The organism is Flavisolibacter nicotianae, assembly GCF_003628535.1.
Taxonomy (GTDB): Bacteria; Bacteroidota; Bacteroidia; order Chitinophagales; family Chitinophagaceae; genus Flavisolibacter; species Flavisolibacter nicotianae.
In genome coordinates, this window is sequence record NZ_RBCI01000003.1 from 1 (window position 1) to 57,671 (window position 57,671).

Annotated in this window: 49 protein-coding genes and 1 tRNA gene; 30 read left to right on the plus strand and 20 right to left on the minus strand. The window is 51.2% G+C overall.

Annotation, left to right across the window (positions count from 1 at the left end; translation table 11 throughout):
• From D6024_RS08380 to D6024_RS08430, 10 genes are all read left to right on the plus strand, one after another.
• The coding region (locus D6024_RS08380) for a T9SS type A sorting domain-containing protein (RefSeq protein ID WP_162944633.1) at positions 1-1,570 on the plus strand (1,570 nt) is incomplete at its 5' end.
• 188 nt (positions 1,571-1,758) lie between these two features.
• On the plus strand, positions 1,759-3,783 hold the full coding sequence (locus D6024_RS08385; RefSeq protein WP_121354175.1) for a glycoside hydrolase family 65 protein: 2,025 nt from the start codon (positions 1,759-1,761) through the stop codon (positions 3,781-3,783).
• Positions 3,784-3,855: 72 nt separating this feature from the next.
• The gene (locus D6024_RS08390; protein WP_162944634.1) at positions 3,856-4,374 is read left to right on the plus strand and encodes a hypothetical protein; all 519 of its coding nucleotides are present in this window, start codon (positions 3,856-3,858) and stop codon (positions 4,372-4,374) included.
• Between the two features lie 40 nt (positions 4,375-4,414).
• The gene (locus D6024_RS08395; RefSeq protein WP_121354177.1) at positions 4,415-5,761 is read left to right on the plus strand and encodes a vanadium-dependent haloperoxidase; all 1,347 of its coding nucleotides are present in this window, start codon (positions 4,415-4,417) and stop codon (positions 5,759-5,761) included.
• Positions 5,762-5,770: 9 nt separating this feature from the next.
• Positions 5,771-6,886, plus strand: coding sequence for a hypothetical protein (locus D6024_RS08400; protein ID WP_121354178.1), 1,116 nt, complete (start codon positions 5,771-5,773; stop codon positions 6,884-6,886).
• Between the two features lie 147 nt (positions 6,887-7,033).
• Positions 7,034-7,957 carry a transporter gene (locus D6024_RS08410; protein ID WP_205573252.1) on the plus strand — a complete coding sequence of 308 codons (924 nt, stop codon included), beginning with the start codon at positions 7,034-7,036 and terminating at the stop codon, positions 7,955-7,957.
• A gap of 18 nt (positions 7,958-7,975) precedes the next feature.
• Positions 7,976-9,523, plus strand: coding sequence for a phosphatase PAP2 family protein (locus D6024_RS08415; protein ID WP_121354181.1), 1,548 nt, complete (start codon positions 7,976-7,978; stop codon positions 9,521-9,523).
• Positions 9,524-9,949: 426 nt separating this feature from the next.
• Positions 9,950-11,509, plus strand: coding sequence for an alpha,alpha-trehalase TreA (gene treA / locus D6024_RS08420; RefSeq protein ID WP_121354182.1), 1,560 nt, complete (start codon positions 9,950-9,952; stop codon positions 11,507-11,509).
• A 212-nt stretch (positions 11,510-11,721) separates the two neighbouring features.
• Positions 11,722-12,621 carry a DUF72 domain-containing protein gene (locus D6024_RS08425; protein ID WP_121354183.1) on the plus strand — a complete coding sequence of 300 codons (900 nt, stop codon included), beginning with the start codon at positions 11,722-11,724 and terminating at the stop codon, positions 12,619-12,621.
• Between the two features lie 243 nt (positions 12,622-12,864).
• Positions 12,865-13,092 carry a hypothetical protein gene (locus D6024_RS08430; protein WP_121354184.1) on the plus strand — a complete coding sequence of 76 codons (228 nt, stop codon included), beginning with the start codon at positions 12,865-12,867 and terminating at the stop codon, positions 13,090-13,092.
• Here D6024_RS08430 and D6024_RS08435 read toward each other — a convergent pair.
• The 6 genes from D6024_RS08435 to D6024_RS08460 all read right to left on the minus strand — a co-directional run bounded on the left by D6024_RS08435 (position 13,089) and on the right by D6024_RS08460 (position 20,279).
• The gene (locus D6024_RS08435; protein WP_121354185.1) at positions 13,089-13,979 is read right to left on the minus strand and encodes a TIM barrel protein; all 891 of its coding nucleotides are present in this window, start codon (positions 13,977-13,979) and stop codon (positions 13,089-13,091) included. The genes D6024_RS08430 and D6024_RS08435 overlap by 4 nt on opposite strands.
• A gap of 18 nt (positions 13,980-13,997) precedes the next feature.
• On the minus strand, positions 13,998-14,627 hold the full coding sequence (locus D6024_RS08440; protein WP_121354186.1) for a gluconate 2-dehydrogenase subunit 3 family protein: 630 nt from the start codon (positions 14,625-14,627) through the stop codon (positions 13,998-14,000).
• Between the two features lie 117 nt (positions 14,628-14,744).
• A complete protein-coding gene (locus D6024_RS08445) occupies positions 14,745-16,274 on the minus strand; it encodes a Gfo/Idh/MocA family protein (protein WP_240409989.1) in 1,530 nt (509 codons plus the stop codon).
• A 104-nt stretch (positions 16,275-16,378) separates the two neighbouring features.
• Entirely contained in the window at positions 16,379-18,061 is a 1,683-nt protein-coding gene (locus D6024_RS08450) for a GMC oxidoreductase (RefSeq protein ID WP_121354187.1), read from the minus strand.
• Positions 18,062-18,135: 74 nt separating this feature from the next.
• The gene (locus D6024_RS08455; RefSeq protein WP_121354188.1) at positions 18,136-19,020 is read right to left on the minus strand and encodes a hydroxypyruvate isomerase family protein; all 885 of its coding nucleotides are present in this window, start codon (positions 19,018-19,020) and stop codon (positions 18,136-18,138) included.
• Between the two features lie 11 nt (positions 19,021-19,031).
• Positions 19,032-20,279 carry a nucleoside permease gene (locus D6024_RS08460; protein WP_121354189.1) on the minus strand — a complete coding sequence of 416 codons (1,248 nt, stop codon included), beginning with the start codon at positions 20,277-20,279 and terminating at the stop codon, positions 19,032-19,034.
• Positions 20,280-20,575: 296 nt separating this feature from the next.
• On the opposite strand from D6024_RS08460, the gene D6024_RS08465 reads away from it, so the two are divergent.
• The 4 genes from D6024_RS08465 (at position 20,576) to D6024_RS08480 (ending at position 24,207) form a co-directional block, all read left to right on the plus strand.
• Positions 20,576-21,730 (plus strand): Gfo/Idh/MocA family protein, encoded by a 1,155-nt coding sequence (locus D6024_RS08465; protein WP_162944635.1) that lies wholly within the window; start codon positions 20,576-20,578, stop codon positions 21,728-21,730.
• A 251-nt stretch (positions 21,731-21,981) separates the two neighbouring features.
• A complete protein-coding gene (locus D6024_RS08470) occupies positions 21,982-23,037 on the plus strand; it encodes a sugar phosphate isomerase/epimerase family protein (RefSeq protein WP_121354191.1) in 1,056 nt (351 codons plus the stop codon).
• A gap of 13 nt (positions 23,038-23,050) precedes the next feature.
• The gene (locus D6024_RS08475) at positions 23,051-23,485 is read left to right on the plus strand and encodes a c-type cytochrome (protein WP_121354192.1); all 435 of its coding nucleotides are present in this window, start codon (positions 23,051-23,053) and stop codon (positions 23,483-23,485) included.
• Positions 23,485-24,207, plus strand: coding sequence for a 3-keto-disaccharide hydrolase (locus D6024_RS08480; RefSeq protein ID WP_121354193.1), 723 nt, complete (start codon positions 23,485-23,487; stop codon positions 24,205-24,207). The genes D6024_RS08475 and D6024_RS08480 overlap by 1 nt, the downstream gene beginning before the upstream one ends.
• Before the next feature lie 130 nt (positions 24,208-24,337).
• On the opposite strand, the gene D6024_RS08485 is transcribed toward D6024_RS08480, so the two are convergent.
• The 4 genes from D6024_RS08485 to D6024_RS08500 form a co-directional block, all read right to left on the minus strand.
• Positions 24,338-25,381, minus strand: a complete 1,044-nt coding sequence (locus tag D6024_RS08485) for a phosphatase PAP2 family protein (protein WP_162944636.1) — start codon at positions 25,379-25,381, stop codon at positions 24,338-24,340.
• 59 nt (positions 25,382-25,440) lie between these two features.
• Positions 25,441-25,899 (minus strand): DUF983 domain-containing protein, encoded by a 459-nt coding sequence (locus D6024_RS08490; RefSeq protein ID WP_121354195.1) that lies wholly within the window; start codon positions 25,897-25,899, stop codon positions 25,441-25,443.
• Positions 25,899-27,179 (minus strand): UDP-N-acetylmuramoyl-tripeptide--D-alanyl-D-alanine ligase, encoded by a 1,281-nt coding sequence (locus D6024_RS08495; RefSeq protein WP_121354196.1) that lies wholly within the window; start codon positions 27,177-27,179, stop codon positions 25,899-25,901. Before D6024_RS08495 ends, D6024_RS08490 begins: the two co-directional genes overlap by 1 nt.
• A gap of 61 nt (positions 27,180-27,240) precedes the next feature.
• Positions 27,241-28,326, minus strand: a complete 1,086-nt coding sequence (locus tag D6024_RS08500) for an AI-2E family transporter (RefSeq protein ID WP_121354197.1) — start codon at positions 28,324-28,326, stop codon at positions 27,241-27,243.
• Between the two features lie 76 nt (positions 28,327-28,402).
• On the opposite strand from D6024_RS08500, the gene trxA reads away from it, so the two are divergent.
• A complete protein-coding gene (trxA, locus tag D6024_RS08505) occupies positions 28,403-28,699 on the plus strand; it encodes a thioredoxin (RefSeq protein ID WP_121354198.1) in 297 nt (98 codons plus the stop codon).
• Positions 28,700-28,798: 99 nt separating this feature from the next.
• Here the strand turns inward: trxA and D6024_RS08510 are convergent, their stop codons facing one another.
• On the minus strand, positions 28,799-30,022 hold the full coding sequence (locus D6024_RS08510; RefSeq protein WP_121354199.1) for a lycopene cyclase family protein: 1,224 nt from the start codon (positions 30,020-30,022) through the stop codon (positions 28,799-28,801).
• A gap of 472 nt (positions 30,023-30,494) precedes the next feature.
• Complete coding sequence (gene mce, locus D6024_RS08515) at positions 30,495-30,899, minus strand: methylmalonyl-CoA epimerase (RefSeq protein ID WP_121354200.1); 405 nt, start codon at positions 30,897-30,899, stop codon at positions 30,495-30,497.
• 90 nt (positions 30,900-30,989) lie between these two features.
• Here mce and D6024_RS08520 point away from each other — a divergent pair, with 90 nt between their 5' ends.
• The 9 genes from D6024_RS08520 to D6024_RS08560 all read left to right on the plus strand — a co-directional run bounded on the left by D6024_RS08520 (position 30,990) and on the right by D6024_RS08560 (position 41,954).
• The gene (locus D6024_RS08520; RefSeq protein WP_121354201.1) at positions 30,990-32,153 is read left to right on the plus strand and encodes an IscS subfamily cysteine desulfurase; all 1,164 of its coding nucleotides are present in this window, start codon (positions 30,990-30,992) and stop codon (positions 32,151-32,153) included.
• A gap of 160 nt (positions 32,154-32,313) precedes the next feature.
• Positions 32,314-32,661: a HesB/IscA family protein gene (locus D6024_RS08525; protein ID WP_121354202.1), complete on the plus strand. Its 348-nt coding sequence runs from the start codon at positions 32,314-32,316 to the stop codon at positions 32,659-32,661.
• Between the two features lie 226 nt (positions 32,662-32,887).
• Positions 32,888-35,308, plus strand: a complete 2,421-nt coding sequence (gene gldG / locus D6024_RS08530; RefSeq protein ID WP_121354203.1) for a gliding motility-associated ABC transporter substrate-binding protein GldG — start codon at positions 32,888-32,890, stop codon at positions 35,306-35,308.
• 54 nt (positions 35,309-35,362) lie between these two features.
• Positions 35,363-36,319 carry a TerC/Alx family metal homeostasis membrane protein gene (locus D6024_RS08535; RefSeq protein WP_121354204.1) on the plus strand — a complete coding sequence of 319 codons (957 nt, stop codon included), beginning with the start codon at positions 35,363-35,365 and terminating at the stop codon, positions 36,317-36,319.
• Positions 36,320-36,329: 10 nt separating this feature from the next.
• The gene (locus tag D6024_RS08540) at positions 36,330-38,762 is read left to right on the plus strand and encodes a bifunctional UDP-N-acetylmuramoyl-tripeptide:D-alanyl-D-alanine ligase/alanine racemase (protein ID WP_162944637.1); all 2,433 of its coding nucleotides are present in this window, start codon (positions 36,330-36,332) and stop codon (positions 38,760-38,762) included.
• 44 nt (positions 38,763-38,806) lie between these two features.
• Entirely contained in the window at positions 38,807-39,286 is a 480-nt protein-coding gene (ispF, locus tag D6024_RS08545) for a 2-C-methyl-D-erythritol 2,4-cyclodiphosphate synthase (RefSeq protein ID WP_121354206.1), read from the plus strand.
• 34 nt (positions 39,287-39,320) lie between these two features.
• Positions 39,321-39,761: a dUTP diphosphatase gene (dut, locus tag D6024_RS08550; protein ID WP_205573253.1), complete on the plus strand. Its 441-nt coding sequence runs from the start codon at positions 39,321-39,323 to the stop codon at positions 39,759-39,761.
• 2 nt (positions 39,762-39,763) lie between these two features.
• Positions 39,764-40,582 carry a DUF4292 domain-containing protein gene (locus D6024_RS08555; RefSeq protein WP_162944638.1) on the plus strand — a complete coding sequence of 273 codons (819 nt, stop codon included), beginning with the start codon at positions 39,764-39,766 and terminating at the stop codon, positions 40,580-40,582.
• Positions 40,583-40,658: 76 nt separating this feature from the next.
• Entirely contained in the window at positions 40,659-41,954 is a 1,296-nt protein-coding gene (locus D6024_RS08560) for a murein hydrolase activator EnvC family protein (protein WP_162944639.1), read from the plus strand.
• Between the two features lie 160 nt (positions 41,955-42,114).
• On the opposite strand, the gene bshA is transcribed toward D6024_RS08560, so the two are convergent.
• Positions 42,115-43,251, minus strand: coding sequence for an N-acetyl-alpha-D-glucosaminyl L-malate synthase BshA (gene bshA / locus D6024_RS08565; protein ID WP_121354209.1), 1,137 nt, complete (start codon positions 43,249-43,251; stop codon positions 42,115-42,117).
• Positions 43,252-43,405: 154 nt separating this feature from the next.
• On the opposite strand from bshA, the gene D6024_RS08570 reads away from it, so the two are divergent.
• Positions 43,406-44,785, plus strand: a complete 1,380-nt coding sequence (locus tag D6024_RS08570) for a M20/M25/M40 family metallo-hydrolase (RefSeq protein WP_121354765.1) — start codon at positions 43,406-43,408, stop codon at positions 44,783-44,785.
• A gap of 80 nt (positions 44,786-44,865) precedes the next feature.
• Here D6024_RS08570 and D6024_RS08575 read toward each other — a convergent pair whose 3' ends face one another.
• Positions 44,866-47,097 carry a RelA/SpoT family protein gene (locus tag D6024_RS08575; protein ID WP_121354210.1) on the minus strand — a complete coding sequence of 744 codons (2,232 nt, stop codon included), beginning with the start codon at positions 47,095-47,097 and terminating at the stop codon, positions 44,866-44,868.
• 141 nt (positions 47,098-47,238) lie between these two features.
• The gene (locus D6024_RS08580; protein ID WP_121354211.1) at positions 47,239-47,943 is read right to left on the minus strand and encodes a hypothetical protein; all 705 of its coding nucleotides are present in this window, start codon (positions 47,941-47,943) and stop codon (positions 47,239-47,241) included.
• A 171-nt stretch (positions 47,944-48,114) separates the two neighbouring features.
• On the opposite strand from D6024_RS08580, the gene D6024_RS08585 reads away from it, so the two are divergent.
• Complete coding sequence (locus tag D6024_RS08585) at positions 48,115-48,306, plus strand: hypothetical protein (protein ID WP_121354212.1); 192 nt, start codon at positions 48,115-48,117, stop codon at positions 48,304-48,306.
• Here the strand turns inward: D6024_RS08585 and D6024_RS08590 are convergent, their stop codons facing one another.
• Complete coding sequence (locus D6024_RS08590) at positions 48,307-48,978, minus strand: lipoprotein signal peptidase (protein ID WP_121354213.1); 672 nt, start codon at positions 48,976-48,978, stop codon at positions 48,307-48,309. It lies immediately after the preceding gene.
• Between the two features lie 215 nt (positions 48,979-49,193).
• Here D6024_RS08590 and D6024_RS08595 point away from each other — a divergent pair, with 215 nt between their 5' ends.
• Together D6024_RS08595 and D6024_RS08600 are read left to right on the plus strand one after the other, a co-directional pair.
• A complete protein-coding gene (locus tag D6024_RS08595; protein WP_121354214.1) occupies positions 49,194-50,348 on the plus strand; it encodes a glycosyltransferase family 2 protein in 1,155 nt (384 codons plus the stop codon).
• Between the two features lie 183 nt (positions 50,349-50,531).
• Positions 50,532-50,972 (plus strand): response regulator, encoded by a 441-nt coding sequence (locus D6024_RS08600; RefSeq protein WP_162944640.1) that lies wholly within the window; start codon positions 50,532-50,534, stop codon positions 50,970-50,972.
• Here D6024_RS08600 and D6024_RS08605 read toward each other — a convergent pair.
• The gene (locus D6024_RS08605; protein ID WP_162944641.1) at positions 50,963-51,856 is read right to left on the minus strand and encodes a PorP/SprF family type IX secretion system membrane protein; all 894 of its coding nucleotides are present in this window, start codon (positions 51,854-51,856) and stop codon (positions 50,963-50,965) included. The genes D6024_RS08600 and D6024_RS08605 overlap by 10 nt on opposite strands.
• Positions 51,857-51,878: 22 nt before the next feature.
• The gene (locus tag D6024_RS08610; RefSeq protein WP_121354217.1) at positions 51,879-53,873 is read right to left on the minus strand and encodes a gliding motility-associated C-terminal domain-containing protein; all 1,995 of its coding nucleotides are present in this window, start codon (positions 53,871-53,873) and stop codon (positions 51,879-51,881) included.
• 194 nt (positions 53,874-54,067) lie between these two features.
• Between D6024_RS08610 and D6024_RS08615 the strand changes: the two genes are divergently transcribed.
• Positions 54,068-54,152, plus strand: a tRNA-Leu gene (locus tag D6024_RS08615).
• A gap of 146 nt (positions 54,153-54,298) precedes the next feature.
• A complete protein-coding gene (gene tig, locus D6024_RS08620; protein WP_121354218.1) occupies positions 54,299-55,672 on the plus strand; it encodes a trigger factor in 1,374 nt (457 codons plus the stop codon).
• A 180-nt stretch (positions 55,673-55,852) separates the two neighbouring features.
• Here the strand turns inward: tig and D6024_RS08625 are convergent, their stop codons facing one another.
• Positions 55,853-56,260 carry an RNA recognition motif domain-containing protein gene (locus tag D6024_RS08625; protein ID WP_121354219.1) on the minus strand — a complete coding sequence of 136 codons (408 nt, stop codon included), beginning with the start codon at positions 56,258-56,260 and terminating at the stop codon, positions 55,853-55,855.
• 182 nt (positions 56,261-56,442) lie between these two features.
• Positions 56,443-57,549: a T9SS type A sorting domain-containing protein gene (locus D6024_RS08630; RefSeq protein WP_121354220.1), complete on the minus strand. Its 1,107-nt coding sequence runs from the start codon at positions 57,547-57,549 to the stop codon at positions 56,443-56,445.
• Between the last annotated feature and the right edge of the window lie 122 nt (positions 57,550-57,671).

The window sequence follows — 57,671 nt, forward strand, 5'->3', positions numbered from 1 at the left end:
GGTGGCCAGTGTGGATCCCACAACGGGATTGGTGACGGCGTTGAAAGCGGGAACGACCAACATTATCTATACGGTATCCAGCGGCTGCAATGCGCCCAAGACAGCGCAACAGGCCCTGACGGTAGTGGGTGATGGCACCATCAGCTTTACTTCGGCTTCAGGCACCAATGCACAAACAAAATGTGTGAATACCGCAATTGCCAACATCACCTATGCCGTGGGTGGAACATCGACCGGCGCAACCGTGAGTGGCCTTCCCAATGGCGTAACGGGTACTTACAATAGCGGTGTGGTGACAATTTCCGGTACACCAACTGAAGCCGGTACATTCAACTATACAGTCAACACGACAGGTTCTCCTTGTGTAAACCCAACGGCGACCGGTAGCATCGTTGTAACGCCCAATACCATCTGTGCGACGTACACCGGTCCATATTTGGTGAACACGTCATCAACCACCACCGGTGGAACAGCAACGTTTAACCTGTCATTTACTATTTCCGGCCTGTCCGGAGCCAATTGCAACAGTCTGTCGGGACTACAGAGCAGCAATTTCACGGTAATACCAAGTCCTTCGTCGGGTGTTAGCATTGGCCAGATTTCGTACAACGCATCGACCAATGTTGTATCGGCGCCGGTGACAGTTGTTTTGAGTTCCAATCAATATTCCAGCACGATCCAGTTTAATCTCACAATTTCAAATGGCACGAAGAATTTTGTCTTCGGCAATTGTGTCGATGTTCCATTGGTGACCGTTTCCACACTGGCGACAGGTTTCGTTACAGGCGGCGGGTACATCATCCCCACAACATCAAACGGAACACAGATTGTGGGTGCAAACGGCAACCGGAACAATTTCGGTTTCAACATCAAATACAATAAGTCGCAAAAGCAATTGCAGGGCAACTGGAACACGATTGTCAGGTCATTGCAGGCAGACGGAAAAATTCACCTGTTCCAGGTGAAAAGCAGCCAGCCTTATTCATTGGTTGTCGGGCAAATTTCAGCAACTTCTTACAGGGCTGACATGGTGTTTACTGCTGCAAACATCCAGGATCTTACGACTGGACAGGGATTTGGAACCGGTACCGCTTATGTTACAGTGTATGATAACGGTGAACCAGGGATTAATGTTGACCAGATCTATATCAAAGTAGTGAACAATGGTAGTAAGATCTACGAAAGTTCCCTCGGCGGACCGCTGAATACGTCGTCCTATCAGGTTCCGAAACTGAATGCGGGTAACATACAAATCCACACGTTTGGCGGACCAGGTGTGAGCAACAATTTGCAGGTACAAACGATCGACCAGCCGTCCGATCAACGCCTGAAGTTGAATGCATTGCCAAACCCGTCACGAAGCAGCTTCACCCTTCAGTTGCATGGATCTGCAAGCGAAAAAATGCAGGTGCGTGTAGTGGATGTTATGGGAAGAACAGTTCAGTTGTTGAACAACCTTTCCTCCGGTCAGACCCTGAACCTGGGTGCGGATTACAAGGTGGGTGTTTACATCGTGGAACTGAGCCAGGGCGGCAATCGAACACAAACAAAGATTGTAAAAACCAATTAGCTTTCATTCTGGTGAAAAGCTAACAAGGTGGCCCTCGCGGCCACCTTTTTTTATTTGCCTACACAAAAGATTCCTGGAAGAAAGTACAACGCCAACTATCGGCAGCAATTAAGGTAAACTCGTTTATATTAGCTGCTCTGAACAACCGGTAACAAACAACTGTTCCCGTTTTTAAACCCATTGCTGCTATGAATCGTCTGCTGCTTTTTTTTGCGCTCCTGCCTGCGACCGTTCTTTTTTCACAAGACCCATGGAAGGTGGAAGCCGCTACCATCAATCCGTCCAATTATTACGGGGTCACCGTTGCCAACGGTATGATCGGGATCGTGTCGTCGCCTGAAGTGTTCAAGGTGAAAGACGTTGTGCTGGCAGGTGCGTACGACCTGTACGGCAGGGGGCGGGTCAGCAATTTCCTGCGCAGCTTTAACCTGCTGAACATGCGCCTGTCGGTAGATGGCCGTGAGTTGAACAGTTCCGCTGCCTCTAATCTGAAGCAGAGTCTTGACATGAAAGGTGCTTCGTTTACCACCACCTTCGATTATGGTGACAAGGCTTCTGTCAGCTACACTTATTACTCCCTTCGGCATCTTCCGTTTACTGTTTTGATGGATGTTACCGTCACGGCAAAAAAAGACATTTCCATCACCGGTAGCAGCGTGATGGAAGCACCCGATGCCCTGCGGGACGTGCAGAATTATTACAACGAGATCGACCGGCCGCACGTCGTCATCAGCCTTTTGACATCGTCGGCCAAATCGCCTACGGGTAAGTTGCTCATGTGTGCGTCCAATACCTTTCTTTTTAGCGAGCCGCATGGCCAGGAGCCCCGCGTCATCCACGAAATGTGGGACAACAACATGCACCTGATGAAATTCACCCGCAGTATTAAGGCGGGGCAGAGCTACCGTTTTTCGATTGCCGGTTCGTCCATTACATCGGCCCACCACGATGACCCGCTCAACGAGGCCGAGCGACTGACCATTTATGCCAAACTGGAAGGCCGCGACCGTTTGTTGCAGTTCCATCAAAAAGCCTGGGACGAACTCTGGAAAAGTGATATCCGGATCGAAGGCGACGCACAGGCGCAGCAGGATGTGCACAGCATGCTCTATCACCTTTATTCCTTTGTACGGGAAGGCTCGGCCTTTTCGCCTTCGCCGATGGGGTTGAGCGGGTTGGGGTACAACGGTCACGTATTCTGGGATGCGGAATTGTGGATGTACCCGGCGCTTTTGGTGATGCGTCCCGAACTGGCAAAAAGCATGATCGAGTACCGTTTCCAGCGCCTGGAAGCGGCCAGGCGAAACGCCTTTGCCAACGGGTTTAAAGGAGCAATGTTCCCGTGGGAGAGTGCCGATAGCGGCGTGGAAGAAACCCCTGTCTGGGCGCTGAGCGGACCGTTTGAGCACCATATTACGGCCGATGTGGCCATTGCAGCCTGGAATTATTATGCCGTTACCCAGGACAAGCAGTGGTTGCGGGAAAAAGCCTGGCCCATTCTTTCCGCCACCGCGGATTTCTGGGCGTCACGGGTGGAGCGGAATGGCCCGGGACAGTATGAAATTAAAAATGTCGTCGCTGCCGACGAGTGGGCGGAGAACGTGGACAATAACGCGTTTACCAATGCAGCGGCTAAAGCCAACCTGCAATATGCCACGCAGGCCGCCGGGCTGCTGGGCATCGTACCCAATCCGGACTGGATGAACGTAGCCCGGAACATTCCCATCCTCAAGATGGAGAATGGTGTAACCCAAGAACACGCTGCCTACAAGGGCGAAGGAATCAAACAGGCTGACGTCAATCTCCTGGCTTATCCACTGAAAGAAATTACCGATCCGAAACAGATCCAGAAAGACCTGGAGTACTACGAATCCCGGGTACCCAACGAAGGCACACCGGCCATGACCCAGGCGGCCTTTACCCTTTTGTATGCGCGGTTGGGCAACAGGGAAAAAGCGGCACACTGGTTCCGTGATTCCTATGTGCCGAACCTCAACCCGCCCTTCCGTGTCATTGCCGAAACGAAGGGCGGAACCAACCCGTATTTCGCCACGGGAGCCGGCGGCATCCTGCAATCGGTGATTATGGGCTTTGGTGGAATCGAGATCACTCCTGGCGGCCTGCGGCAGATCAAGACGGTTTTACCGAACGGCTGGCGCAGTTTGACGATTACCGGTGTAGGACCCGAAAAGAAAACTTTCACCAATCAATAATTTTCCTATCTTGACCTTGCTTTTGAGGACTGCTTGAAACGACTGCCTGCCATATTATTTCTGCTCATTCTTGTGTTCAATTTCATTGGATACCGGATGGTGATCGCCTACATGCAAAAGGACGGCGATACAGTTTTGGAAAAAAAGCTGGACCGGCAGCAATACAACGACAACGAGCTCGTTTCCATCAAGACAAAACTCAACCTTCCTTATTACACCAGTTCGCAGGATTTTGAAAGAAGCTATGGTTCCATCACCATCGAGGGGGTGGTGTACGAGTATGTCAAGCAGCGGGTGTACAACGATACGCTGGAGCTGCTTTGTCTTCCTAACGCAACGAAAACAAAGCTGCAGAATGTCAAGAACGAACTGACGAAATCGTCGGCCGACGGCCAGGCTTCGCTGCCGCAAAAAAAGGCACCGTCGAGCCTCAAGCTTTCGCTTCCCGACTTCTGCCAGCCAATCCAAACATATTCTGCACAGCAACCGGCTGCAATCCGTGAGCACTTCGTTTACAACGTACTGCTCTCATTGCCCGGCCATCACGGCCGCCTGGAACAGCCTCCCCAGGCAATACAGTTCGCCTCCTGATTCATTTTTTTACACTGTATTGTTTTGAATTTACCCACGTATGAAAAAACTGTTGCTCATGCTGCCTTTGGCAGCAGGACTGTTCTCCTGTAAACAAAAAGATTTTGCGAAATACACCAACAACCCGCTTCTGTTTTCCAAAACCGTGAAGCGACTGAATGATGTTGTGCTGTATAATAACTTTTCACCGGTTGTGGCTTCCCGCAACTATGCCTATGCCAACATAGCCGCTTACGAATGCATCGCCGCCGGCGACAGTTCGTATCAAAGCCTGAGCGGGCAGATTAAGCACCTGCCCCAAATGCCCAGGCCCGAGGCCGGAAAGAAAATCGATTACCACCTGGCGGCCCTGTTGTCGTTTGTAAAGGTGGGCAATGCGGTGACCTTTCCCGAAGGCGTGTTGATGGATTACTACAACCAGTTGAAAGAAGGCGCCGACAGCGCAGGTATGCCGGGAGAAATGCTGAAGAACACGGTTGCCTTCAGCGATACGATTGCTGCCGCCATTTTGAAATGGAGCAAAGGCGACAATTATGCACAAACCCGCAGCGCCGAAAAGTTCACCGTTAAACAGGAAGATGGAAGATGGATTCCCACGCCGCCAATGTATGCCCAGGGTATGGAACCGCACTGGTGCGACATTCGTCCGCTGCTGATGGATTCGTCTTCGCAGTTCCTGCCGCCGTTGCCGCCCAAATACAACATGAAGGACAGCACCTCGCAGTTCTGCAAAGAGGTGATGGAAGTAAAGCGCACCGGTGAAACGCTGACAGCGGAGCAAAAGCAGATTGCCGATTTCTTCGACGACAACCCGTTCAACCTGCATGTAACAGGCCACGTGATGTACGCCACAAAGAAGTTCTCGCCTCCCGGTCACTGGATGAACATTGTGGGCATTGCTGCACAAAAATCAGGAGCCGATTTCAATAAGACCGTTGCTGCCTACACCGAAACCGCCATTGCCTTGTTTGATGGTTTTATTGCCTGCTGGAAAGCCAAATACCAGCACAACACCGTACGACCCGAAACGGTCATCAACAAGCTGCTGGACCCGAGCTGGCAACCCTATATTCAAACCCCGCCTTTCCCTTCGTACGTGAGTGGCCACTCCGTGATCTCGGCTGCATCGGCCGAAGTGATGACGCATCATTTTGGCGACAACTTCGCGTACACCGACTCTTCGGAACGAGAGTTCGGTATTCCCGACCGCTCCTTCAAGTCGTTCCGCGATGCGGCACAGGAAGCGTCCTGGTCACGCCTCTATGGTGGCATCCACTACCGCAGTGATCTGGAACAGGGCAATATTGTCGGAAAGACGCTGGGCGAATACGTGGTGCAGAAGCTCCATTTTAAAAAGAACGAAAATCAACTGACTTACACTCGTTAAACTTATTTTATGAAACGAATTCTCTCTATCGCCATAATTTTTACACTGCTTCACCACACGGCTTCTTCACAGGGCTGCGTGGCCATTCGTAACAATGGTGCCGCCTGCACCATGATGGGTTATCATTACGATGCCGACCACAAACCTGTGCAGGCTTCACCCTGGAATTTTGCCATCAACAGCCGTTATTTTAAATCCTACAAGCATTTCGTTGGAACGGAGGAACAAAAGGAAAGAGTGGAAGCCGGAACAGAGGTCATCAACCATTCCTTCTCTACCGAGTTGGGCCTGACACGGCAACTGGGCACTCGGTGGTCACTTGCCTTGTTTGCCCCGTTCATCAGCAATACCCGTTCGTCGATGTACGAACACTATGGCAACACCAGCAAGAGCCCCAATGCCCGCCGCGACACCCGTTCGTTTGGCTTGGGTGATGTTCGCGTTGCCGCATACTACTGGCTGGTGGATCCGGCGAAACTGACAAAGGCAAACATCCAAATCGGTGCTGGCATCAAGCTGCCCACAGGCGATTACCGCTACCAGGATTTCTTCTGGCGGAACGACAGCTCCAAAGTGCTGGGACCCGTTGACCAATCCATCCAATTAGGCGATGGCGGAACCGGCTTTACACTCGAGGCCAATACCTACCTGAACCTGTCGAAGCATACTAGTCTTTATGCCAACGGCTTTTACCTGTTCAACCCGCGGGAACAGAACGGTGTGTCTACGGCCCGGGGCGGCGTGCCTGCCGCAAGCGCCATTGCCTACGGCAGTGATGTAATGAGTGTGCCCGACCAGTTTATGGCCCGCATCGGTGCTTCCTATGCAGCCGAGCGCTTTAGTCTTTCGGGTGGCATGCGCATCGAAGGCGTACCGGCCAAAGATGTCTTTGGTGGCAGCAATGGTTTCCGCAGACCCGGCTATGTGCTTTCCGCCGAGCCCGTGGTGGCTTACCATGCAAAGGCAGCGTTGTTGTATCTCTCCGTGCCTGTTGCCATTGTACGCGACCGTATCCAAAGCGTGCCGGATAAGATTCGTACTGAAAAGACAGGCGTGTATGCCCAGGGTGATGCAGCCTTTGCCGATTACACCATCAACGTGGGTGTTTCGTTCCCGCTGCGCTAAAACTAATTTTTTTACAAGTAAGCATTGCGTGCAGGCGTCGCACAACGTTCAAAACAGGTTTCTCTGTTTTGAACGTTGTGCTGCACGCTTACTTCTCTGCTGAAAGTGATTTTGCCACCTCTTTCTTCTTCTTTAAACGACTTGCTTATGTCAGTTAAATCGATATTCAAACCATTCCGGTTTGTTTTTGCCATGACTCTTTTCTCCGCCACGGCAACCCATGCACAAACGGAGATGGATGCCATCATGATGAACAAACACCAGTTCTGCAGTGGCTTTGACTATATGCATTCCTCCTGGGACCGATACTGGGAAGGAACCCTGAAACGCACCAACGAGAACCTCGGAACAGTAACCACACAAGGCGTGATGTTCATGCCCAACTACGGCATTACCAGCAACCTCAATGTAATGGCCAGCGCCTCCTATGTGTGGACGGAAGCTTCAGCCGGAACCCTGAAGGGCATGAAGGGTCTGCAGGATCTATCGGTCTTTGTCAAATGGCGGCCGGTGGCCAAAAGCTTTGGCGCAAACAAACTGTCGCTTTTTGTGCTGGGTGGTTACTCGGCGCCACTGAGCAATTACGTGGTGGATTTCCTGCCCCTGTCGATCGGATTGGGAACAAAAAACCTGATCGGCCGCGGGATGGTGGATTTCCTGCACAAACGCATCAACGTGACGGCTTCCGCTGCTTACGTACGGCGCAGCAACGTAACGCTTGACCGCGACACGTATTACGATACGGAACTGCACCAGACCAATGAAGTGAAAATGCCCGATGCGGCGCAGTACCAGCTGCGGGCCGGCTACCGCGGGAAATACCTCCTGGCCGAAGCCCTGCTCAACAACTGGACAACGCTGGGCGGATTTGACATCACCCGCAACAACATGCCTTTTCCCAGCAACCGCATGAATGCAACATCTGTAGGCGTGCAACTGAAATACACGCTGAAAAGCAATACGCATTTGTCGCTGATCGGCGGTGGCAGTACCACCATTGCCGGCCGCAACGTGGGGCAGGCCACTGCGTTTAATGCCGGTGTTTTTTATGCCTTTTATTTCAAAAAATAAGCAAAGCCAAAACAGAATATGAAAAAGATTTTTTCCCTCTCAATACTGGTTGCCGGTGCCGGATTGCTGGTCTTGTCTTGCTCAAAAGCTATCACCGAACATACAGCCGATGCAGCGGCGCTGAACCCGGCAAACATCGACCTGAATGCCGGTGTGTGGAAACCGGTGCTGCTTTCTTCACCAACCGATGTTGCTGTTCCTGCGCCCATCGCCGCGACAACGCCTGATTACATTGCACAGATCAACGAGATCAAAACCTGGCAGGCCGACCTGACCACCGATGAAAAGGACCTGGTGAAATACTGGAGTGCGGGTGCAGTGCTCCGCTGGAACGAAATCATGCGGGAACTGGTGGCCAAACACAACGTGCCGCCGGCGCAAAATGCAGACGGCACCTACCCGGCGCCGAATGCCAATAACCCACTGGCCTATCCAACCTTCCCGTTTGCCAACCCGCCTTACGCGGCAAGAGCCTATGCCTATGTCGCCGCCGCGCAGTACGATGCGCTGGTCTCGGCCTGGTACTATAAAAAACTGTACAACAGGCCTGCGCCTTACAAGGTGGATGCGGCCCTCGCTGTGCTGGTACCAAAATCGGAGCTTCCTTCTTATCCGTCGGAAGACGCAGTGGTAGAAGGTGCCTCGGTGGAGATGCTGAAGCTGCTCTTTCCCGGCGACCAGGATTTTATCCAGCAAAAGGCCGAAGAACACCGCAGGGCAAGGCTGATTGCCGGCGCCAATGTGCGCAGCGACCTGGAAGCCGGCGAAGCGCTGGGCCGGGCCGTTGCACAAAAATTTGTCACCAGGGCAAGAGGCGACAGGGCCGGGACGGCTGGCGGCTCTCAGGTTCTCTGGACACAACTGGAGACCGATTGCATTGCTCGTGGCGAAACGCCCTGGATCAGCCAGGAATCGCCCAAGCGGCCACCCATGCTTCCGGTGTTTGGGAAAGTGAAGGGTTTTCTGGTGGACTCGCTTGCCTGTATTGCCCTCCGTCCCGCAGCACCACCATCTGCTTCCAGCACGAAGATGAAAAACGAGACAGAAGAAATTTACCAGTTGGTAAAAAATCCGACAAGGGAACAGATCCGGATCGTGCATTTCTGGGCCGATGGCGTGGGTACCGCCACGCCTCCGGGGCACTGGAATGCCATTGCTGCTGATGATTTCATTACGAAGAACTGGAGCGAAGTACGGTGGGCCCGCAACATGGCCTTGCTGAACATGGCCCTGATGGACGCGGCCATCGTGTGCTGGGAAACGAAGTTCTATTATTTCAATCCGCGGCCTTCGCAGCTGAACCCGGCGATCAAAACCCTTACCGGTTTGCCCAATTTCCCTTCGTACATCTCGGGTCATTCCACGTTTAGCGGCGCTGCGGCTGCCTTTCTCGGCCACGTTGTTCCTGAGAGGGCATCACAATACCAGGCCATGGCCAACGAAGCGTCGGTGTCGCGGATGTACGGTGGCATTCACTACCGCAGCGACTGCGAGCAGGGATTGGTAGTAGGGAAAAACGTGGGCCAGTTTGCGATCAACCGTGCGCAGGCCGATGGTGCCGAATAGCCGTTTACAAAATCAATTTCAGCCCATAAACTTTCTAGCATAGCATCATATCAAGGCTCCGGTTTCGTCCTGGGGCTTTCTTTTTTTAAAGGGATCATCCTTGTTTCAATTTATTGCCACCCATTGCCAGGTCGTGGTGAAACGCCAGACGTCAAACGTGAAACTATAGAGACGTTGTCGCTGGCCAACCTGTATCATGTTTCACTTCTCACATCTCACAATTGCTTCGCCGAGGCGTCTCCCGCAGCCGAAGATTGCTCCAAAACTTTCCTTTCGGCGACGCATCGGCTAACGGTATCTAAACCGGTTCGTTCCAACGGAAGATTATTTAAGGTGTATGCTCTTGAAGTGGGAAACGCATCGGAGAAGGGAATGCTTTTTCCTTTCTATCTTTAAGCAACGACTGTTCACTAAACATACGCTTTCATGAAAAAGCTTTCACCCCTTTTTCTTTTTCTTGTTACGATCATCCATGCACAGACAACCCTTACACCCGACAAACTCTGGGATGGCCTTTTCAAAGACGTACAGCTCACAAGGGCTTTTGGCGACAACAAAACCTTTGTGGACATGGTGCCGCAATACAAGCCGAACGTGATATTGAAAAAATATGCGGCGCTGAAAAAAAGAGACAGCGCCAGCCTGCGGGCTTTTGTGGTTGCCAATTTTTATTTGCCCGGCACGCCCCCGGTGCATTTTACGGAAGGCCTTTCGCTGCAGCAGCACCTGGCAGAACTCTGGAATACGCTGACCCGTCCGAAAGACAGCATCCGCAAAAACAGTTCGCTGCTGCCCTTGCCTGGTTCGTACGTGGTGCCGGGTGGCCGTTTCCGTGAGATCTATTACTGGGACAGTTATTTTACCATGCAGGGTCTTGCCGTTAGCAACCGCTACGACCTGATCGAGGACATGCTGGACAATTTTGCATTTCTCATTGAAAAATACGGGCACATTCCCAACGGTAACCGCAACTACTATTTAAGCCGCTCGCAGCCGCCGTATTTTGCGCAGATGGTTTCCCTGCTGCACGAGAAGAAAGGCGATGCCGTGTATAAAAAATATTTGCCGGCGCTGGAAAAAGAGTATGCGTTCTGGATGGAGGGAGCCACCACCCTTAAGCCTGGCACTGCACACCGGCGTGTCGTAAAGCTTCCCGATGGAAATGTACTGAACCGCTACTACGATGATAACAATGCACCGCGGCAGGAATCCTATCTCCAGGATGTTACCACGGCAAAGGACTACAGGAACAAGGACGGGAAGGCCTTCACCAACCTGCGGGCCGGGGCGGAAAGCGGATGGGATTTCAGCAGCCGCTGGTTCCAGGATACGCTGCACCTGACTACGATTGAAACAACGAACATCATCCCGGTCGATTTGAACTCCCTGTTGTATGCTTATGAAACGGTGTTGATGCAGGCCGAAAAAGCGGTTGGCCGGTCTGCAAAAGCAGAACTGTATGCACAAAAAGCAACGAAACGCAAGGCCGCTTTGCAAAAATATTGCTGGAACGAAGAGCTCCGCTTTTTCTTCGATTATGATTTCACCGAAAAAAACACAACAGATAAATGGAGCCTGGCGGGTGTACTTCCCCTGTTTGCAAATGCAGCAAGCAGGGAGCAGGCGGCCAATGTAAAGAAAGTCGTGGAAGAAAAGTTCTTGCGTGATGGAGGCGTAGTTACATCTCTTTATCGCACCGGCCAGCAATGGGATGCTCCTAACGGCTGGGCGCCCTTGCAGTTTCTGACGGTAAAAGGATTGATGAATTACGGGCAGAACGATTTGGCAAAAACAATCGCCGAGCGCTGGATGACCGTAAATGAAAAAGTGTTCAAGGCTACAGGACGAATGCTGGAAAAATACAACGTGGAAAATACGGGCCTCGAAAGCGGTGGCGGTGAATATCCCACCCAGGATGGCTTTGGCTGGACCAACGGTGTGTACCTGAAGTTTTACGCGTTGTTCAAGGCAAAAACAGCGTTTTAGTGGGACGGTTGTCGCTCCATTTGCAGGTCATCCCTTGTTGCTTTGCGCTGTTCCTTTGAGCAGCAATTTGTACGAATAACCTAGTGGTGTGGACGTGTTCAATACGTTCGTCGCTTCATTGCCGGCGTTATCCTTTTTGGGCAATCACAAATGGATGGGAAGGCGCAGGAACAGCAGGGCCGATTGCTAAAACGTTCAAAACAAACAAGCGTATGGATTTTGGGAAAGTCGCATACAATTTACTCGACACAATTGACTTTACGCTCCCCCCGGAACCACTGATCAACAAAGAGGTGCTTCCCGGAAAACGGGTGGAAAATCCCCGCGTGTACGTTGGCTGTCCGCGGTGGAGTGTCAAGGAGTGGGTAGGGAAGCTGTACCCGAAAGGAACAAAGGATTCGCACTTTTTGGACGAGTATGTCAGGCAGTTCAATTGCATCGAACTGAATTCAACCTTTTACAATTTGTATGACGAAGCGGCGATTGCCAAATGGGCTGCCAAAGCGGGTGAAAGCGATTTTAAATTTTGTCCGAAACTATTCCAGGGCATCAGTCATGAAGGGCACCTGGAGTACAAGGGCCCATTGACACAGGCCTTTGAAAAAATGGTATCGGCATTTGGCCGGCACCTCGGGCCCTCCTTCCTGCAGTTGAGCGATGGCTTTGGCCCGCAGCGAAAAAAGGAACTGGGACATTACCTGCAACACGTGACGCCATCATTTTTCCTGTTTCTAGAACTGCGCCACCCCGGCTGGTTTACCGGCGGCGAAACGGAGCGGCTGGTGCAATTTCTGCGCAAGGTGCAAAAAGGAATGGTGATTACCGACACCGCGGGCCGCCGCGATTGCTGTCATATGCACCTGGCCGGATCCTGCTCCCTCGTTCGCTTTGTGGCCAACAACCTGCATCCGACCGATTACGCAAGAATCAATGGCTGGGTGGAGCGGATTGCTTTCTGGATCGAAAACGGCTTGTCCGAGCTCTACTTCATCATTCACATGCCGGAAGAAAAACATTCGCCTGAGGTCGCAGGCTACCTCGTTGATCGGCTCAATGCCGCCTGCGGATTAAGGCTCAAGAAACCGGTTTTGTTACAGCAGGAATTGTTTTGAAAAGGATATTAGGATAGTGGGATATTGGATATTATACCGTTATCTGTTTGCTTACCTGTGGCTGCCAACGGAGCAATGCCTTGTCAGACCTGCGTTTCCCCGATTGCCGATGGAACCTTGCAAACCGATTAGATGATAAGATATTGGGAAAAGGCTTCGCTGATCGAATGCCGAACAGTTAACGGCAAACCACACTTGGTAGGATAATTGTACATCTACAACCGAAAGGCAAAAATTTGACAGATGAAAAAGGTATTTTCTTCCCTGTTGGCAGTGTGTTTATTGGCCGCCTGCGGCAACGACAAAACCACGAAATCAGAAACGGAGACAAATTCGACGACAACGGGACCCGGAACCCCGGCCGTTGAAAATGTAAATGGCAATGTGCCCGATACTGCAAACAGTGTTACACTGAACAAGCCCTTACCCAAGGACTCGTCCAGTGTAAACGATTCTGCTGCCCACCATTAAGCGAAGCGGAAATTTTTCATGTAGGCCGCGTCTTCCCTGGCTGCGACCAGCGGCGTAGTGCCTTCGTAGGCTTCCTGCTCTACGATGTAGTATTTCATGCCGTTTTGCGCGGCCGTCTTTAAGATTTGCGGGAAGTTGATAGAGCCGGTACCCAATACGACAGAGACATTTTGGGTAGTAGCACCTACGCCTTTTTGCCGGTCTTTCACATGGCAAAGGCGGAAGCGGTTAGGGTATTTTTGGAACCAGGCTTCGGGGTTTTCGCCGGCATTCACCACCCAGTAAATATCCATTTCAAAATCCACGAGGTCTTTGTTCGTGGCCTGCATCATTACATCTTGTGGAAGCTGCCCATCCGTGGGCTTGAAACTGTAATCGTGGTTGTGATAGGCAAAGCGGATTCCGTTTTTGCGACACACTTCCCCCCGTTGATTAAACGTGTCGGCAGCCCGCTTGTAATCATCCAGACTTTTTTGCGGACCGAGGTAAGGACAAATCAGGTATTTCATCCCGATCGCGGCGGCCTGTGCGGCTTTACGCTCAAAGTCCTGGTTGATGTTGCAGTGGCTGGTAATGAATTTCATACCCAGGTCGTCCATGAACTTTTTGAAGTCGGTATGACTCATGCCCCAGAACATGCCCTGCGGTCCCTCGTAACCTTCCAGTTGCTTATAGCCCATAGAGGCCACTTGCGTCAGTACGCCTTTGGGATCTTTGGGTAAATCGTCACGAAGGGTATAAAGCTGCAAGCCAAATTCGTTGTTGATGCTGGACTGGGCTTTGGACACCGGGCTGCAGCCCGTGAGGCCTCCTGTTAGAGGACCCAGGGCGAGACCTGCACCAATCGCCGCAGACAGCCGGAGAAAATCTCTTCGCTGGTAATTCATGTGTACGATCTTTTGAGTTTATACAATGACTTTATCGCCTTTCTTATAGGGCACACAACCTTCGTAGCGGCCCGGCACCGGCAGGTAGCGAACGGCCTGAGTCATCCCTGGTTTGGACGTAAAGAAACCCAGGAGGGTTAATTGCTTCATCATCGTGAAGTAATGCGGGGCCATGTGTTGCTTCACATAGCCTTTATTGCCCTTGGTATTTTCTTCTTTTTCTTTTGCAGACTCTTTGCCGTTGAAGTCTGAAACTTTTTTCTGGTAGTCTTTGGCTTCTTTGTCTACTTCCACCAGCAAATCATGGCGCTGTTGCGGCGTGATGTTCATAAAGTCCTTGTCGAACTTCTTCTTGCTGGCGTCGTTCAGTTTGCCCAGGCCTTCCATGAAGGCTTTCTGGTCGGCTTCTTCGTAGCAATCTCTTACCATCACTTTCATAAACTCACCCACATTGGCATCCTTGGCACCAGGAGTGCTGGTGCGGGGCAAAATGGTTTCACCTACTTCGTTCAGGTAGGCAATATCCTCCGGTGTCAGCTCCGCAATGCTTTCCGTTTTGGTTTTACAACCGGATAAAAAGGCATCTGCGCCAATGACAGCACCGCCCATCAGGATGCTGATATATTTTACGGCTTCTCGGCGATCCATATGTTTCGTTTAAAATTTTTTGTTTGTTGTTCGATTGTTTGATGCTTTGTAAAAAATGCCAGGAATAAGTTCCTGTTTCGACATTCGGCATTCCCTGTTCATTGGATCTTCTGTTCCTCAGGTCCAGTTCAGGTTGTAACCTTGCCTGTACGTGCGTCGCACATACTGGTTTACGTCGTCGAAATTGGTCACTTTCATGTTGGCATTGTCCCAAACCAGTTTGATGCCGCGGCCCGGGAAGCTGAACCCGTTGCCATTTTCTCTCGGCTTGCGGATGTCGGCAGCACGGATCGCCAGGTTGGCCATCAGCAACAATTCGGTCAGCGGTCCGGCCACTTCAAACGGCGAGCTGACTTCCTTTTTCCCATGACCGGCAATCGCGGCTTCCACCCATTGGGCGTAGTGACCCTCGGCGCCGCCCGGAACCCTGGGCAGCGGGTTTTTGATGCCAGGATAAGGATACACCACTTCTTCCACTTCCCGGGCCGGCTGGTTTGGGTTGTTGGAGGGGCGCATGACCTTGGTCAGCTTGGTGCGGCTCGTTGGTAACAGGCGCGGATTGACACCGTAGGTACCGCACATCATCTTGCCCTTGGTGCCGATAAACAGCGTGCCGTTGCCACCATCGCCGAACACTTCGTTGGGGCCCAGCTCTTCCGGACGTTCGGGTTGTATGCCGCCATCCATCCAGTGTACCGTCACGGGACCTTTTGTTTTAGCTGTTTTTGGGAAGGTAAGTGTCACATGGCTCGAAGGCGGGCAACTTTCGGGGAAATAACCGCGTTTGAACTCGTCCACGTAAACTGAGCCAACGCTGGCCTGCACATCACTGGCATACCGCAGATCAAGCACACGGAAAGCCACTTCCAGCATATGGGCACCCATGTCGCCCAGGGCACCGGTGCCGTAATCCCACCAGCCACGCCAGTTGAAAGGAACGATCTTCTCTACATAGTCTTTGTAAGGGGCTGTGCCCAGCCACAGGTTCCAGTCGAGACCCTTGGGCACTTCGGCTTTTTGTGAGGGCCACTGGATGCCTTGCGGCCATACCGGCCGGTCGGTCCATGCATAGATGGTATGCACATCGCCAATCAAGCCAGCATCAAACCACTCCTTCATCACCCGGGTTCCGTCGCCGGAGGAGCCCTGGTTACCCATTTGGGTCACGACGTTGTATCGTTTGGCGGCTTCCGTCAGCACCCTTGCTTCATAAATATCATGCGTCAGGGGTTTTTGCACGTAAACGTGCTTGCCCAGTTGCATGGCTGCCAGCGCCGGTGCGGCGTGGTTGTGGTCGGGAGTGGAAACGGAAACGGCGTCGAAGTTCTTGGATTCTTTGTCCAGCATCTCCCGCCAGTCTTTGTAATATTTTGCTTTGGGAAAGGATTTAACGGAATTGGCAGCCCTGCGGTCATCCACATCGCAGAGGAAGGCAATGTCGGCTTTTCCGCTCTTGAAAAAGTTGGCAATATCGCTTTCGCCTTTGCCGCCTACGCCGATACCGGCAATGAGCAGGCGGTCGCTGGGGGCAACGTATCCCTTGCCGCCCAGGACAAATCGCGGCACAATAAAAAAGCCTGCAGCGCCGAGCGCCGTATTCTTAATGAATTCCCTGCGGGAATTTGATGGTTGTGATTTTTTTTCCATTGACATACTGGTTAGGTTGGTGAAAAGAAGACGTGCAATGCCCATCCAAAACGATCAACCGAAAATCCTTCGATTCGCAGTTTGGCATTCCACGCCTTACGGGTTTACAAATTCATTTTCTTTAATTCCTTCACAGCGTGATCGGCTGCTCTTGCTGTCAGCGCCATATAGGTGAGTGAAGGGTTTACGCAGGAGGCTGAGGTCATGCAGGCACCGTCGGTCACATACACGTTCAAGGCATCCCACATCTGGTTGTTGCCATTCAGTACCGACGTCTTTGGATCGCGGCCCATGCGTGCCGTCCCCATTTCGTGAATTCCCATGCCCGGTGCATAGTCATTATCGTAGGTCTTTACATCCTTGACGCCTGCGGCATTCAGCATTTCGGCGGCGTCGTTTGCCATGTCCACACGCATTTTGCGTTCATTGTCTTTGATCTCCACATCCATGGCCAGTACAGGCAGCCCCCACTTGTCTTTTTTGCTCTTGTCGAGGTACACTCGGTTCTCGTGGTAGGGCAGCATCTCACCGAAGGCGGTCATACCCATGTTCCACTGGCCCGGTTCGCACAGGGCGTCCTTGTAATCGCCACCGATCGACATTTCGGCAATGTCGCGGCCCCATCCCTGGCGGCTGGCGCTTCCCTGGTAGCCAAAGCCACGCAGGTAATCACGCTTTTCGCCAAAAAGATTGCGATAGCGAACGACGTAAATACCGTTGGGTCGCTTGCCGTAAACATATTTGTCATCGTAGCCTTCGACACGGCCGCCGGCACCAACGCGGAAGTGGTGGTCCATCACGTTGTGCCCGAGTTCGCCGCTGCTACTACCGAGGCCATCGGGCCATACATCGGTGGCCGAATTCATCAGCACCCAGGCCGAATTCAGCGCCGAGGCGTTGAGGAAGACGATCTTGGAGAAGTAGTCGTAGGTCTGGTTGTTTTGCGCATCCAGGATGCGAACGCCTTTTGCCTTTTTCGTGTCCTTGTCGTAAATGATTTCTTTCACAATAGAAAACGGCCGAAGGGTCAGGTTGCCGGTTTTCATGGCAGCCGGCAGTGTGGCCGACTGCGTGCTGAAATAACCACCGAAGGGGCATCCAAGCCAGCATTTATCCCTGTACTGGCAGGAGCGGTTTTGCTCCGGCTTGGGCTGTGTGATATTGGCAACGCGGCCAATGGTCATGATCCGTTTGCCACCAAAATTCTGCTTAATGCGTGCAGCGACGTCCTTTTCCACGCAGTTCATTTCCATGGGTGGAAGGAAGTTGCCATCGGGCAATTGCGGCAATCCATCGCGGTTACCACTGATCCCGGCAAAACCTTCCGCGTACGTATACCAGGGTTCGATGTCTTTATAGCGAATCGGCCAGTCGATGGCGATGCCATCTTTGGCGTTGGCCTCAAAATCAAAATCACTGTGACGGTAGCTTTGACGGCCCCACATCAGCGAACGGCCACCCACGTGATAGCCACGGTACCAGTCGAATCGCTTGACTTCCGTGTACGGGCTTTCCTGGTCGTTGACCCAGTAGTGGAGGTTGCGTTCGTTCAGGGGATAATCGCGTTTCAGCACAGGGTAGTTCTTGATCATTTCCTGCGTTCTGCCGCCACGGTGCGGGAGCTCCCAGAGTTCGCGGTTTGCTTTTTCATAGCCTTTGCCGTGCGGGATGTCTTCGCCGCGTTCGAGCATTAAAACTTTGAGACCTTTTTCTGTCAGCTCTTTAGCTGCCCAGCCACCGCTGATACCGGAGCCAACAACGATTGCATCATACGTATTGTCTGCCATAGAACAGTTTGTCGTTTATTTGGTGAGTTGTTTGTTTCGTTTCTTTATAAATCAGGTGAACCGCCAGTTGCTGCCTACACATCGCACCGGCTGACGCCATCCTTCAGCCAGGCCACTTTTTCCTCGTTGTTCTTCCCTGTCGGGATAAACTCCTGCGCTACGTATCCTTTAAAGCCCGTGTCCAAAATGGCCTTCATGATGGCCGGGTAGTACAGTTCCTGTGTTTCGTTGATCTGGTGCCGGCCGGGTACACCACCGGTGTGGTAATGCCCAATAAACTGGTGATTGTTTTGAATTGTCCGGATCACATCGCCTTCATCGATTTGCATGTGATAAATATCGTAGAGCAACTTGAAATTGGGCGAGCCCAGTTCCTTGCACAGGGCAACGCCCCACGCGGTTTTATCACACATATAATCCTTGTGATCCACTTTGCTGTTGAGCAGTTCCATGTGGATGGTGATGCCGGCCTTTTCGGCCAGCGGCAGCACCTGTTTCAGGCCGGCCGCGCAATTTTTCAGGCCTGTTGCATCATCCATTCCATTCCGGTTGCCGCTGAACGTAATGACGTCTTTGTATCCGGCCTTGACCATCAGCGGGATGATCTCTGTAAAGTCTTTGATCAGGCGGGCATGCTGGCCCGGATCGTTCCAGCCTTTGGTTAAACTGTTTTCTCCGCTCGTATAACACATCGAGCTATACACATTGTACTTCTGCAAGGTTGGCCAGTCTTTTGGGCCCACCAGGTCGATGGCCGAGAAGCCGATTTTCTTGACGGTCTGACATAATTCCTCAATGGAAAGAAAACTGTAGGTCCAAGCGCAAACAGAGTGGTTGATATTTCCTTTCAAGCCTTTGGTTTTTGTAGTGTTCTCACAGCTTGCAAACGACACAGCCGGTGTGGCCGCAACAGCCGTACCGGTCAGCAATAAATTCTTAATTAATTTTCTTCTCTGCATGGAAATTCAATTTAGGTCAGGCGGGTTTCAGCCAGGCCGATTTCGGCCTCCGGTTCTGTAATAACTGGTTTCCGGTTATCCTTAAAGAGTAAAACAAAAAGTATCAGCACGGCAAACGCAATTCCGGCCGGCACCATCCAAATGCCTTTCCAGTTTACCACGTTGTTAACCGTGTACGCTTCCTTGACGTATCCCGATAGCAGGGTACCGATCCACATGCCGATGCCATAGGTTGCCATGGTGATCATTCCCTGCGCCTGGCTTTGAATGTTGACACCAGCTTTGCTGTCGGTATAAATCTGCCCGGTCACAAAAAAGAAATCGAAGCAGACACCATGCAGGATGATGCCGGCAAAAAGCATCCACATCCCGGCGTCTGCATTGCCGTAACCAAAGCAAAGGAAGCGAAGCGTCCAGGCGATCATGCCGATGGCGATCATCCATTTGACACCCAGCCGGCGGAAGAAAACCGGGATCAGCAAAATAAAAAGTGCTTCCGAGAATTGCCCGAAGGTCATGTTGCTCGTTGCGTTCTGCATACCCACCTCTGTGAGGAACAGGTTGGTAAAACTGTAGTAAAACGAAAGAGGGATACAGATCAGTACCGAGGCAAGAAAAAAGATGGCGAAGGAGCGGTCTTTGAACAGGACAAATGCATCCGCACCCAGGATTTGTTTGAAGGTGGCTTTTGTGCCTTTTGCCTTCGGTGGTGTATCGGGTAAAAAGAAACTGAGTACGGCAAGGATGAAAGAAGCAACGGCCGCCATCGTGAAGGTGAAGGCCAGTTGGTCGGTGCCGATCCTGAACACTTTGTCGATCATCCAGCCGGTGGCGATCCAGCCAATGGTACCAAAAACCCGGATAGATGCAAATTCTTTGCTGGTATCCGTCATTTGCCGGAAGGCAACCGAATTGGCCAGGGCCAGTGTGGGCGCATACATAAGGGAGTACAGCAGCAAAACCCAGTAAAACGAATTGGGATTTTGAATGGTGGTGATGTAGTACAACAACAAGGCGCCAACCAGGTGAAGCACGGCCAGCACTTTTTGTGCGGCGAAAAAGCGGTCGGCGATCATGCCAACGAAGAACGGCGAAATGATGGTGGCGATCGCCATGGCGCTGTAAGCCGCCCCGATCTGAACACCGCTTGCATGCAGTACCTTATCCAGGTAAGTCCCCATCGTCACATACCAGGCACCCCAAATAAAGAAATTCAGGAACATCATGACCGACAACTGCACACGGGTCGTTGCTTTCATTCGCCAACCGATTTAAAATTCAGGGAAAGAAAAAGATGAAATTGATATAGCAAGTGGGTAGTAACCATGTCTTGTTTTCGTTCAGCAAATACCAAGTGGTTTTAAATGTACAGCTTTTTGCAAACGGAGAAATTTTTTTTTGGAACAAAAATTACACATCAAAATCTTTTTGTCTGCAAGATTTTCGGCGATGCAAGAAAAACCCTTCTTAAATTTAGTCGCTTGAAAACCACAATTTAATCAACGATTGCAACTCCCTCCGGTGTTGACAAAAAAACCATTATTACGAACGAACTATGCGAAAATTACGAATGGGAATGATCGGCGGTGGACCTGGCGCTTTCATTGGCGCGGTACACCGGTCGGCCGCGGCCCTGGACGGCCTTATTGTACTCGTCTGCGGTGCCTTTAGCTCGGATCCTGAAAAGTCAAAGTCCATGGCTGGCGAACTGGACCTGCCGCCCGAACGCGTCTACGGTTCCTGGGAGGAAATGATTCGGAAAGAGGCCGCGATGCCCGAAGAGGAACGCATGGAAATCGTCAGCATCGTAACCCCCAATCACCTGCATTTTGGTCCGGCGAAGATGGCCCTTGAAAGCGGCTTTGATGTCATCATGGACAAGCCCATGACTTTTACATTGGACGAGGCCAAGGAATTAAAAAAGGTCGTTGAAAAAACGGGCCGCTATCTCTGCCTTACCCATACCTATTCCGGTTACCCGATGATCAAAGAAGCAAAGGAGCAGGTCAGGAGCGGGGCGCTGGGAACGATCCGGAAAATCTTTGTGACCTACCCGCAAGGTTGGTTGTCGCAATACCTCGAAGCCACCGGCTACAAGCAGGCGGAGTGGCGCACCGATCCGTCCCGCAGTGGCGCGGCAGGTGCCATGGGCGATATTGGTACGCATGCCTTCAACCTGACCGAATATGTCACGGGGTTGCAGGTAACCGCGTTGTGTGCACAACTGAATATTGTTGTGGAAGGCCGGAAGCTCGATGATGACGGTGCCGTATTGTTACAATATAATAATGGTGCAACCGGTGTGCTGATGGCTTCGCAAATCATGGCCGGTGAAGAAAATAACCTGACCATAAAAGTCTATGGCGAAAAAGGCGGGCTCGAATGGAGTCATGCGGATGCCAACAGCCTGCTGGTAAAAATGCTGGATGCACCGTACCAAACACTTCGTGCGGGAAACGGGTACCTGAGCGAACTGGCAAGGCATAACACCCGTACACCGTGGGGCCACCCCGAAGGGTTCTTCGAGGCCTTTGCGAACCACTACCGCAATTTTGCGTTGTGCGTCGAGGCGAGGAAAAATGGTGGACAGCCCAAAGCCGAATGGCTCGATTTTCCAACGGTCGATGACGGGGTCAGGGGAATGGCCTTTATCGAAAACGTGATTGCCTCGGGAAAATCAGAAAAGAAGTGGACAGCGTTTGAAGTGTAATGCGATAGTTGGATAATTCGACAATTGGATATTGTGACAATGCGATAATTCGATAAGGTGCTAATGGAAGGTGTGAGTGCAATTTGGTTGTTCTTTTCAGGAGACTGGCAGTTGAATGCCGATTGGATTTCGTTGCGTCGCACATCGCCGTTCGGTCGGTCTGCCGGGATTAAGAATATTCATTTTCAAATTATCAAATTATCACATTGAACTTGCCTTTTACAATTTGCTAATATTTATATTCTCTCATCATGAAGACCATTAAAGGACCTGGAATTTTTCTCGCCCAGTTTTTGGGCGACAAACCCCCGTTCAACGACATGAAGTCCATTTGCCAGTGGGCAAAAGACCTTGGCTATCGCGGCGTGCAGATCCCCACCTGGGATCCCCGTTGCATCGACTTGCAAAAAGCCGCCGAAAGCAAGACATACGCCGATGAACTGAAAGGCATGATCAATGAAATCGGCCTGGAGATCACCGAGCTGTCCACGCACCTGCAGGGACAATTGGTTGCCGTGCATCCGGCTTACGACGACCTCTTTGATGCATTTGCACCGGACAGTGCAAAGAAGAACCCAAAGGCCCGTACCGAATGGGCCGTGCAGCAAATGCGCTACGCAGCAAAGGCCTCCCAAAACCTGGGATTGACAGCCTGCCCTTCGTTCAGCGGTGCATTGCTCTGGCATACCTTTCACCCCTGGCCACAACGACCGGCAGGCCTGGTGGAAGAAGGGTTTAAAGAACTGGGCAAACGCTGGACACCCATCCTCAATTATTTCGACGAGTGTGGTGTGGATGTAGCCTACGAGATTCATCCCGGCGAAGACCTGTTCGACGGCGAAACCTACGAGATGTTTTTAGCAGAAGTCAACAATCATCCCCGTGCCTGCCTGTTGTACGATCCGTCTCACTTTGTGCTGCAGCAACTGGACTACCTTGCCTACATCGATATTTACCACGAACGCATCAAAGCCTTCCATGTAAAGGATGCGGAATTTAATAAAACCGGTAAACAGGGAACCTTTGGCGGGTACCAGGGATGGTTGCACCGTGCCGGCCGTTACCGTTCTCCCGGTGATGGACAGGTGGATTTTAAAAGCATCTTCAGCAAACTGACCCAGTACGGCTATGGAAGCTGGGCGGTGATGGAATGGGAGTGCTGCATCAAGTCGCCGGAGCAGGGTGCCAAAGAAGGTGCGCCGTTCATTAACAGCCATATTATACAGGCAACGGCAAAAGCGTTCGACGACTTTGCCGGCGTGGCCGCCGATGAGGCATTTAATAAAAAAGTTTTAGGAATTTCGTAAAAATTAAAGACAGATGAAAAAGACGTTGATTTTACTGGCCGCGGTGGCCACTATTTGGAGTTGTAGCAACAACAAGTCTGCTTCGAATGACAAGACAGGAGACAATGGTGCCGGAACAGGAACGGGCCCGGGTGCCGCCACGACCACAGAAGCGCCTGCAACGACAGACGTTTCGCAAAATCCGGATTATAAAAAAGGCCTCGCTCTGGTTGGTCAAAGCGATTGTTTAACCTGTCACAAGGTGGCAGAAAAAGTGGTTGGTCCTCCCTACCAGGAAGTGGCAGCCCGTTATGCCGGTAAGCCGGGGATCGAAGACTCGCTGGCCAACAAGGTAATCCATGGTGGTTCCGGCAATTGGGGCCAGGTGCCGATGACAGCGCACCCGCAATTGTCGCACGATGATGCTGTTGCCATGGTGAAATACATTCTTTTATTAAAACAGCAATAATGCACAAATTGTCATTCGTTGTGGCCGCAGCGGCGCTTTTGTCCTGCTCCACCCAAAACAAAACAACCATGCAATCGACCGGGAACAACACGGCTGCAAACGAAGCCGGATGGGTTTCGCTTTTTGACGGAAAGACAACCAGCGGATGGCACACCTATAACAAAACCGGTGTTGGCAGCGCCTGGAAAGCCGAAGACGGCGTGCTGCATCTCGATGCCAAGGGAAAAAAAGAAGGACTGCAGGGCGGTGACATTGTTACCGACCAGGAGTTTGAAAACTTTCACCTGAAATACGACTGGAAGATTGCGCCCAATGGCAACAGCGGTGTGATTTTTTATTCCAAGGAAGACCCGCAATACAGCGCCATGTGGAATACGGGCCCGGAAATGCAGGTGCTGGATAACAACGGTCACCCGGATGCAAAAATCATCAAGCACCGCGCCGGTGATCTTTACGACCTCATTACAGCGAAAGAAGCCGTAAAGCCGGTTGGTGAATGGAACACGGCCGAGATCGTGGCCAACAAAGGCAAGCTGGATTTTTACCTGAACGGCGTGCACACCCTGTCAACCACCATGTGGGACGACAACTGGTACCAGATGATTGCGAAAAGCAAGTTCAAGGACATGCCGGCTTTTGGCCGCAGCAAATCGGGCCGCATCGGCTTGCAGGACCACGGCGACGAAGTCTGGTTCCGGAACATCAAGCTCAAGACCTTGTAAACTGTTATTTTTTACAGCAAAGGCAGCACATCAATGTGCTGCCTTTTTTTATCTGGATACTAACGGCCCGGTAGAAAAGCCTCCGTAAGGTCGAAGTGTTTAACTGCATACCACTCCACTACCTGGCATCTTACTTTGCCATTGTCGCATGGCTTGGGGCGGGTGCGGACTTACGTCCCAGTGCATACGTGAATCGAAGGCCACCGCTTTGCCCGTTATAAAACGTATTCACCTGGAGGTTCCTGGTTTTGATCCGGTGCAGTTCGGGGATCACAATACCAAAGACTCCGCCAATGAGATAGCCGGCCATGATGTCGGAAGGGAAATGTGCAAGCGCCTTCATGCGCAACCATCCAGTGACCAGCGGAGGAACAGAAGCCGCCGCGTAAAGCAGGATTTTTTTGTTGCCGATCTCGGGGTGGTAATCGCAATACACTTTCACGGCAAAAAACGTAGCGGCCGTGGCATTAGCCACATGCCCGCTGTAAAACGAGTTTTTCTGATTGCCGCCTTTACGTTGTTCAATGGGGAAATAGTCGTAGTACACGATCGGCCGAAGCCTGTTTTGAAACAAGGGACCGAAGAAACTAAAATCGTAGAAGGCAAAGGTGAGGAACTGTGTCTGGTAGAACATCAGGCCCAGGCGAAGCCAGTCTTTCCTCGTTTTTTTATTAAACAAGAATGTCGCGGCCGATGCAGCCAGGGTAATGGTAAGCCCTTTGTCGGACAGGGAATAGAAATGATCTCTTTTGGACGGATCCAGTTCCAGTGCCCACCTGTCGAAACGGTTAAGGATATTCCTGTTGGCAGCCTGTATTTCCGCTTCCGTCAAATCGGGTTTGTTGTGCAGGATATTGTTTATGGCGATCATGTTCGCCGCCGTCGCAGCTACACCGATCAGCGCTGTGCTCAGCGGATTGATCTTGTAGACCGATGGAGCCGTGGCATCCATTGTTGCCAGGTTGGCTTTTATATTCTTTTTGGAAACAGGTGTCGTATCGGCCGCCTGCGCAAGATTTTCTCTGACTAACGTATCGGTTTTTTGGGCGATTGTATCGGTTTGGGCCTTCAAGGTGTCAACCTGTGCAATGCTGTTAGTTGCCTGGAGCAAAAGCACGGCAAGAAGGATGGCAAAGGCGCTTTTGTGCACAAAAAAAGCGTTGAGTTTTTTCATGCCGGCACACTTGAAATTTTTGTGCCACTCAGGTCCGGCCGGGTTATGAGCGGGGTGGTTCACCAGTTGTTTTTCTGGTCTTCGTTGGTCCGTTCCGGCTCGGCCGGCGCCACGTGTTCCCAATCCGGTTCGTAAGACACGAAAAACGAAAGCCACAAACTGCGGGAGAAACGCATGAGCCAGGGCTGTAAAACCAGGAGAAGAACCGAGTTGGACGTTACCCAGATCAAAAAGCGGCTGTCCTTAAACGAAAAGCCAATGAGAAGAAACCATACCAAAAAGCTGATGATGGTAATGACGATGCCGATCAGGTAACTCACATAACCGGTACCGTAATAAAAGCCCACTTCAATGTCGGTGGCCTGGCCGCACACGGGGCAGCGTTCGTACATCTCCATGCTTTTTTTCAGCCGGAAACTCAGCGGGTGCCGAAACAATTTGCCTTCGCGGCAACGCGGACACCAGCAGCCAAAAATGGTGCTCAGGTAACTTCGGTGTGGACGTTCGTTTTCCGGCATCAGAGATAATTCAGCACTTTTTCCATTTGCATGCTTCGCGAGCCTTTTACCAGGAGGTAAGCATTGTGAAGGTCTTGCGCTTTCAGCCATTCACCGGCTTCTTCCGGTCTTGCAAAGGTTTGGTAAGAGTGGGACGAGTGTAAAAAATCACCCCCCACTAACAGCACCGCTTTCCAGGAATGCCGCCCGATTTCGCTGATGATAGCCTGGTGTTCGTCACGGCTTTCATCGCCCAGTTCGGCCATGGCACCCAGCACCAGGATTTTACGATCGCCTTCGACCTTTGCAAAGTTGTCGATGGCCGCCTTCATGCTGCTTGGGTTGGCATTGTAAGCGTCGAGGATGATTTTGTTGGAACCCTTTTGCACCAGTTGCGAACGGCTGTTGGACGGTGTGTACTGTTCAATTGCCGTTTTGATTTTAGCGTCTTCCACGCCAAAGAATTTTCCAACGGCCACCGCTGCCAGCACATTCGGCAGGTTATAACTGCCGACCAAAGCCGTTGCAATCTCACCCTGGAAGCCTTTGGTAAACTGCACCTGCAAGAAAGGATCGCTTTCCCGGACATCACCGGCCACATCGCCGTCATTTGTGCCGTAGGTAAACCGGTGGCGAATGCCCTGGCTCATCTCGTGCAGGTAATCGTAATCGTTCATGAGGAAGGCGGTGCCATCATGGCTGCGCAGAAAATCAAACAATTCGCCTTTGCCTTTTCGCACGCCTTCCACGCCGCCAAATCCTTCGAGGTGGGCCTTGCCGCAATTGGTGATCAGCCCGTGCGTCGGCAGTGCAATCTCGCAGTACGAAGCAATCTCCCGCAGGTGGTTGGCGCCCATTTCAATTACGGCCATCTGCGCATCGCTTTTGATCTTGAGAATCGTCAGCGGCACGCCAATGTGGTTATTCAGGTTGCCTTCCGTCGTATAGGTTGTAAACGTCGTGGCAAGCACGGCGTGAATCAATTCTTTGGTGGTTGTTTTGCCGTTGCTGCCGGTAATGGCAAGAAACGGAATGCTGAACTGCCGGCGGTGATGCAGCGCCAGTTGCTGGAGGGTTTGCAACACGTCATCCACTAGGATGGTCCTGTCGTTCACCGCGAATTGGGGTTCATCGACGATCGCATACGCGGCGCCGCTGTCGAGTGCCTGCTGCGCAAAGGCGTTGCCATTAAAGTTTGGCCCTTTGAGGGCAAAATAAAGATCGCCTTTCTGCAACTTGCGGGTATCGGTTTGTACCGAAGGATATTGCTGGTAAATGGAATACAGTCCCGTCATGTTCATGCAACAAAAGTAGGGCTGAAACGGGCAGGAGGAACACAGCGGCTCCCGGGCAATTGATCATTCATTGGGAAACCTTTTTTTTGATTTTCCGGACGATGCCGGGTTCGCGTTTGCGTTCTTCGCCGATCAGGAAGCCATAGGGTTTTAGCGGCTCGATGTGGTCACAAATAATTTTGATGACGCCCATGATTGGCAGGGCCAGCACCATGCCCGGGATGCCCCAGAGCACTTCGCCGCCAACAATCCCAACAATGGTAAAAACGGGGTGAATGCTGATGCCGCGGCCAACGACAAGCGGCTCCAGGATATAGGTTTGCAAAAACTGCACAATGGCGTAGGTGATAACGATGGCAAGCACCATCTTTAGATCGCTGCCCTGCGCCAGCGACATGATGACGGTGATGCTGACGCCGGTAAGGTTGCCCACAAAGGGTACGATCTCAAGAAGGCCGCAAAGCACGGCATAAAACAGGGCGTTTCGCACGCCGATAGCACTGAACCCGATGCCATACATGACCCAGAGGCAGGCAATCATAATGGCAAGACCGGTCAGGTATTTTTGGGCTACCTGCTGTGCGTCGTGCACGATGGTGCGGGCATTGGTTTTGTCTTTGGGCGGAACGATCCGCAGGAGGGCCTGGTTGAAATGGTCACGGAAGTAAAGGAACAGGAAAATATACACCAGCACGATGATAAAGTTGGTGAACAGCCCGCCTAGCGAAGTGAAAAAACCGGAGATCAGCAACGATATTTTCCCGGTGGATTCCTGTTGTTGCTCCTGGATGACCTGTGCCTGCTTTTGTTGCGGGATACCGAGCGACCGGGTAACAAATTCCTCCACCTTCTGCACTTTTTCGGAAATATTCCGCTCGATCTGCTCCGCGTTGCCGGCGATGTTGGAAACCTGTGTGCTGACAATATAAACGATTAGGGCTACAGCGCTTAGTAAGATTAAAACCGAGATCAGGGCCGCCAAACCCCTTGGCAGTTTGCGTTCCAATTGGGTGCAAAGCGGCACCAGCAGCATCGACAGAAATGTGGCGATGAGCACCGGCACCAGAAAGGGTTTTCCAAAGTACAGGACAAGAAAGAGCAGAATGAGGAGTAGCAATAATTTGAGAGTCTTGTCGAGCAATGGTGTTGTCATGCGCAAAAACAGGTTTAAATTGTGTGGCCAATGCGCCTGTTTGGTACATTGTGTGTTACAAATACTGCAAAAAGGTATGGCAAGTTTTACAGAACTTATCAATTCGGATAAACCGGTGCTCGTAGATTTTTTTGCCGAATGGTGCGGCCCCTGCAAAATGATGGCGCCCATCCTGAAACAGGCAAAAGATCATGTTGGCGAAAAGGCGACGATCCTGAAAGTTGATATTGACAAAAACCCGGCGGTAGCTGAACAATACCGCATCCAGGGCGTGCCGACGCTGATCCTCTTTAAAAACGGCCAGGTAAAATGGCGCCAGTCGGGAGTGGTGCAGGCCCAGCAATTGGTTCAGGTGGTCAACCAGTTTAGCTAAAGGTTTATTTCTTACTGAGAACGCCGCATTCTAAGGATACATTTGCCTGTGCTCATCTGTGCGTTTTGTGAGAGATTTTTTCCACCTGCGTTGAAACATTTACATCATCTGCCGCATCGCCGCTTTGAAGAAGGGAAGAATCGGCAGCGTGGAAATAATTTTTAATTCTGTGGCGAACGAAGACGTGTTGTTCAAAAACGCCAGCACTTCCTGCGGCTTGTTTTTCCGGAACATTGTGGCAAAAATTTCTTCTCCTTCAACAAGGTGGTTGTCCAGCACCTGCAGCAGTACGCTGTCGTAAAAATGAAAACGTTTGGGACTGCCGGCAACGAATGGCTGTTCTTGCCTTGCCAGGTTTTCGGCGATTTGTTTGCTGTGTCGCTGGATGAATGAAAACGTGTAGCCGCTCGACCCTTTTGTTTGCCCGCCAGCGGTGCCGATATGGACGATCCGGTTGTGCCGGTTTGCAAACCGGTGGTTGGTCATTGGGATGACGCCAAACTCTGATTCTTTTACCGTAAAGGATTTCAAACCTAAAAAAGCACGAAGATAGTTTTCCAGGCCTTCATCGTATTCGTGGGGCTGGAGAAGCGCAGGTGTGAAAAGTGTGTACTCCACTAATGCTTCGGTTGGAGAGGAGGGCAGCACGTAACAAAAGGCTGTTCCGTTTTTTTGCGAAATGCGAAAATCCATCAGCGTTGCCGCCGCAACATTGAACACCGGTGTTTCGGTTTCCACCAGCCATCCTTTAAAATGCTGCAGCAGCCACACGTCTTTTTTCTTCAACTCCGGTTTGCCAAATAAAATGCTGTTGAACACATAGTCTGCCGTGATAGTTTTTCCTCCGGTGACAATGCCGGTTGTGGCGTCGGAAAAAAGACGGTCAATCTTTCCTTTGTGAAAGTCGACGTTGGGCGATTGCCTGATGACGGCAAAACAATGGCGGTAAAAATCGATACCCCGGATCATTTTGTAGCTATAGGGGGCAATGGAAAATTCGGAAGAGAAATCGTCGCTGTAAAACTGCAGTTTGTCCCACGATTGAAAAACGATGGTTTCGAAAAAGCTTTCTTCCTTTTCCCAAAAGCACCATGTACGGTCGTTGCGCTCCTTTTCCGTTTCATCGATCAGCAAGATCCGCTTTTGCTGCAATTCGTTTTGTTGCAGGATACGCATAAGAAGACTTAGGCCTGCACAGCCAGCGCCGGCAATGATATAATCGTAATGGGATTGCAGCATGTCTTCTTTCAACAAAAATGTCGTTGTAAAGTTGTAGGTAAAAATACCTGTAAATGTTACGTGGCCGGTGCCTGTCTTTTGCACGTGTAAAACGCAGAAAAAGAAGGTAGTTTTTTCCGGTATTTACGACTGCAACGAAGCCGTCAATTTTTTTTCAAATTATCAAAAGAAAACTGCCGAATTTGTTGCAAAACAAAATTGCGAACACTATGTTTGCCATCGTTGACATACGAATGGAGAAATCAACATTGAATTAAATCCGTACTGAAAATGAAAAACACACCACACCCTTGCATGCGCTGCGCATGCGCCGGCTTCCCAAAAGAATATTTCCAATAATCATAGATTACCCAACAGATTTGTTTCGTTTCGGCGGAACGTAAACCTATTTTTTTTAGGCGTTGAGGATGCACCCCTGGTTTCTACCCGGGGTTACTTTTTTTATTACGGGTAGTGCGATTTTAAAGCGTTTAACCGGGTAGGAGAAACAGCTGTTTTGTAAACAGGAATTGTAAATAGTTCAACCGTTCAGTGTAAAAAAAACTATTAGCCCGTTTTACCTGCGGTTCTCCTGGCACAACTCGATCAGCACGGCGTTGGTGCTTTTGGGATGCAGAAAACAAACCAGTTTGTTGTCGGCACCTTTTTTAGGCGTTTCATTCAGCAGCACAAAGCCTTCTTTTTTGAGGCGCTCCATTTCGGCAGCAATGTCTTCCACCTCAAAAGCAAGGTGGTGAATGCCCTCGCCTTTTTTTGCAATGAACGCCTGGATTACGCCTTCCGGTTTCGTCGACTCCAGCAATTCGATCTTGGTTTCGCCCTGCCGGAAGAAGGCCGTGTTCACGGCTTCACTCTCGACGGTTTCTGTTTTGTAACAGGGCGTGTTCAATAGTTTTTCGAACAGGGGAACGGAGTCCTGCAAAGATTTTACAGCGATGCCAATGTGCTCCACACGCAGCATAGAGAAAAATTTGGATAAAAATAAGGCTGCGCTCCCAATCGGCTGGTATATGGTAATTTTGTCTGTTCACTTCATTCAATCAATACCGGTATGCTTCACCTGCCGCTTTATCTCGATTACAATGCCACCACACCCTGCGATCCGCGGGTGGTGGAAGTGATGTTGCCTTTTTTTAGCACGCAGTTTGGCAATGCAGCCAGTCGTCACCACTCGTTTGGCTGGCAGGCCGAGGAGGCCGTGGATCGTGCCCGCGAACAGGTGGCTTCCCTGATTGGGGCCGAACCCAATGAGATCGTTTTTACGTCCGGTGCCACGGAAGCCGACAACCTGGCGTTGAAAGGGGTGTTTGAAACCTATACCGCCAAAGGTTCGCACATCATTACCTGCAACATTGAGCACAAGGCCGTACTGGACGTGTGCAAGCACCTTGAAAAACGCGGTGCCGAAATCACCTATCTGCCCGTGAATGCCGAAGGACTTGTATCGCCGCAACAGGTGGAAGCCGCCATCCGCCCGGATACGGTGTTGATTGCCATCATGTATGCCAACAACGAGTTGGGAACCATCATGCCGGTGAAAGAGATCGGTGCCCTTGCCCGTCAGCACAACGTGATTTTTTTTACCGATGCAACGCAGGCTGTCGGTAAAATTCCCGTTGACGTCAACCAGGACAACATCGACCTGTTGGCCATGTCGGCACATAAGCTATATGGGCCCAAAGGGGTAGGGGCGCTGTATGTGCGCCGCCGCTCACCCAGAGTGAAACTGTCGGCGCAAATGCACGGCGGCGGACATGAACGGAATATGCGCAGCGGAACGCTCAATGTGCCCGGTATCGTCGGATTTGGCAAAGCCTGTGCACTTTGCCAGGAAGAACTGCAGCCGGACGCCGAACGCCTCACCCGCCTTCGCGACAGGCTGGAAAAATCCCTGTTGCAGATTGACGGCAGTTTTGTCAACGGAAGCCGGCAGCACCGTTTGCCCAATGTCACCAATATTGGCTTTAAAGGCGTGGACAACGAAGGCCTGTTACTGGCGATCAACAAGGAAATTGCTGTTTCTTCCGGGTCGGCCTGTACTTCGGCTTCGCTGGAACCGTCCTATGTGCTGAAAGCCCTTCGCCTCGACGACGAGGCAGCCCGCAGTTCGCTGCGCTTTAGCCTGGGGCGCTTCACAAGGGAAGAAGAAATTGACTACGTGGTGAAAAAGCTGGGAGAGGCGGTTGCCCGGCTCCGCGAACTTTCGTTTCGCTAGCCGGCTTTTCGCTGCCGGCTTCATTCCCTCGTTTTTGCCGGAGTGTTCGGCCCGAAATCGCCTTTTTGCAACCGGCTTTGTCAGTGAAACGTCATAACTGGCCGGTGATTCCGCAAATGCTGCTTCTGTTTTTTACTTTTGCCTTTTGAATTTTTAATCTATGGTTGCACTGGATAATGCCATTCATGTTACGGACAAGGCACGAACGAAGATCGGAGAGCTGATGAAGGAAGCCGGTAAATCCGACCCGTCTTACTTTTTGCGGGTAAGCGTGGTAGGTGGCGGCTGTTCCGGCCTCAGTTACAAAATGGATTTTGACAACGAAAGCAAACCTGCCGACCAGGTATTTGAAGACAAAGGCCTGAAGATCGTCACCGATTTGAAAAGCTTTTTGTACCTGGTGAACACCGAGCTGGATTTTTCGGATGGGTTAAACGGGAAGGGTTTTCATTTCAACAACCCCAACGCCAGCCGCACCTGCGCCTGTGGTGAAAGTTTCGCCGTGTAAGATCTGCAAACGCTCTGCCGATAGCAAGCCCGTACAGGAATTCCTGTACGGGCTTTTTTATCACTGTTTTAAAAAGACCATTGCCTATTTTGCAGCCTTATCAAAAAAGTAAAAAGGCAAAATGCAAAACGGGCTTTCGCTGCAGTGAACGGTGTAACCGCTTTTTGCTTTTGAGTTTTGCCTTTTTATCTAGCACATTGTTTTTAAACAGAATTGCATTTTATCCATGTGGCCTATTTGTAAAAAGGAACTTCGCCAGTTTTTCAGCTCCCTGACAGGATACATTGCCATCGTCGTGTTTTTGCTGGTGAACGGCCTTGTGCTGTTCGTGCTGCGCAACAATATCCTCGAATCCGGCTATGCAACGCTGGACCAGTTTTTTTCCTTTGCGCCATGGATACTGCTCTTTCTCGTGGCGGCCATTACGATGCGCAGTTTTTCCGAAGAGTTCCGGAGCGGCACCTTCGAGATTTTGCAAACGAGGCCGGTACGCAACGGCGAGATTGTGGCCGGTAAATTTTTCGGCGCTTTAGCAGTGGCACTCATTGCCCTGCTTCCCACGCTGGTCTATTACTTCACCATCAACAGCCTGGCGTCAGCGTCAGGAATCGATGCCGGGGCCGCCGCCGGCTCCTATCTTGGACTGGCCTTGCTGACGGGTGTCTTTACGGCAATCGGCGTTTGCGTCAGCAGTTTTACCACCAACGCCGTGGTTTCGTTCATTATTACCCTGATTGCTTCGGTGTTGTTTTATTATGGCTTCCGCGCCATCAGCGAGCTGGCGCTTTTTCAAAACGGGGCCGACTATTACATTGAAATGTTCGGGATCGACTTTCACTACCAGAACATCAGCAAAGGAGTCATCGACACGAGAGACCTGGTGTATTTTGTATCGGTCATCCTGTTTTTTCTTTTCATCACAACTACCCGTTTGTCTGCGAAGGCAGGGATGCAGAAAAGCCGCCAAACCTCGGTGAAATGGGCGATTTTGTTGCTGGGCGTCCTTGGTGTGAATGCGGTGGCGGCGGCACTGCATGCACGGGCCGACCTGACCGCGGAAAAGCGCTATTCCCTGACACAGCCCACAAAAGATCTGGCCCGCAGCCTGCAAAACAACGCGGACATCACGATTTTTTTGAAGGGGGACTTTCCGTCCGGGTTCCGCAAGCTGAGTGCGTCGACACAGGAGTTTTTACGGGTGTTGAAGGAAACGGCTCCCGGCCGAATCAACTACCGTTTTGTTTCACCCGAAGAAGAAGCCGGCGGTGGCAAAACCTGGGGCGACTCTTTGCGGGCCATGGGCATCGAGCCCATCAACCTGACGGTGCAGGTAAAAGCCGGGCAGGAAAATAAAAATATCTTTCCCTATGGGCTGCTCCAGGCAGGCGGCCGCACCGAAGTGGTGAACCTGTTTCCAAGCAGCAAGCGCAATATTTCGGCAGAGGAACTGAACAACGCCGAGGCGATGATGGAATACCAGTTTGCCAAAAGCCTCGACCGGGTCATTCACCCGCAGCCAAAGGTCATTGCTTACGCCGTGGGCAACGGCGAGCCTGTAGGAAATGAAATTTATGATCTCCGCCAGGCCGTGGCGGCCGATTACATCATGAAGCCGTTTGATGTAAATGCGATGGCCTACATCCCGAAAGAGGCAGATGTTTTGTTGGTGGTAAAGCCGGCGTCCGGATTTACTGAAAACGAAAAGTTGAAAATTGACCAGTACCTGATGAACGGGGGCAAGGTTCTCTGCTTTGTCGACAACCTGCATGCCGAACCCGATAGCCTGCGTTTCCGCTCGGAACTGATCGCTTATGACCGCAACCTGAACATCGGCGACCTGCTTTTCAATTATGGCGTCCGGATCAACCCCGACCTCGTGATGGACCTGCAGTGCGATTTCCTGCCCTTTGCAGTGGGCGGCACGCCGTCCAACCCGCAGTACGAATTCCTGCACTGGAACTATTACCCGCTTTTCGAGTCGAGAAGCAATCATCTCATTAACAAAAACCTGGGGCTTGTGGCCGGCCGTTTTGTGAATTCGATCGATACGGTAGAGGCAGAAGGAATCCGCAAGACCTATTTGCTGCAAAGCTCGGCCAACTCCCGTACCATCAGCACGCCGGCCCTCATCAGTCCCAATGAAAACCGCAACACGCCGGAAGATGCCCTTTTCCGGAAAAACGGGATACCGGTCGCCGTGCTCCTGGAAGGGACATTTTCCTCGCTCTACAAAAACCGCCTGGGGCAGGCGCAGCGTGACAGCCTGCAGGCCAGCGGCGGCTTTAAAGAAGCCGGCGTGTCACCGACCAAAATGATCGTCGTTGCCGATGGCGACATGGTGCTGAACGATGTCTCTACGCAGCAGGGGCCACTGGCGATGGGCATGAACCTGTTTACTGTCGGTTCGCAATACGAATACCAGTTTGCCAACCGCAACTTTTTTCTCAATTGTCTGGAATACCTGACCAGCAATTCCGCCATTATCCAAACGCGAAACAAGGAAGTGGTGCTGCGGGCACTGGATCCGAAAAAAGTGGAAACGGAAGCGGGAAAATGGCGTTTTCTCACCATTGTTTTACCGATCGTGCTGGTGATCCTGGCCGGTGTTGTTTACCAGCGCCTTCGCCGTCACCGCTTTGCTTCCTGACCATCCGGCCGGGCAGAGTTCTTTATCTTTACGCCTTAAATCAGCTCGGATAGTATGACGTCGGACCAGCTAACGTATTTGGTGTTTGGATTGGTGTTGCTCATGGCAGTTGTGGTGGATCTCGGGTTGTTGAGTAAACGGTCCGCAGAGATCAGCATTAAGAAAGCTTTTGGACAAACCTTTTTTTGGGTGCTGCTGGCGTTTGCCTTCGGCGCTTTTTTATGGTGGCGGCAGAGCAGCGTCACGGCGCTGGAATACGTCAGCGCTTACCTCATGGAATGGAGCCTGAGCATCGACAATATCTTTGTCTTTATTCTCATCTTCACCTATTTTAAAATCCGTTCCGATCATGTTGCCCGTGCCCTGCTGGTGGGGATCCTGATGGCGATCGTGTTCCGCGTCATCTTTATCACCGTCGGTGTGGTGTTGGTCGATCGCTTTTACTGGATCCTTTACATCTTCGGCGCCTTCCTGGTTTATACCGGAATCAAGATTTTTACGGCAAAAGGGGAGAGTGAATTCGACCCGGGAAGCAATCCCGTTTACCGCCTGCTCAACCGTCTTGTGCCCATTCTTCATACCGACGCCAGCGGGAAGATCAGTGTAAAGCGGGACGGGAAACGATATTTTACCAACATGTTCGTGGTGATCGTGCTGCTGGCCACCACCGACATTGTCTTTGCGCTGGACAGCATACCGGCGGTGTTTGCCATCAGCCAGGACCGCCTGGTGATCTATACCTCAAACATCTTTGCCGTACTGGGTTTACGGTCGCTCTTTTTCCTTTTGCGCGGCGCCGTGGCCCGCTTCGAATACCTGCAACAGGGCATTGCCATTGTCCTTATTTTCATTGGTGCCAAAATGCTGGCCGAAGACTGGCTGCACCATTTTTTCTCCAAGAATGAGCTCGTGCTGATTTCGTTGCTGGTGATCGTGATTTGCCTGGGTGGCTCGATGTTGTATTCCCTTCAGGTATCCCGCCGCAAGAAAAAAGAAAACGACTTGTTTTAAACAGTACAACGTGTATTCAACAGCAGAAATAGGCCGGATTGTCGGCGCCCGGTCAATAGCCGGTGGCGAAAGGGAGATTGCACATTTGCTCTACGACAGCCGCAAAATCCAGCAGCCGGGCAATTCCCTTTTTTTTGCGATTAAAACCCCGCACAACGATGGACACCGGTACATTGCCGAAGCCTATCAAAAAGGCGTTCGTGCCTTTGTGGTGAGCGAGAAGGTGATACTGGACGAGGCAGTGATACTGGAAGTGGCCGACACGCTAGGTGCCCTGCAAACCCTGGCCGCCCATCACCGTTCCCGTTTTCACCTGCCCGTGATCGGCATTACTGGCAGCAACGGCAAAACGATCGTGAAGGAATGGCTGAACCAGCTCCTGGAAAATGACTACTCCATTGTGCGCAGTCCCAAAAGCTTCAACTCGCAGATCGGTGTTCCGTTAAGCGTGTGGGAGATCAACGCCGGGCATACCCTTGGGATTTTTGAAGCGGGCATTTCCCATCGCGGTGAAATGGAAAAACTCGAGCGGATCATTCAGCCGACCATCGGTGTGATCACCAACCTGGGAGAAGCGCACAGCGAAGGCTTTACATCCCGCGAGGAAAAATTAAGAGAAAAGCTGGCGCTGTTCAGGCCGTGCAAATTGGTGGTGGGACCTAAAAAACTCCTGGCCCGTCTCGATCAGCCAACATTGACCTGGAGCATGGACGAGGAGGCCGATCTTCGAATTTCCTCGGTCCGGACAACAGGAGGCCGTACCACCATTCGTGCGGTGCACCGGGAGAAAGCGATCAGCCTCGATATTCCCTTCTCGGATGAAGCGGCCGTACAAAATGCGATCACCTGCTTGTGTGTGCTGCTGGCAATGGCGTTAGATCCGGACGATTTTGTGCCCCGGTTTTTGAACCTGCACCCGGTTGACATGCGCCTGCAACTGCACCACGCCATCAACAATTGTCTCCTCATCAACGATAGCTATAGCGCCGACCTGACATCGCTAAAGATTGCGCTCCATTTCCTGGATCAGCAGAGTTCCGGCAGAAGCAGGACCGTTATTCTTTCTGATTTTGTTGAAACAGGCAAGGCCGAGACAAGCCTGTACAAAGAGATAGCGCAACTGCTGAAGACATACGGCATCCGGAAGGTCATTGCCATTGGAGGCCAGGCAGGACCCGTACTGGAAAGCTGGCTTCCTTCCGTTGCTGTACAGCGGTTTTCTTCCACCGAAGAATTCGTAAAGCAATTTCGCAGCTCGCAGTTTGCAGGTGAAATCATTTTGCTGAAAGGAGCCCGCCGTTTCGGCTTTGAAGCCATTGCCGCGCTGTTTGAACAAAAGCTCCACGGCACCGTGCTGCAGATCAACCTGACCGCCCTTGCACACAACCTGCGAGCCTACCAGGAAATCCTGCAGCCGTCTACCCGGATCATGGCAATGGTGAAGGCGTTTTCCTATGGCAGCGGCGGCGCGGAGATCGCTTCTGTTTTGCAATTTCACAACACCGCCTTTCTTGGCGTGGCCTACGCCGATGAAGGCATTGAGCTGGTGAAGGCCGGCATCACGCTGCCTATCATGGTAATGAACCCGGAACCGGCCTCGTACGGGGCGATTGTCGAGCACAGCCTGCAACCCGTTTTGTACTCCCTGCCGCTGCTCCGCGATTTTGAAGAATTCGTGAAGACACAGGGCCTGACCCAGTATCCCGTTCACATCGAAGTGGAAACCGGCATGAACCGCCTGGGGTTTCCGCCGGATAAAATCGGCGAAGTGGCAGGCTATCTTGCCGCAAGCAGCACACTTCGCATGCAATCGCTTTTTAGTCACCTGGCCGCCAGCGAGGAGGCAGGGCAGGATGCATTCACCCAGCAGCAGGCCAGCCGGTTCCGGGAGGCTGCGGCAGTAATGGAAAAGACCCTCAGCTACCCCTTTTTGCGACACATTGCCAACTCGGCGGCTATTGTACGGCATCCGCATCTCCAGATGGACATGGTGCGCCTGGGCATTGGCCTCTATGGCATCGAGCCCGATGCGGAGGCGAAACTTTCGCTGGAACCAGTAGCCACGCTGCGGTCCACCATTGCGCAGATCAAGGAAGTGGAGGCCGGTGAATCTGTCAGCTACAACCGCAAGGGCGTTGTGCACCGCCGGTCGCTGATCGCCACGGTTCGCATCGGCTATGCCGATGGCTATTCGCGGCGCTTCAGCAACGGGTCGGGAAAGATGTGGGTGCGGGGCCGGCTGGCCCCTGTCATCGGCACCATTTGCATGGACATGACGATGCTTGACGTAACAGATATTGAGGGTGTGAAAGAAGGCGACGATGTGATTCTTTTTGGCAAGGAGCTGCCTGTACAGGACGTGGCGGCATGGGCAGGTACCATTCCGTACGAAATTATGACGGCCGTTTCGCAAAGAGTGAAGCGGGTATATTATTATGAATGAAACTGAGGCGGATAGACTAAACTATATTTGCCCAAATTTTTTTCATGAGTTTTCGTATCGGGCAGGGAGTCGATTTTCATCAACTGGCAGAAGGCAGAGAGTTGTGGCTGGGCGGCGTTAAGATCGAACACAGCAAAGGCGCTGTTGGTCACAGCGATGCCGACGTGCTGCTGCATGCCATCTGCGATGCCATGCTAGGCGCAGCCTGTCTCGGCGACATCGGTACCCATTTTCCCGACACGGATTCGCAGTACAAAAACATCGACAGCAAGATCCTCCTGAAGCAAACCGTTAACCTGATTGGAAAGGAAGGCTACTCCCTTGTCAACATTGACAGCACGCTCTGTCTCGAAAAGCCAAAGATCAAGTCCTACGTACCGCAGATGCAGGAGGCGATAGCCACCATTTGCGGCCTTACCACACGGGACGTTTCCATCAAGGCAACAACAACCGAACGCATGGGCTTTGTGGGTCGCGAAGAAGGCCTGGTGGCCTATGCCAGTGTTTTATTGCAAAGGATTTAACAACTCCAATTTCCTGAGCCTTTATCTTTGAACGATGCCCCTGCAGATCAAAATCGTTAACCAATCTCCCTACTCACTGCCGCACTATAGTACCGAAGGTTCCTCGGGCATGGACCTGCGGGCTAATTTGCCTTCCGCCCTGCACCTGAAGTCGCTTGAACGTTGTCTGGTGCCAACCGGTTTGTTCATTGAACTGCCGCAGGGCTACGAAGCACAGGTGCGTCCCCGCAGCGGCCTTGCCATCCGGCAGGGGTTGACCTGCCTGAACACACCCGGCACCGTTGACAGCGATTACCGCGGAGAAATTAAGGTCATTTTAATCAATCTTTCAGCAGAAGAGCAAGTCATACAACCCGGCGACCGGATTGCCCAGCTGGTTATCCAGCAAGTGGAGAAAGGGGTATGGCTGCCGGTGGAGCATTTGGAAGAAACCGTTCGCAGCAGCGGAGGATTTGGTTCAACAGGAAAACAATAAACATGAAAAGATTTTTCGTACTCCTTGTTCTCATCGCCGTGCTCGCCTCTTGCCGTTCTACAAAAACCATCAGCAAGGCCGTTTCGAAAAAAGAAAAAGACACGACCGTCAATATTGTGGTGCCGGTAAAGGTGGGGGCCGATACGCAACAGTTGATCCAAACAGCGCTGCAGCAGGTGGAGAAAAATCACATCAGCTTCCGGACGTTCAGCGCCAAAGTCGGTGTGGGTTACAAAGGCACCGATGGCAAGGGATATGATCTGAACGCCAACGTGAAAATGTACAAGGACAGCGCCATCTGGATATCGGTAAATGCCATCCTCGGCATCGAGGCCATGCGCCTCCTGATCACTAGGGATTCGGTAAAACTGCTGAACAAGCTGGAAAAACTATACACGGCGAGGAGTATCGGCTACATGCGGGAAATGACCTCGCTGCCGCTAAACCTTTTCACGCTGCAGGACATGATCATCGGGAATCCCGTGTTTTTGGATCCCAACATCATCCGGTATTCTACCGGCAACGGGGTGATCAATCTTTTGAGTCTTGGCGAATATTTTAAAAACCTGGTCACGCTGAACGAGGCTGATAAAAGCCTTGTCCACAGCAAGCTCGATGACACCGACCCGTTGCGTAGCCGCACGGCCGATTTGTCGTACAGCGACTTTGAAACCAACAAGGGGCCGCTGTTTTCCACCAAGCGCCAAATCGTTGTATCGGAGAAAGGTCGCCTCGAAATCAAGCTGGATTTCAAGAATTATAATTTTAACGAGCCGGTGGAATTCCCGTTTTCTGTGCCGAAAAATTATAAGCGGAATTAAAATTTATTTTGAACTCTTGCGTTTCTACCTTTCCGCCAACGCGGAAAACCGAAACATCACTGTAAAATCTATTCGGATGAAAAAACTCTTTTTTCTTTTGACCTGTGTTTTGGCCGTACAGGTTTGCCTGGCCCAAAGCGAAAAGGAAAAAATGCAGCGCGAACGGCAGCAACTGCAGCAGGAATTGCGTGAGATTCAGGCGAACTACAGCAAAGTGAAAGGCCAGCAGAAAGCAACGATCGGCCAGTTGAACATCCTGCAAAACAAGATGCAGGTGCAGAACCGCTACATCAGCAACATCAACAGTGAGATCAAATTGCTGAATGACGACATTTACGTGAGCAATGTGGAACTTACCCGCCTGCAACGCCAGTTGGATACGCTGAAGGAAGAATATGCCCGCAGCGTGGTCTATGCCTATAAAAACAACAGCACCTACGATTACCTGAACTTTATTTTTTCGGCTGGCAGTTTCAATGATGCCCTGCGCCGCGTGGCTTACCTGAAATCGTACCAGGCCTATAACGAATCGAAAGTAAAGACCATCAAAGAAACCCAGTCGTTGATTGAGCAACGCAAGCAGCAACTCCTCGGCAAAACGAATCAAAAGCACTCTGCACTGCTCAACCAGAAAGAGCAGTTGAACGAACTGGAAGGGCAGAAAAAGGAAAAAGACGAAGTGGTGCAAAAGCTGAAGTCGCAAGCCAACGACCTGGCAAAACAAATTTCCATTAAGAAAAAACGTGACCAGCAGTTGCGCAACCAGATTGCCGCAGCAATTCGCCGCGAGATTGAAAAAGCAAGAGAGGAAGAACGCAAGCGCATTGCGGCATTAAAGGCGGCAGAGGCCAACAAGCCTAAAACATCGACAACGACAACCGAGACATCGACAGCGGCAGTAACGCCAAAAGCCAAAACAACAACGGCACGGCGTGAGCCCATCCCGTTGAATGAAGGTGAACTGAAGCTTGCCAATTCGTTTGAACGCAATCATGGCGGCCTGCCCTGGCCGGTGGACAATGGCTATGTGAGCATACCGTTTGGCGTAAGCAATATTGGCGGGCTGATGATGGACAACCCGGGACTGACCATTTCCACGCAATCGGCAGGTGTGCCGGTAAAGGCCGTATTTGACGGAGAGGTGAGCGCTGTTTCCAACACCGGCGAGGGCATGATGGTGATGATCCGTCACGGCCGCTACTTTACGGTTTACAGCAATCTTTCATCGGCCTCCGTTAACAGGGGCGATGCGGTGCGCACAGGCCAGGCTATCGGTCGTGCAGCTACAGCCGATGACGGCACTGGCGGTCAGGTCGATTTCATGTTGATGGTGGGGGAAAAGAACGTCAATCCCCGGCCGTGGTTGCGATAAGGATGTAAAACGTCAAACGTTAGACGTGAGAAGGGGTGAACGTTCGTTGGAATTTTCACCCCTTTTTCCATTTTCTATTCGATAAAAACGAACGAAAGGCAGCCGTGCAGGCTTAAACTGCAGACGGTGCGGTTTCACGTCTCACGTTTATTATTTCACGTTACTGCACCAGTTCGCCACGAAGCACTTCTTCGTATAATTTTTCGTAAAGGGGAACTATGTTTTTGATGTCGAAGACATAGGCATGTGCGGCGGCGGCGGCCTTGAATTCTTTTAGCCGCTCTTCGTTTTCGAGAATGTCAATGGCGTAACGGCTCATGGTTTCCACATCACCCACATCGCCCATGTAGCCCACTTTCCCATGCACCATGATTTCCGGGAGTCCACCGGCATTGGTAGAGATCACAGGCACGCCGGCTGCCATTGCTTCCAGTGCGGCCAGTCCAAAGCTTTCGTATTCGGAAGTGAGCAGGAACAGGTCGGCAATGGCCAGGATATCTTCCATCTGCTCCTGTTTCCCAACAAAACGGACATCGTCGCAAACTTTCAGTTCGCGGCAGAGTTGTTCGGCCGTTACCCTTTCCGGCCCATCGCCCACAAACAGTAATTTGCTCGGCACCTGTTTGCGAACGTTGTTGAAGATCTTGACCACGTCCTCCACCCGTTTTATTTTCCGGAAGTTGGAAGCATGCAGTAAAACCCGTTCGCCTTCCGGTGCAATCACTTTCCGGAAAGCATCGATGCCCTTACGGTTGAAACGCTCTACGTCGACAAAGTTGTGAATGACTTCGATGGACTTTTCAATCTTGAAGAATTTGTAGGTTTCGTCGCGCAGGTTGTTCGAAACCGCCGTTATTGCATCGCTTTGGTTGATCGAGAATGCCACGACAGGCGCATAGGTTTTGTCCCGGCCTACCAGCGTGATATCCGTTCCATGAAGCGTCGTGATCACCGGAATATGCCGTCCTTCGGCTTCCAGGATCTTTTTGGCCATGTAGGCAGCCGATGCATGCGGAATGGCATAGTGAACATGGAGCAATTGCAGGTTATTGTTTTTGATGACATCCACCAGCGTACTGGAAAGAGCCGTTTCGTAGGGTGGATAATCAAAAAGCGGATAGGTGGGCACCTGCACCTCGTGGTAATACAGGTTCGGTATAAAATGGTTCAACCGTACCGGTTGCTGGTAGGTAATAAAATGCACCTGGTGGCCTTTCTGTGCCAATGCTTTTCCCAGTTCTGTTGCCAATACGCCGCTTCCGCCAAAGGTGGGGTAACAAACAATGCCGATCCTCATACAAGTATTTTCAAACAACTAAGGTAGGTAATTGGTTGATACCGGTTTTGCCGCTCCCGGAAATGAAAGACACGGCGGCTGGCAGTTTTCATCTTTTCACTTTACTGCAACAATTCCCTTCAGGGAGCGGCAAGTTTCTTTATTATTGCACCCTATGAAAAAAAGGTTGCTTTCTTTTCTTGCGGTTGGCATATCGCTTTCCGCATTTTCACAATCCGAAGATTCGCTTTTTATCCGCCGAATTGCCGACCAGATTTTGGTGAACGGCAAAGCCTATGAAGACCTGCGGACGCTGACAAAAACTGTGGGTGCCCGTTTGTCCGGCTCTGCCGGGATGTACAAGGCCGAAGCCTGGGGACTGAAGACCATGCAGGGCGCCGGTGCCGACAAGTTCTGGCTGCAGGAGTGCCTGGTGCCGCATTGGGTGCGGGGCGGAAAAGATGAAGCGATGGCTTCGTATCCTGTAAATGGCAGCAAGGCAGCAAAAAAGAAAAGCCTCGATGTGCTGGCGCTGGGAAACTCCATGGGCAGCAACAAGCCGCTGAAAGGTGACGTGATCGAGGTGAAAGATTTTGCCGACCTCGAAGCGAAAAAGAACCAGGTGAAGGACAAGATCGTGTTTTACAATTACCCGTTCAACAATACCTATGTTCACACATTTATGGCTTACCGTGATGCCGGTATGTACCGGGGGCAGGGCCCCAGCCGTGCTGCTAAATATGGAGCGGCGGCTGTCATTGTCCGGAGCCTGAGCAGCAGCACGGATAACAACCCGCATACGGGTGCTACCAGCTACAACGACTCGTTTGCGAAAATACCTGCGGTAGCCATTGGCTTGCAGGATGCGGATTGGCTGAGCAATGCCCTGAAGGCACAGCCGGTTTCTGTTATGCTTCATACGCATGGAAAGTTTTTGCCGGACACTCTTGGGCATAATGTAATTGGTGAGTTAAAAGGCACGGAGTTTCCCAATGAATACATTACCATCGGCGGCCATCTCGATAGCTGGGACCCGGCAGAAGGGGCGCATGATGACGGCGCCGGTTGTGTGCAAACCATTGAAGTGTTGCGCACCTTAAAGGCCCTGGGTTACCGTCCCAAGCGGACCATTCGTTTTGTTCTTTTCGCCAACGAAGAAAACGGAACCCGTGGCGGCAACAAGTACGCAGAGGAGGCCAAAGCAAAAGGAGAGAAGCACATTTTTGCACTGGAGAGCGATGAAGGCGGTTTTACGCCAAGAGGTTTTGGTATCTCCGGCAACGACCAGCAATTTGCCAAGGCCTCGTCGTGGAAAGCATTGCTGGCGCCGTATGGCGCATCGGAAATCAACCGCGGTGGCGGCGGGTCCGATATTGGTCCGTTGGCCCGCACGCAGGCCACACCGCTGGCGGGTTTGGCTCCCGATCCGCAGCGTTATTTCGATATTCACCATGCCCGGAATGATGTGTTTGAAAATGTGAACAAGCGGGAGCTGTTGCTGGGTGCTGTCAACATGGCCGCACTGGTTTATCTGGTGGATAAGTACGGGTATTGACACGTCGAAATTCAAAACTAAAAAAGGAGTCCTGCACCGCAAGACTCCTTTTTTAGTTTCAGGTTTCAGGTTTGAATTTTCTACGCTGCTTCCGTTTCAAACCGCTCGACGGAATGGATGCCTTTTAGTTCTTTTAAACGGGTAACCAGTTCTTCCAGTTCTTCTTTGTCGTGAACAAAGAGCCTGATGGTTCCTTCAAAAAGACCATCTTTCGATTCGATGGTTATGGCCGAAATGTTGATCCGCATTTCGCCGCTGATGATATTCGTAATCTTGTTCACAATTCCCACGTCGTCCATGCCAATGATGCGTAAGCCTGTAAGAAAGGAAATCTCTTTGTTCTTGGCCCATTTTGTCTTTACGATGCGGTGACCGTAGTTGGCCATTAGCTTGGCTGCATTGGGGCAGTTGGTACGGTGAATCGTTAATCCTTTCCCGGTGGTGACAAATCCAAATACATCATCTCCCGGGATTGGTTTGCAACAATTGGCAAGGTTGTACACAATCTTGTCGCTGCTTTCGCCAAAGATGATCAGCTCCGTGTCCTTTTTGGGGATCATGGGCTGGTACTCCGGTTTGGGTTCCATCACCTTCAGCGGCTTTGGCGCTTCAATCCTGTCACCAATTACCTTGAACTCTTTTAGTTCTTTCAGGTCCATGGACTTCACCGACAAGGCGTAGTAAAGGTCAAGTGGTGAAGCCAGTTTGTAATAGGTCACCAGTTCGTCGACGTTGTGCTGGTTCATGGAAGCGCCCATGCCTTCCAGCTTGCGCTGAAGGGTATATTTGCCTTCTTCGGCAACTGCTTTTTTCTCTTCCTTCAGGGCATCTTTAATGCGGGTGCGGGCCTTTGCCGTGACCACGATGTTCAGCCAGTCTTCCGACGGCTTTTGCTTGTTGGACGTAATGATCTCTACCTGGTCGCCGCTGCGCAGTTTGTGCGAGATGGGCACCAGCTTGTGATTCACTTTCGCACCAATGCATTTGACACCCACTTCGGAGTGAACGGCAAACGCAAAATCAAGTGCCGAGGCACCGACCGGCAGCATTTTGACATCACCTTTGGGTGTGTAGATATAAATTTCCTCGGCGAGAAAACTGCGTTTAAAATCCTGCAGAAAGTCCACCGAGTCCACATCCTGGTTGGTGATCACTTCGCGGATCTGGCCAAACCATTTGTCGAAGCGGCTTTCATCCTGGGCGCCTTCCTTGTATTTGTAGTGAGCGGCCAATCCTTTTTCGGCGATCTCGTTCATCCGCTTGGTGCGGATCTGCACTTCCACCCATTTGCCCTGTGGGCCCATGACGGTGGTGTGCAGGGCTTCGTAGCCGTTGCTTTTCGGGTTGCTGAGCCAGTCGCGGAGGCGTTCCGGCGACGGGGTGTATTCGTCGGTGATCATCGAATACACTTTCCAGCAATCTTCTTTTTCTTTATCAGCGGGAGAATTGACAATGATCCGGATGGCAAAAAGGTCGTATACTTCTTCGAAGCTGACTCCTTTTTTCTTCATCTTGTTCCAGATGGAGTGGATGCTTTTGGGACGGCCGTAAATTTCAAAGTCAAAGCCGGCTTTTTCGAGCTTTTCCTTCAAGGGTTTGATAAACTCGTTGATGAATTTGGTGCGCTCCCGCTTGGTCTCCGCCAGTTTTTTGGCGATTTCCTTGTAGGTCTGCTGCTCAAGATATTTCATCGACAGGTCTTCCAATTCGGTCTTGATGTTGTATAGTCCCATCCGGTGTGCCAGCGGCGAATACACATAAATTGTTTCCGATGCAATCTTCAATTGCTTTTCCAGCTTCATGCTGTCCAGCGTCCGCATGTTGTGCAGCCGGTCCGCCAGTTTGATCAGGATGACCCGCGGATCATCGGTCAGCGTCAGGAGGATTTTGCGAAAATTCTCTGCCTGTTGCGAAGCATTGACGTCGACGATATTCGAGATCTTGGTAAGGCCGTCCACGATTTTAGCGATCTCGCTGCCGAATTCGCGTTGAACATCATCAAGCGTAATGTCGGTATCTTCAACAGTGTCGTGCAGAAGGGAACAAATAGTGGAGCGAACACCCAGGCCAATTTCTTCCACGCAGATGCGGGCAACAGCCAGGGGATGCAGGATATAGGGTTCGCCGCTTTTCCGGCGCATGGTTTTGTGGGCATCTGCCGCCATTTCGAAAGCCTGGCGGATCAGCCGCCGGTCGCCCGGCTTGATGCGGGCTCGCAACGAACGTAAAAGGGCACGGTATTCCCGCAGAATCAGCTTTTTTTCCTGCTCTTCATTCAGCGTGTATTTCGGCAACTGCGCAAGGGTCTCCATTCGTTACGAATATAGCAAATAAAGCCCCAAGAGCTGTTGCTGCAGGGCTTTTATAACGCTTTTTTGTCTTTGAAAACACGGGAAAAAATTAACCCCTCGCCATGCAGGGAGGGGTTTGAACGCAAACGCTCTTTATCGAGTTTACCGGATCACCAGTTTGGTTTTACCGGCCGTGCTGATCACTTTCGTGCCAACCGACTGGATGGTGCGATCGCTGCCAAAGCTGAGGCCCGGCATGTTCTGTGTTATCGTCAGGTTGCCGCCGCCGGGAGCGATTACGTTGCCGCCACCTGGGGCAATTACATTGTCGCCACCCGCAGAAATTACATTGTCACCACCGGCAGCAATGACCTGGCCGCCATCTTTCGATATAAGGTCCACAGCCAAAACGTTGTTGTTCTTATCTACAAAGACAACCGCCGTTTTGCCTTTTAGTTCACCGATTTTTGGAAAGATGTTGTTTTGACTTAAGGCCGTCTGGTATTGCTGCACGTATTTTTTTAATTCACCGTAATTGTTCCAGGAACCGTTATTGTAATTCAGCGTGTTGAGTTCCCATGCATTGGGCGTCCGGTTATACAGCTCACAGTACACCTGGAAAATCCAGGGATCGCCTTTCAGGAAATTGCCCTGCTTGTAGCGGTTGTAGCCCGCTATATAGCCAACGAGTTCGCAGTAATTGTTCCAGGAGCCGTTGTTATAGTTTTTGATATTGCATTCCTGGCTTGTGGGTTTGCGGCCGTAAAGCTGGTTATAGGCCTGCGCGATCCAGGGGTCACAGTTTTGTGCAAAAGAGAACTGGCAAAAACAGCCGATTGCAAGCAGAAGCAGAAGTTTTCTTTTCATAGAGAGGTGATTGAGGCTGCTAATGTAATTCACCGGTAGAAAAAAAGAAAGCTATTGATGAGCGCTACTACAAATTAATTAGCGGCGTGGCGGAACAGCGCCGGGCATCCAATTTTTCAGGGTTTAACGATCTGTTGGTAAATAAGACGGCGCCGGTGCCATCAAAACGGCATGAAAACAAACTCGACACGAAACTTTAACTCCGGATTTTATCCATTAAAAGGAGGAGCCAAAAACCCTGATCCGAAAAAAGAAGGCAAACAGATTGCCAGCCTTGCCGTTGCTGCCGCACGGCCACAACGGCCGTTACTGGCCGAACTTCCGGTGACGTGGGACGAGGCCTGGTTTGCCAACTACGAGTGATCAGATCATGTGTTTGGCTTCTTCTGCCGACAGGTTGGCGTTGGCGGAAGCCGCTTCCATTTCGTGGGTTCTGTGGAGGAAGCGTTTTTGGAAAGCCAGCAGTGTTAATACGCCAACCGAGATCGACGCATCGGCGATATTGAAAATGGGAGAGAAGAACTCAAACTCTTTTCCACCCAAAAAAGGAATCCACGAAGGGAAGTTCGAATGCACCATCGGGAAGTAGAGCATGTCCACGACTTTTCCGTGAAGGAAGCCACCGTAGCCACCACCAGGTGGAAACATGCGGGCTACGTGCATATACGTGCTTTCTTCGAAGACCAGGCCGTAAAACATGCTGTCGATCAGGTTGCCCAAAGCGCCGGCATAGATCAGCGAAGCACAAACGATAAAGCCGGTTGTGTGTTTCTCCCGTACAATCTTTACCAGGTACCAGCTACCAAAGGTCACAGCTACCAGCCGAAACAACGTTAAAATCAGCTTGCCCCAGTTGCCGCCCAGTTCCATTCCCCAGGCCATGCCGGGGTTTTCAATAAAATACAGCTGCGCCCATTTTTGCCCACCCATGTTCAAAACATGCCCGTAGGGAAACGAAGTTTTTATCCAGATTTTCAGTGCCTGGTCAATGACGATCACCAAAAAAATCAGCAAAAAGGCAGAACGTAGCTTCACATCAAAATTTTAAGAAGGGCAAATATAGCGATCCACTTGTTAAGGAAGTTTGAACAGCAAAGGCTATTCGGAATCTGTCTGTTTTAGGAGAGGACAGGTAAAAAGGCTTATAACACCGGCTATGACTTTGGGGGGCGGATGGCTTTTGCCTTTTGCGATAAACATCAGCAGCAAGACAAAGAGTTCTTTTATATTGCCCTTTGAAGAGGGGATTCATGCAGGTCGTTTTCTGGATATCATTTGCCGTTTTATTTTACACGTACCTTGGCTACGGGCTTTTGCTTTTGGTACTGACGGCATTTGTAAAACGAAAAGGCACAAAAACACATCCCGAGCTTCCGCCCCTTACCCTGGTTGTGCCGGCTTTTCGTGAAGCGGCCGTGATCGAAAAGAAAATTCAAAATTCCCTCTCGCTTCATTACCCGGAAGACAGGCTTTTTTTCCTGTTTGTCACCGATGGTCCCGACGATGGAACCAACGCCATCATTCGCCAATACCCGCAGGTTTCGCTCCTAGCCGGTGAAGAACGGCGTGGGAAAACGGCAGCCATCAACCGGGCGATGTTGCGTGTAGGCACGCCGATCGTTGTTTTTACCGATGCCAACACCCTGCTGCATCCCGACTGCCTGTTGAAAATGATGCCGCACTATGCCGACCAGTGCATTGGCGGGGTGGCCGGTGAAAAGCGCATCTTCGACAGGGAGCATTCTGCCGTGGGAACAGGTGAGCGGTTGTACTGGTGTTACGAATCACTGTTGAAAAAAGCGGAGTCGGGGTTTTATTCGGTTGTGGGTGCTGCAGGCGAATTGTTTTCTATTCGTACGTCCCTGTTTCAGCCTGTCAGCGAACATGTGATCCTGGATGATTTTGTGCTCTCAGCACGGGTTTGCCTGCAGGGCTACCGTTTCGTGTACGAGGAAGGTGCCTTTGCAACCGAAACCTCGTCTCTTTCGTTTGCGGAAGAACGCAAGCGGAAAACCCGGATCAGTGCCGGTTGTTTCCAAGCTTTGCTGATGTTGAAAGGATTGCTAAATCCCTTCCTGAATTTCCGGCTTGCTTTTCAATACCTGTCTCACCGTGTCTTTCGCTGGGTTTTCTGCCCGCTTTGCTTGCCGTTGTTTTTTCTCGCAAATGCCTGGCTGGCACTAACAAATTCCTCCACTTTCTTCGACCTGGTTTTGGCTGTTCAAATCATGTTTTACCTGGCAGCGCTTGCCGGAATGGCGCTGCGAAAACACCGGCTACCGCAATTGTTGCAGGTGCCACATTATGTTGTTTTTATGAACCTTTCGCTATACGCCGGTTTTTGGCGCTTTGTTACCCGCCGGCAAACAGTTATGTGGGCCAAAGCAGTGCGAAAGATTTTTTAGGCGGCGGAGCCGTTCCCCTGCAAACCGGTTTTTAAGGAGGAATCCTGCAAATCGTGGGGGTGAATTTCCAGGTTAAGACTGGAAAAACAGAATTTGCCGCTCCCGGCAATTGGCTGGTTGCATATTTTCGCGGTGTTTGCCGCCTTGCCATTTTCATTATTTTTACTTTCGGAGACCGAACGAATGACCCAACGCAAAAACACCATTCTCTACGCCGAAGACGACCTGGATGATCTGTTCATTCTGAAACAAGCGTTTCAACAACACGACCATATCGAGGTGATGCATGCAGCCGACGGGAAGATGGCCATCGCCCTTCTGGAAACTATGGCTGTTGAAAATATGCTTCCCTGCCTGGTTATTTTGGATATCAACATGCCGGTAATGAATGGAAAAGAGGCCCTGCAGGCAATTCGCGGCCACGCAGTACTGCATCGTCTGCCCGTGGTGCTTTTCAGCACGTCCAGCAGTTCGTCGGACAGGATTTTTGCAGAAAGCTACCAGGCGCTCCTGGTAACCAAGCCGGCCGAGTTTTCCAGCCTGGAAACAATTGTTTCCCAGTTTATCGAGCGGTGCAACTTCGAAATCAATAACCTTTCTGTCAGGGACCCTTATCAGAATTGATATTGTAGCATGAGTTCATGTCCGCTCGACCCACTTTCATAAAGACTGACGGGAGAGGAGTAGAAGTCGAACGCATAGCCGATTGTCAGTTTTTCGGTTGGCTTGACGCCGGCTGAAAGCATCCAGCCCTGGTTTCTCCTCCAGCCCAGGCTATAAAAAAATAGGTTGTTGTGCTCCACTTTTACACTGGTTTGCGCTTCCAGAGGTGCGTTTGGTAGATAGATCAACAGCAGGTTGGGAATAATCTTCGTTGCATCGTCCGAACGGAAGGTATAAGCCCCGTGCAGGTACCAGTGGCGATACAATTTGCTTTGCTCGGCCGTATTGCCAATCAGTTCGTACAACTGATATTTCGTTTGCACCAGTTGGCTCACCGAAGCGCCAGCCTGCAGTGTTGGAGACGTGTAGGCAATCCCAAAGCCGGCATCAGCCTTCAGGCGGTTGCGAAGACCCATTGCCACCGGGTCGGCACCCCCCAGTTCGGCCTGTAGTTTTTCCCTGTCGAAAGAAAGTTGTTGCAGGCGGGCTTCCAGGCCAAATGACAATGATTGTCCTTCATTGAAGGGAATATGATAAGCATAGGCCATTTGCAATCCGGTTCGTGCCGTGGGACCAGTGACGTCGCGGTATAGGTAGCCGCCGAGCCCAAGCTTAACCGAGGCTAGAAAAGCCTGTCCGTAGAGCAGGGCAGTTTGCGGTTTTCCCGGCATGCTGCTCCATTGCGTTTTAAAGCTGCTTCCCAGGAAGGCATGCCGGCTGCTTCCGGTTGTTGCCGGGTTGTGCAGCACCGGTGTCAGTTCCGAAAAGCTGGATGTGTTCAGTTGCTGCGCAAGGCCGGTTCTGCCTGCCACAATCAACAGCACAAAAAAAGCGAGGTGTTTCATCGGATTGTTTGGTTTTGCCATCTTATCGGAGAATGGTGACGTTGCCTTTTCGAACGACGGATTGACCGTTGATCAACTGGTAGGTGATGATGAAATAATAGGTGCCATCGGCCACCGGCTTTCCACCATATGTACCGTCCCAGTTGTTTTTGTAGTTGTCGCTCTGGTAAATCTTTCCGCCATAGCGGTTGAAGATTTCCACCTTCGCCTTTTTCAGGCAGTCGCCGTTGGTAACCAGCCAGCGATCGTTGACGCCATCGCCATTGGGCGTGAAGGCCTCCATTGGCCGAACACAGTAAGGCGCCACATCAATGGTAACGTCGTCCGAAGCTGTGCAGCCGTCGGCCGTAACATGCACTGTATAGATGGTAGTAGAAGCCGGCCTGACTGTCGGTGTCAGAGACGAGGCGTCGTTCAGGCCAGTGGCTGGCGTCCATACGTATGTGCCGGCTGAAGCGGTAGCCGCAAGTGTCACCGCGTCGCCCTGGACAATGGTCTGGTCCTGCCCAGCATTCACAACCGGCAGCGGCTTTACCGTGAGGGCTACTGATGCCGATTTCTGGCAAATTCCCCTTGTGGCAGTTAGCGTGTAAACAGTGCTGGCTGTGGTTGTGATCTGGGGTGCTTTTTCGGTGGAATTGCTCACGCCCTGCACGGGACTCCAGGTAAAGGAGGTCCCGTTTGAACTCACTTGGGGCAGAAAAACATCGCCTGCACAAATAGTTGCTGTGGGTTGCGTTGTAAGGGAAAGATCGTCTTGCAGCACCAGGGTTGCCGTTGCCGTGCATGTACAGGTTGCGCTGGTGGCTGTTACGACATAGTCGCCGGCTTTTAAGCCGTTGAAAACATTTGCGGTCTGTGCCGGTTCGCCGTTCAGGCTGTAAAGAAATGAGACGGATGTGCCGGTGGCGTCGGCCTTGATGGTGCCGCTGCTTGTGCAGGTTGGGTCTTCCACCTGGAGGCGCAGGTCCAGCTTTTCTTTGCGGACGGTCAGCGTGTCTTCAAACGTGACATCCTGAGGACTGGTGCAGGACTGGTAGGTGACACGCAAAATGTACTGCGTGCTGTCATCTGTTGGGCAGACGTTCGCAAACGATAAATTTAGTTCGCCGGGAGCACCCGATACCGTGTCGGCAAGTGAAATGACATTGTCGTGCAGCAGCAGCTCGGCCTTTTGAAACTTCGATGTTCCGGCTGTAGGCAGAAAGCGGTAGGCTTCGTTCATGCCCATGCTGCCCCAGCGGCTGGCGTTTTTACCGGCTGGGAAAACCGCTTTGTTGCGGGCAAAATTCTGCATACCGAGTGTGGCGAGCCCACTGTTCCAGGCTGAACAAACCGGTTTGTCCTGCACATACACTTCCACGACGCCTGTGCTTTCATAAATGACCAACTGGTGGGTTGCCATCAGGCTGGTACAACTATACATGGGAACGTCTTTGAAGCTGGCGATAAAGCGACGCATCGGCGCCTGGCCTTCGATACGCCATTCAATTCGCCGTAAGCCATTATTGACCGGGAAAATATCATGAAAGACGCCCATAATGGAAGCCTTGGGATAGTAGGTGGAGGCTAGCGAATTTTGCGTACCGCCGGCATACGGGATGGGAACCGGTGTTGTGCTGATCGGGCTGGTGGTTTGCCGGAAATTATTTCGCTTGCCGGCATTGGTGAGATCGAAGGATACAATGCCATTCGATCCAACAACCAGGCTGTTATAAGTTGCGCCGTAAAAACAGACGGGAAAGGGCAGGGGTAAGGCACTGCTGTAAATATCGTCGGCATAAAGTGGAACAAGTTCGTTACCGCCGGCGGCGTAGGCAAAGGGATTGTACGGGATCGTTTGCACAATATAGTCGTCGCTTTGCCGGATGTCGGGCACAGTTGCTGTCAGCGTTGTACAGGTGGTTGTGCAGGGAACTGTGATATCCCTGGCAGTGGAAATGACAGTGGCTGGGTTTTGTGCCGAAGCAGCCGTTGCCAGGGCAGAAAGCAGCAGAATGAATAATGGTCGGATCATAAGGTTTGGATTCTGGAAACAGCCGGTGACGTTTTCTATCCCGATGATTCTCAGTATTGGATTAGCAGGTCAAATAAAACAAATTATTTTTTAAAAAATCGCGAACAGGGCAATTTTTTTCGAACCAAAGCCTTTTGTACGGCAATAACCTTTACTTTTGCCACCCATTTTACGTTCATAGCGTAAACAGTTTTGCGGGTGTGGTGAAATTGGTAGACACGCCAGACTTAGGATCTGGTGCTTCACGGCTTGGGGGTTCGAGTCCCTCCACCCGCACCAACGAACAGAAGAACAGATGAACAAGGAACAGGAGAAGTAAGAAGGATTGTAAAGGTTCATCACTTCCTTCAGGCGCTTCTTCTTTCACTTTGACAGTCGGTATTCCTTGTTCTTTAGTTCATTATTCGATCGTTCAATCAGAATTTATGGCAACAATCACACAATCGGAAGTGGCGCCGCTGCACAAGCAGCTTAGCATCACCCTTCAGAAAGAAGATTATCTTCCTTCGTTTGAGAAATCACTGAAAGATTACAGCAAAAAAGCAAATATTCCCGGCTTCCGTAAAGGCATGGTTCCTGCCGGTTTGATCAAAAAGATGTATGGTACCTCGCTCTTTACCGACGAAGTACTGCGCACCATTGACAAAGAAGTCTCGAAATACCTGGAGCAGGAGAAGCTGGATATTTTTGCCCAGCCCCTGCCGGTTGACATGAACCTGCAGCAGCTGGATGTCAACAGCCCGGCTGCTTATACCTTTACGCTGGAAGTGGGTATGAAGCCGGAAGTGCGCCTGCCCGAACTGGGACAGGAGAATTTGAAGCGGTACAAGGTCACTATTACGGATGACATGGTGAACGAAGAAGTAGAACGTCTTCGCAGCCGTTATGGCAACATGACCGAACCGGAAAGCGTGGAAGGCGACGACACGGTTATAAACGTTACATTCATCGAGACCGATGCTGCCGGAAACGAAGTGGAAGGTGGAATTCGGAAGGACAATTCGGTCCTCGTCAAATACTTTACTGAAAGCTTCCGCCCTTCGTTGATCGGGAAGAAAAAAGGTGATACCATCCAGGTATCGCTGGACGAGGCCTTCGACGGAAAGGAAAAAGAGTGGATCCTGCAGGACCTGGGGCTTGACAGTGCTACAGGCAAGCATTTCAAACTGGAGATTACCAAACTTGGCCTGGTGGAACCTAGAGAGTTGAACGAGGAATTCTTTGCGCAACTGTTTCCCAACCAGGACGTGAAAACCGAAGAGGCATTCCGCAACCAGGTTCGTGAAGAGTTGGCAAAGCAGTGGGAGGCGGAAAGCCGCAACCAATTGCAGCACACCTTGTATCATGTTTTGCTCGATCATACTCATATCGATTTCCCGGAAGCATTCCTGAAGCGCTGGCTGAAAACGCAGGGCGCCGAAGGCCAGGAGCCCAAGTCTGATGAACAGGTGGATGCGGAATTCCCGACATTCATCAATCAGCTTAAGTGGACGCTCATTATGGATGAATTGCAGAAGCGTGGCAATGTCCAGGTACAGCAGGAGGACGTGCGCCAGTTTGCCAAACAACAACTGTTGGGTTATATGGGAATGGCTGCCATGGATGAAGAACAGGATTGGGTTCGTGACTACATCGATCGCATGATGAAGGATCGGAAATACGTGGAAGATGCGTATAACCGCATCCAAACGCAAAAGATTTTCGATTGGGCCGAAACACAGGTGAATGCTGTTGATACGCCCATTTCAAAAGAAGAGTTTCTTCACATGAACGAAGAACACCAGCACCACCACCATTAATTCCCGAACCGGGATGTTTAGGGTTGGTGCGAGAAAAGGATTAATTGAAATCTCTTGATAAAAAAGCCGTTCTGAAAAGAGCGGCTTTTTCTTTATTTCAGCAATTCCATACATCCCGGTTCCAGGAAAAAAAAGAGGCTGCAGTGCAACCTCTTAACTTGTTCGGGACTATAAATAGGTTTAATAACTATCTCTGTATCCGCCGCCGCCGCCACGGTTTCCGCCGCCGCCGCCATAGCCGCCACGATTACCGCCACCGCCGTAACCGCCGCCGCCTTTTTTAAAGCCGCCGCCACCGCCGCCGAAGCTTCTTTTCTTGAAGCCGCCGCCGCCTTCGCTGCCGCCTTCTTTGGGACGGGATTCGTTAACAACCAGGTTGCGACCATCCACTTCGCTGCCATTCAACTGTGCAATGGCGGCTTGTGCCTGTTCGTCGTTCGGCATGTCAACAAAACCGAAGCCCTTGCTGCGGTTCGTGAATTTGTCCATCACAATTTTCGCAGACGCTACTTCCCCGAAAGGTGCGAATAAGTCGGCTAAGTCCTGTTCTTTCAGGCCCCAACTTAAGTTTCCAACATAAATGTTCATTAGTGAAAAGTTTAAAAAACCAAAAAAGTGCATCCAGCTGACAAGTGACATGAACGGTGTTCGATGGGCCTGAAAAACTGAAAAGGCACAGAATACATAACGAATATAAAGATTTTAAATCCGTATTTCCAAAAGAAAGCGGCCCTTTCTTTTCGAAAGGGCCGCTTTTCAAAGTGAAACAATTATTGTTTCAGAACTTTCATTGTTTGGGCATTGCCATCTCCATTGTCGAAGCGGATAAGGTACATGCCTTTTTGAAGGCCACTCATGTCCACTGTTGTTTGCATGCTTCCTTCAGAAGGAACAATGTTCCGAACCATTCTTCCATCAGCAGTGCTGATGCTGACAAGGGCTTTGCCGGAAATGGACGGGTGCTGCACTGTCAACTGGCCTTGCACCGGCTGCGGGAAGGCTTTGAGCACAATCTCACTGCGGCCGTTTGCGAGGCGGGCAATAGTGCTGTACTTAAATTGGCCGTCGTTGTCGACATTCTTGATCCGGTAATAAACTGTACCGCTGGCCGTAAGGTCGGTGTAGTTGTACACGTCTCTTCCGGTTTTTGATACACTGCCAACGGTGGCAAAGCTGCGGCCATCGCTGCTTCGCTCGACTTCGTAATGCGAAACATTTTCCTCACCGGCAACTCTCCAGGTGAGTTGTACAGCGCTGTTTACTTTGGTCGCTGTAAAGCCGACAAATGTTACCGGCAGGATGATTTGCGAGAACGTTCCGTTGGTACGGAAATCGTCAAACGTGATGGTTTGTCCTGTCATAGCGGTACCTGTGCGGGCTGTCACATCAAACTGCAGCCGATACAATCCCCCGGTTGGAAATCCCGGGATGCTGCTGATCGCTGTAGAAAAGCAAACGTCATTGGTTTCCTGCGTTTGCGGGTCGTAGGAAGGAACAACTTTGTCTTGCAGGATGTAGGTCTCAATTTGGTTGGTCAACGTCGACGCATACGTAACCTTGATCGTCAGCTGCACTTTTTCCGTGCCGCCAAAAACGGCGCCGTACTGCAATGTCGTTGCTACATTGGACAGTTTGTACGTCGGAGTCGTAATCGTGTAAAAACCATTTTGAAAAACCTTGTCTCGTTGAAGATAACCGTCTGTGCCGGTGGCGGCATAGGAAAAGCTACCCGTAAATCCGCCTGTACTTCCACCGGTGTTGTTGAAATTTTCGACAATGGCGCCACACTGCGCTTTTGCAACATTGGAAGAGAGAACTGCGGGAGCGAACAAAAACAAGAATGCAGAAACTTTGAGAAACGTGTAAATTTTCTTCATAAATAAACATTTAGGGATGAAATTTTTGATCACGTTTTCACAGAGATAGATGGAGTGGCAGGTTCAGAAGAATTGGAGATTTGCAGTCGTTGCGAACCTAAGTTTCAAAAACTGTTCCTGCT

Coding starts and splice junctions, on each gene's coding strand:
- D6024_RS08385 (WP_121354175.1), top strand. CDS start 1,759: ATGAATCGTCTGCTGCTTTTTTTTGCGCTCCTGCCTGCGACCGTTCTT.
- D6024_RS08395 (WP_121354177.1), top strand. CDS start 4,415: ATGAAAAAACTGTTGCTCATGCTGCCTTTGGCAGCAGGACTGTTCTCC.
- D6024_RS08400 (WP_121354178.1), top strand. CDS start 5,771: ATGAAACGAATTCTCTCTATCGCCATAATTTTTACACTGCTTCACCAC.
- D6024_RS08410 (WP_205573252.1), top strand. CDS start 7,034: ATGTCAGTTAAATCGATATTCAAACCATTCCGGTTTGTTTTTGCCATG.
- D6024_RS08415 (WP_121354181.1), top strand. CDS start 7,976: ATGAAAAAGATTTTTTCCCTCTCAATACTGGTTGCCGGTGCCGGATTG.
- treA (WP_121354182.1), top strand. CDS start 9,950: ATGAAAAAGCTTTCACCCCTTTTTCTTTTTCTTGTTACGATCATCCAT.
- D6024_RS08425 (WP_121354183.1), top strand. CDS start 11,722: ATGGATTTTGGGAAAGTCGCATACAATTTACTCGACACAATTGACTTT.
- D6024_RS08430 (WP_121354184.1), top strand. CDS start 12,865: ATGAAAAAGGTATTTTCTTCCCTGTTGGCAGTGTGTTTATTGGCCGCC.
- D6024_RS08435 (WP_121354185.1), bottom strand. CDS start 13,979: ATGAATTACCAGCGAAGAGATTTTCTCCGGCTGTCTGCGGCGATTGGT.
- D6024_RS08440 (WP_121354186.1), bottom strand. CDS start 14,627: ATGGATCGCCGAGAAGCCGTAAAATATATCAGCATCCTGATGGGCGGT.
- D6024_RS08445 (WP_240409989.1), bottom strand. CDS start 16,274: ATGGAAAAAAAATCACAACCATCAAATTCCCGCAGGGAATTCATTAAG.
- D6024_RS08450 (WP_121354187.1), bottom strand. CDS start 18,061: ATGGCAGACAATACGTATGATGCAATCGTTGTTGGCTCCGGTATCAGC.
- D6024_RS08455 (WP_121354188.1), bottom strand. CDS start 19,020: ATGCAGAGAAGAAAATTAATTAAGAATTTATTGCTGACCGGTACGGCT.
- D6024_RS08460 (WP_121354189.1), bottom strand. CDS start 20,279: ATGAAAGCAACGACCCGTGTGCAGTTGTCGGTCATGATGTTCCTGAAT.
- D6024_RS08465 (WP_162944635.1), top strand. CDS start 20,576: ATGCGAAAATTACGAATGGGAATGATCGGCGGTGGACCTGGCGCTTTC.
- D6024_RS08470 (WP_121354191.1), top strand. CDS start 21,982: ATGAAGACCATTAAAGGACCTGGAATTTTTCTCGCCCAGTTTTTGGGC.
- D6024_RS08475 (WP_121354192.1), top strand. CDS start 23,051: ATGAAAAAGACGTTGATTTTACTGGCCGCGGTGGCCACTATTTGGAGT.
- D6024_RS08480 (WP_121354193.1), top strand. CDS start 23,485: ATGCACAAATTGTCATTCGTTGTGGCCGCAGCGGCGCTTTTGTCCTGC.
- D6024_RS08485 (WP_162944636.1), bottom strand. CDS start 25,381: ATGAAAAAACTCAACGCTTTTTTTGTGCACAAAAGCGCCTTTGCCATC.
- D6024_RS08490 (WP_121354195.1), bottom strand. CDS start 25,899: ATGCCGGAAAACGAACGTCCACACCGAAGTTACCTGAGCACCATTTTT.
- D6024_RS08495 (WP_121354196.1), bottom strand. CDS start 27,179: ATGAACATGACGGGACTGTATTCCATTTACCAGCAATATCCTTCGGTA.
- D6024_RS08500 (WP_121354197.1), bottom strand. CDS start 28,326: ATGACAACACCATTGCTCGACAAGACTCTCAAATTATTGCTACTCCTC.
- trxA (WP_121354198.1), top strand. CDS start 28,403: ATGGCAAGTTTTACAGAACTTATCAATTCGGATAAACCGGTGCTCGTA.
- mce (WP_121354200.1), bottom strand. CDS start 30,899: ATGCTGCGTGTGGAGCACATTGGCATCGCTGTAAAATCTTTGCAGGAC.
- D6024_RS08520 (WP_121354201.1), top strand. CDS start 30,990: ATGCTTCACCTGCCGCTTTATCTCGATTACAATGCCACCACACCCTGC.
- D6024_RS08525 (WP_121354202.1), top strand. CDS start 32,314: ATGGTTGCACTGGATAATGCCATTCATGTTACGGACAAGGCACGAACG.
- gldG (WP_121354203.1), top strand. CDS start 32,888: ATGTGGCCTATTTGTAAAAAGGAACTTCGCCAGTTTTTCAGCTCCCTG.
- D6024_RS08535 (WP_121354204.1), top strand. CDS start 35,363: ATGACGTCGGACCAGCTAACGTATTTGGTGTTTGGATTGGTGTTGCTC.
- ispF (WP_121354206.1), top strand. CDS start 38,807: ATGAGTTTTCGTATCGGGCAGGGAGTCGATTTTCATCAACTGGCAGAA.
- dut (WP_205573253.1), top strand. CDS start 39,321: ATGCCCCTGCAGATCAAAATCGTTAACCAATCTCCCTACTCACTGCCG.
- D6024_RS08555 (WP_162944638.1), top strand. CDS start 39,764: ATGAAAAGATTTTTCGTACTCCTTGTTCTCATCGCCGTGCTCGCCTCT.
- D6024_RS08560 (WP_162944639.1), top strand. CDS start 40,659: ATGAAAAAACTCTTTTTTCTTTTGACCTGTGTTTTGGCCGTACAGGTT.
- bshA (WP_121354209.1), bottom strand. CDS start 43,251: ATGAGGATCGGCATTGTTTGTTACCCCACCTTTGGCGGAAGCGGCGTA.
- D6024_RS08570 (WP_121354765.1), top strand. CDS start 43,406: ATGAAAAAAAGGTTGCTTTCTTTTCTTGCGGTTGGCATATCGCTTTCC.
- D6024_RS08575 (WP_121354210.1), bottom strand. CDS start 47,097: ATGGAGACCCTTGCGCAGTTGCCGAAATACACGCTGAATGAAGAGCAG.
- D6024_RS08580 (WP_121354211.1), bottom strand. CDS start 47,943: ATGAAAAGAAAACTTCTGCTTCTGCTTGCAATCGGCTGTTTTTGCCAG.
- D6024_RS08585 (WP_121354212.1), top strand. CDS start 48,115: ATGAAAACAAACTCGACACGAAACTTTAACTCCGGATTTTATCCATTA.
- D6024_RS08595 (WP_121354214.1), top strand. CDS start 49,194: ATGCAGGTCGTTTTCTGGATATCATTTGCCGTTTTATTTTACACGTAC.
- D6024_RS08600 (WP_162944640.1), top strand. CDS start 50,532: ATGACCCAACGCAAAAACACCATTCTCTACGCCGAAGACGACCTGGAT.
- D6024_RS08605 (WP_162944641.1), bottom strand. CDS start 51,856: ATGAAACACCTCGCTTTTTTTGTGCTGTTGATTGTGGCAGGCAGAACC.
- D6024_RS08610 (WP_121354217.1), bottom strand. CDS start 53,873: ATGATCCGACCATTATTCATTCTGCTGCTTTCTGCCCTGGCAACGGCT.
- tig (WP_121354218.1), top strand. CDS start 54,299: ATGGCAACAATCACACAATCGGAAGTGGCGCCGCTGCACAAGCAGCTT.
- D6024_RS08625 (WP_121354219.1), bottom strand. CDS start 56,260: ATGAACATTTATGTTGGAAACTTAAGTTGGGGCCTGAAAGAACAGGAC.
- D6024_RS08630 (WP_121354220.1), bottom strand. CDS start 57,549: ATGAAGAAAATTTACACGTTTCTCAAAGTTTCTGCATTCTTGTTTTTG.